The following is a 56,251-nucleotide window of genomic DNA, read 5'->3' on the forward strand; positions in this document are numbered from 1 at the left end:
GCGATGCTCGACGCGGTCGCCCGCTACCCGGTGGACGCCGTCCACTTCGACGACTACTTCTACCCCTACCCGGTCGCCGGCCAGACCTTCGACGACGACGAGGCGTACGACCGCCACGGCGGCGCCTTCGAGAGCCGGGCCGCCTGGCGGCGGGACAACATCGACCGGCTGGTGCGCGAGACGGCCGCCGGCATCCAGCGGGTGCGGCCCGGCACCCGGTTCGGGATCAGCCCCTTCGGCGTGTGGCGCAACGCGTCGACCGACGCGCGCGGCTCCGACACGCAGGCGGGCGTCGAGACCTACGACGATCTGCACGCGGACACCCGGAAGTGGGTGCGCAACCACTGGATCGACTACATCGTCCCGCAGCTGTACTGGCACATCGGCTACTCCGCCGCCGACTACTCCCGGCTCGTCGCCTGGTGGGCGCAGGTCGCCCAGGGGACGGGCACCCGGCTGTACATCGGAGAGGCGCTGTACCGGGCGGGCGCGGCCGGGCAGCCCGCCGCCTGGCAGGACCCGGCCGAGCTGTCCCGCCACCTCACCCTCGCCGCCCGGTACCCGCAGGTGCGCGGGCACGTGTTCTTCGCCGCCAAGGACCTGGCGGACGACCGGATCGGGGCCATGGCCCGGGTGGTCGCCGACCACTACCGGGGGCCGGCGACACCACCGCGGGACCAGGGCCTGTCGGTCAGGCCGGGCTCGGCCTGACCCAGACGAAAGCCCCTAGTGCTTTTGCTTGTCCCCGTGCTTAACCTGGCAGTCGGGGCCGGGGGACATGATCGCTTCGTGCCCGTCGTCGAAGCGGACGCGATAGGGCGGGTTGCCGTTCTCGCCCATCACCTCGACGACCTCGGTGACCTGGTCGTGCTGGCCCACCACCCTGCCGTGCTGGACAAGCTTGTCGCCCTTGGATGCGCGCATCTGGCCCTCCTCACGCTCACGCCCGCTGGGTGACGGCGATGCACACGAGCACGGCCACGGCGGTCAGGGGAGCGGCCACCGTGAAGTGCTCGCCCAGCAGCAGCGCCGACCACACCAGTGTGAGCAGGGGCTGAGCCAACTGCAACTGGCTGGCCCGCGGGATGCCGATGGCCGCCATGCCCCGGTACCAGACGAGCAGCCCGAAGAACGTGGAACCGAGCGCCACCCACACCAGGCCCGCCACGCCGTGGACGCTCGGGTGCACCGGCTCGTACGACAGCGCCAGCACCGCGGCCGGCACGGTCAGCGGCAGGCACAGCACCAGCGCCCAGCCGATGACCTGCCAGCCCGGCATGACCCGGGCCAGCCGGCCGCCCTCGGTGTACCCGGCCGCGCACACCAGCAGCGCCCCGAACAGACAGCCGTCGGCCGCGGTGAGCGCGCCGCCGCTCTGGCCGACGGTGAAGGCGAGCACCGCCACCGCGCCCGCCACGGCCGCCAGCCAGAACCGGCGGGAGGGCCGGATGCCGGTGCGCAGCGCCGAGAACACGGCCGTGGTCAGCGGCAGCAGCCCCACCACGACGGCCGCGTGGGCGGTGGTGGACGTCTGCAGGGCGAGCGTGGTCAGCATCGGGAAGCCCAGCACCACTCCGGCGGCGACCACGGCCAGACCGGCGAGGTGGCGCCGCGCCGGAAGCGGGACCCGCAGGGCGAGCAGGCAACCGCCGGCGACCAGGGCGGCGAGGACACCGCGCACCGCCACCAGCGACCACGGGCCGAAGCTCTCCAGGCCCCAGGCGGTCGAGGGGAACGTCAGCGAGAAGGCGACCACACCGAGGGCGGCCTGAGCGGTGCCGAGCCCCCGGAGCTCCCGGGGAGCACTGACTGCTATCGGGCTGGCGGTAGTAGCGCTACTCTGTGTTCTCATGCAACAGCGTAGCAGTGTCGGTGAACTGGCAGAACAGCTCCGCGCAGAGCTGGACCGCTACTCTCCTGGTGGAAAGCTCCCGTCGAGCCGGGCCCTGGTCGAGCGGTTCCGGGTCAGTCCGGTGACCGTCTCCCGGGCGCTCGCCCAGCTGGCCGCCGAGGGCCTGGTGGTCACCCGGCCGGGCGCCGGCGCCTTCCGGGCCCGGCCGCACACCCCGGAACCGCCCGCCGGGGACACCTCCTGGCAGGAGGTCGCGCTGAGCGCCGACGGCACCACCGACCTCGTACCGCGCACGGTGGACGCCTCCGGCGTCACGGTCTCGCTGGCCGCCCCGCCGCCCGGGGTGCTGGAGTTCAACGGCGGCTATCCGCACCCCTCCCTCCAGCCGGAGCGGGCCATGGCGGCGGCGCTGGCCCGGGCCGGACGGCGGCCGGGCGCCTGGGGCAGGCCGCCGCTGGAGGGGCTGCCGGAGCTGCGGGAGTGGTTCGCGCGCGGCATCGGCGGTGCCGTCACCGCGGCCGAGGTGCTGATCGCGGCGGGCGGCCAGGCCGCGCTGGCCACCGCCCTGCGCGCGCTCGCCCCGCCCGGCGCCCCCGTGCTCGTGGAGTCGCCCACCTACCCGGGCATGCTGGCCCTCGCCCGCGCGGCCGGGCTGCGGCCCGTCCCGGTGCCCGTGGACCCCGACGGGGTGCGGCCCGACCTGCTCGCCGACGCCTTCCAGGCCACCGGCGCCCGGGTCTTCGTCTGCCAGCCGCTGTTCCAGAACCCCACCGGGGCCGTGCTGGCGCCCGCCCGGCGTGCCGAGGTGCTGCGCATCGCCCGCGAGGCCGGCGCGTTCGTGGTCGAGGACGACTTCGTCCGCCGGCTCGTGCACGCCGACGCGGGCCCGCTGCCCCGCCCGCTGGCCGCCGACGACCCGGACGGCGTCGTCGTCCACGTCGGCTCGCTGACCAAGGCGACCTCGCCCAGCTTCCGGGTCAGCGCCCTGGCCGCGCACGGGCCGGTGCTGGAACGGCTGCGCGCCATCCAGGTCGTGGACAGTTTCTTCGTCCCCCGGCCGCTCCAGGAGGCCGCCCTGGAACTCGTCGGCTCCCCGGCCTGGCCGCGCCACCTGAGGGCCCTCTCGGCCGAGCTGAAGACCCGCCGCGACGCGATGACGAGCGCGCTCGCCCGGCAGCTGCCCGAACTCGCCCTGCCGCACATCCCGTCCGGCGGCTACCACCTGTGGCTGCGGCTGCCCGAGGGTGCGGACGAGGGCGCGCTGACCGCGGCGGCCCTGCGCACCGGCGTCGCCCTCACCCCCGGCCGCCCCTACTTCAGCGCCGAACCGCCCGCCGCCCACCTGCGCCTGAGCTTCGCGGCGGTGGCCGGCACCGGGGAGATCGCGGAGGGCGTCCGGCGGCTGCGGACGGCGTGCGACGAGGTCATGGGAAATCCGCTCGCCCGGGAACGGCCCGCCCTGTGATGATCCGGCGCATGAGCGATACACCGGTTCTCCCCGACGGCTACGAGTTTTCCGCCGACACCGCCCGCGTCGACGTCGGCCGGGTGCACGGCTGGCTGTCCTCCGACGCGTACTGGGCGATCGACCGCCCGCGCGAGCGGCACGAGCGGGCGATGGCGAACTCGCTGAACTTCGGGGTCTACGACACGGCCTCGGGCGAGCAGGTGGCGTACGCGCGCGTGGTCACCGACCAGGCGCTGTTCGCCTGGCTCGCCGACGTGTACGTCGACCCGTCGGTGCGCGGCAAGGGCATCGGCACGGCGTTCGTCGGCCGCATCCGCGACCACCTGGAGCCCCTCGGGCTGCGCCGCGTCCTGCTCGCCACGCACGACGCGCACGGGGTGTACGCCAAGCTCGGCTTCCGGCCGCTGGACCGGCCCGACCAGTGGATGGTGCACACCCCCGCCGGGTAAGCCTGCGCATACCTCTGGTAACTCCCCGGTCACGGCCCTTGACCTGCACCTCCCGGCGGCTCACCATCACCGCATGCCACTGAGGGTGACGTTCGTCGCCGCCGCGCGCGGTGCCCCGCTGCTCGGGGAGCGCTTCGAGGACGACCGGCCGCTGGACCAGGCCGGCTGGGACGAGGTGCAGCGCGTCGCCGGGGACCTGCTGCCGCTGGCGGCGGCCGAGCTGCGCTACTGCTCGCCGACCCCGCGCAGCCGGGCCACGGGCGACGCCCTGGGGTACGCCCCGCTGGTCCAGCTCGCGCTGCGGGACTGCGACATGGGCCGCTGGCGCGGGCTGACGCTGGGGGAGGCGATGGCCCGGGAGCCGGAGGCGGTGGACTCCTGGCTCGCCGACCCGTTCGCCACCCCGCACGGCGGCGAGTCCCTGCTGGCGTTCATTTCCCGGGTCGGCGGCTGGCTGGACACCCGGCCGGCGGACGACGGCGGCCGGATCGTCGCCGTGGCCGAGCCGTCCGTGATCCGGGCGGCCCTGGTCTACGCCCTGAAGGCGCCGCCCTCCAGCTACTGGAACATCGACGTCCGCCCGCTGTCCACGACCACGGTCACCGGCCGCTCCGGCCGCTGGAACCTCCGCTTCGACGGGATTCCGGCTCAGCGCTCGCGCACGTAGTCGGTGGTCAGCAGCAGGTCCTTCGCCGGGCCGCCGACCCGCCACACCGAGCGCCAGTGGTCGGCGTCCAGGACGGTGAACTCGCCCCGGTAGAGGTCGGCCGCGCAGGGGTGGTCGGCGACGCAGTGCCCGGTGGTCAGGTCCAGCTCGTGGAAGGGCCGCCCGTCGGCGAACCGCACGTCCGCCCGGCCCGGCGTGGGCCCCGGCAGGAACCGCAGCGTCCGGGTGGCCGGCCGGGCCGTCCCGTGCCAGGTGAAGGTGCCGGACTCCTCGTGCAGCAGCCCGCCGCCGTCCAGCGCGCCGAAGACGGTGGTTCCGGTGAAGCGGCCCTCGGCGCCGCTCGCCAGATCCCGCACGGCGCGTTCGACGCGCCAGCGTCCGGCCAGGTGGGCCAGGACGTCGGGCACCGGCCAGAACCCCCGCGTGTCGCGGTGCGGTGTCAGCACATCCATGGGGCGAGCTTACGGGCCACCGCGTCCGCCCCATTGACGTGCTCATACCCCTTCCCTATCTTGCCGTTCGAACTGCTGATCAGTGTCTGATATTTCGAACAACGAGCCGCGGAGTATCCATGTCACGCACCACCCGCTGGAGACTCGGCCTGGGAGCGAGCGCGGTCCTGCTCACCACGGCCGTCCTCCCCGCCCCGGCCCATGCCGAGGACACCACCGACTACGCGATCACCGTCGACCCCACCGCCACCGGGCCGAAGATCGACAAGACGATGTACGGCGTCTTCTTCGAGGACATCAACCGCGCCGCCGACGGCGGCCTGTACGCCGAACTCGTCCAGAACCGGTCCTTCGAGTACTCCACCGACGACAACCGGTCGTACACCCCGCTGACCGCCTGGACGGTCTCCGGCACCGCGCAGGTCGTGAACGACTCCGGCCGGCTCAACGACCGCAACCGCGCCTACCTCGCCCTGGGCGCCGGATCCTCCGTGACCAACGCCGGCTACAACACCGGCATCGCCGTGCGGGACGGCAAGGCGTACGACTTCTCGGTCTGGGCCCGCGCCGAGGCCGGCAGCGCCCTCACCGTGACCCTCCAGGACTCCGGCGGCACGCTCGCGACCGCCCGGCGGATCGCCGTGACGAAGAACGGCTGGGCCCGGTACAAGGCATCCTTCGTGGCCACCCGCACCAGCGCCACCGGCCGGCTCACCGTGGCCGCCGACGCGGCGACCAGCCTGGACATGGTGTCCCTCTTCCCGCGCGACACCTACAAGCACGAGCCGAACGGCCTGCGCGAGGACCTCGCCGAGCAGGTCGCCGCCCTGCACCCGGGCTTCGTCCGCTTCCCCGGCGGCTGCCTGGTCAACACGGGCTCCATGGAGGACTACAGCGAGGCCTCCGGCTGGCAGCGCAAGCGCTCCTACCAGTGGAAGGACACCATAGGCCCGGTCGAGACCCGCGCCACGAACTCCGACTTCTGGGGCTACAACCAGAGCTACGGCCTCGGCTACTACGAGTACTTCCGGTTCGCCGAGGACATCGGCGCCATGCCGCTGCCCGTCGTACCGGCCCTCGTCACCGGCTGCGGCCAGGACACGGCCGTCGCCGACGACGCCCTGCTCAAGCGGCACGTCCAGGACACCCTCGACCTCATCGAGTTCGCCAACGGACCGGTGACGAGCCGGTGGGGCAGGAAGCGCGCCGAGATGGGCCACCCCGAGCCCTTCCACCTCACCCACATCGAGGTCGGCAACGAGGAGAACCTGCCGAACGAGTTCTTCGCCCGCTTCCAGCAGTTCCGCGCGGCCGTCCAGGCGACGTACCCCTACGTGCAGGTGATCTCCAACTCCGGCCCGGACGACTCCGGTTCGACCTTCGACACGGCCTGGAAGCTGAACCGGGACGCCAAGGTCGACATGGTCGACGAGCACTACTACAACAGCCCGCAGTGGTTCCTGCAGAACAACGACCGCTACGACTCCTACGACCGCTCCGGCCCGAAGGTCTTCCTCGGGGAGTACGCCTCCCAGGGCAACGCCTTCAAGCACGGCCTCGCCGAGGCGGCCTACATGACCGGCCTGGAGCGCAACGCGGACGTCGTCAAGCTCGCCTCGTACGCCCCGCTGTTCGCCAACGAGGACTACGTGCAGTGGAGCCCGGACATGGTGTGGTTCAACAACCACGCCTCCTGGGGCTCGGCCAATTACGAGGTCCAGAAGCTGTTCATGACCAACGTGGGCGACCGGGTGGTGCCCAGCACGGCCACCGGCACCCCGAGCCTGAGCGGGCCCATCACCGGCGCCGTCGGCCTGTCCACCTGGAACACCGGCGCCGCCTACGACGACGTGAAGGTCACCGCCGCCGACGGCGGCACGCTGCTGAGCGACGACTTCTCCGGTGGCGCCGCGCGGTGGACCCACACCGGCACCGGCAGCTGGACCGTGCAGGACGGCCGGTACGTGCAGACGGACGACACCGCCGAGAACACCATGGTCCAGGCCGGTGACGCCGGCTGGCACGACTACGACCTGCACGTGAAGGCCACCAAGAAGTCCGGCAAGGAGGGCTTCCTCGTCGCCTTCGGCGTCAAGGACACCGGCAGCTACTACTGGTGGAACCTGGGCGGCTGGAACAACACGCAGTCGGCGGTCGAGCAGGCCGTGGACGGCGGCAAGTCGACGCTGCTCTCCAAGGCCGGGTCGATCGACACGGGCCGCGCCTACGACATCGACATCAGGGTGCGGGGCCGTCAGGTCACCCTCTACCTCGACGGCAAGGAGTGGGGCGGCTTCACCGACGACAAGCCGGCCGAGCCGTTCCGCCAGGTCGTCACGCGGGACGCGCAGACCGGCGAGCTGATCGTGAAGGTCGTCAACGCCCAGCCCGCCGCCGCCCGCACGGCCATCGACCTCGGCGCCGCCCGGGTCGCGTCCAAGGCCCGGGTGACCACGCTGGCCGCCGCACCGGACGCGGTGAACACCGAGACGTCCACGGCGGTCGCCCCGCGGACGTCCACCCTCACCGGAGTCGCGCGGACGTTCACGTACACCTTCCCGGCGAACTCCGTCACGTTCCTGCGGATCAAGCAGAAGTGACCGCGCTCGCGGGCTGCCGGCCACCGGCGGCAGCCCGCGCCCGGCGAGCACCCTTCAGCGGACGACCTGCCAGAACGGATCTCGCGGTCGGCGCCGGCGCCGGCCGGGTTCACCCGGAAAACACCCTTCGGAAAGCCGTCGTTTCCCCGAGCACCCCGGAATTCATGCGGTGTTTCCGTATGCATGGGAACTCACGCCTCTTTTTTGATGAGCGCACAACCATGCGGAAAGGAGCCCCGTCTAAGTCGGCGAAATCGACGCAATGAATTCGCTGGGGGCCTTTCGACACATGGACCGCTCGCTCTCGCCCCGTGCGCCGCGCCCGGCCGCCGCCCTGCTCGCCGCGGCCGTCACGGTCACCGCCTTCTGCGCCGGTGACGTGCTGGCGCGCGGCTACCCCTTCGGCCCCCGCACCCGCAGCGTCAACGACCTCGGCAACCAGTACGTGCCCTTCCACGCCCACCTGTGGGACCTGCTGCACCGCAGGGCCGAGGGCGGTCTCCTCGTCAACTGGCAGTCCGGCTACGGCGCGAGCTTCCTGCCCGACCTCGGCACCTACCTCGGCAGCCCGTTCGCCCTGCTCGTCGCGGTCTTCCCGCGCGACCGGATCGACCTCGCCGTCTACGCCGTCACCCTGCTGAAGACCGCCTCCGCCGCCGCGGCCATGGCCTGGCTGCTGCTCACCCTGCGCCCCGGCCGCCGGTGGGCGGCGGGGCTGCTCGGCGCCTCGTACGCGCTGAGCGGCTGGAGCCTGGCCGACGCCTCCTACAACCCGATGTGGCTCGACGGCCTGATCGCCCTGCCGCTGCTGTGCCTGGTCGGCGAACGCGCGCTGGCCGGCCGCCGGATGCCGCCCGGCGTCCTGATCGTCGCCCTCGCCTGGACCGCCAACTTCTACACCGCCTACATGGCCACCCTCGGCGCCGCCCTGGTCCTGCTGCTACGCCTGCTGCTCGCCCGCCCGCCGCGCCGGCAGGCGCTCGCCGCGGCCGGCCGCGCCGTCCTCACCACCGCCCTCGGCGTGGGCCTCGCCGCCCCACTGGTCACCGTGGTCTACTTCGGCACCCGGCACGCCTACCCGGGCCGGGTACGGCAGTTCGCCCCGGTGCCCGTCGAGGACGTCGCCGCCCGGCTGCTGCCCGCGACCTACGGCTTCGGCTCACCGGCCCTCTACGTCGGCCTCACCGCGCTGCTCCTCGCCCTCGCGCTGCCCTTCCACCGGGCGGTCCCGGTCCCGGTCCGCACCGGCTGGACGGCGCTGGTGCTCGCGGTGGCCCTGTCCCTCCAGTGGGGCCCCACCCACCTGGTGTGGCACGCCTTCGCCACCCCGCAGGGCAGCCCCTACCGGCAGGCGTTCGTGCTGTGCGGCCTGCTGGTGATCGCCGCCTGGCACGCCCTGGCGGACGGCGTCCCCGACCGGCGCGCGCTCGGCGCCGCGACCGCGCTGCTGGCGCTGATCGTCGCCGCCGCCGGCCGCAGCGCGCTGCTCGGCTGGTACACCTGGCCGGTCCTGCTGCCCGCCCTCGCGGGCGCCCTCGGAGGGCTCGTCCTGCTGGCCCGCGCCGGGCGGCGCACCCGGCTCGCCGGGCTGGCCGTCGTCCTGCTGCTCGGCGTGCAGGCCGGCGAGAGCGCCGCCACCTCCGCCGTGGCCACCCGGATGCGCCTCGGGCACATGGACGACTACGCACCCTGGGGCGAGCGGCAGGAGGTGCAGGCGGCGGCCGTCGCCGGGGCCGACGGCTGGCCCCGGTACCGCACCGACCCCGGCCGCGAGCAGACCGTCGGCAACGACCCGCTGCTGGTGGGCGGCGAGGGCGCCCAGTACTACAGCAGCCTGACCTCGGACGTCCTCAGCCGCACCCTCACCGCGCTGGGCGACGGCTGGACCTCGCGCGGCCGGAGCGTGCAGAGCCTGGACAACGCCGTCACGGACGTCGTCTTCTCGGTCGGTGCCCGGGTGCACTCCCCGCCCGACCCGCACCAGAAGCACGTGCCCCCCGGCGGCGGACCGGTCACCGTCACCCGGCGGGACGTGCCGCCCCTGGTCACCGTCCGGACCGCACCCGCCGGCAGGCCCTTCGGACCCTCGCCGTACCGCAACCAGGAACTGCTGCTGGGCAGCCGCGTCTACACCGTGCCCCGGGTCACCGTGCACGACGACCGCGGGCGGCCGGTCCCGAGCCGCCGGGTCGGCACCGGCAACGCCCTGGCCCGGCCCACGATCACCGCCCGGTGCCCGGCCGGCACCCAGGTCCACCTGTGGGCCCCGCACTTCTCCGGCACCGCACGGCTCGCCGGCGCCGGCGCGTCCGCCCGGTACCGGTACGTGTTCCCGCGCAACCGCGCCGCCATGGAGCCGCTCGGCCCGGCTCCCGCCTCCGGGTGGCTGCGCATCGAACTGACGCCGGACCGGCCCGGCCGCATCCCGCCCGGCGCCGTCGGCTGCCTGGACACCGCGGGGCTGGACGCGGCCGCGGCCCGGCTGAAGGCGACCGGAGCCACCCGGGTGACCGTCTCCGACGGCACCCTGCGGGCCCGGCTGCCCGCCGGCAGCCGGGGCGTCGCGGTCGTCGCGGCGCCCCGGATCGCCGGCTGGCGGTGTGCCGCCGGGGACGGCCCCGAGCGCCCCGCCGGCGACTTCCACGGCCTGATCGCCGTCCCCCTGGACGGCAGCGCCACCACGCTGACCTGCACCTTCCACCCACCCGGCCTGCGGCTGGGCACGACTGTGGGGGCCGCCTCGCTGCTCACCCTCGTCCTGCTCACCGCCGCGGGCGCCGTCCGCCGCCGGCGCGGCCCGGCGCCGCCCACGACCACATCACCGCGCGAGCGCGTGACCACCGCTCTCTGACCGCGCCCAGGGGGGATCCCGCATGCTGATATCGATCGTCGCGCCCTGCTACGACGAGGAAGACGTCCTCGCCCAGTTCCACCAGGAGGTCCAGAAGGTCGCCGAGGAACTGCTGCCCCTCGGTCACGACATGGAGTTCGTGTACGTGGACGACGGCAGCCGGGACCGTACCCTCGCCGTCCTGAAGGACCTGGCGGACCTCGACTCCCGGGTGCGCTACGTCTCCTTCAGCCGCAACTTCGGCAAGGAGGCGGCCCTCCTCGCCGGCCTGCGGCACGCCTCGGGCGACTCGGTGATCGTGATGGACGCCGACCTCCAGCACCCCCCGGCGCTGATCAAGCGCATGGTCGAGCTGCGGGAACAGGGCCACGACCAGGTCATCGCCCGGCGCACCCGCACCGGCGACCGGCTCACCAGGACCCTGACCGCGCGCCTGTACTACCGGCTCGTCAACCGTCTGGTCGACGTCGAACTCGTCGACGGCGTCGGCGACTTCCGGCTGCTGTCGCGCCGGGTGGTGGACGCGGTGCTCGCCCTCACCGAGTACAACCGCTTCTCCAAGGGCCTGTTCGCCTGGGTGGGCTTCCCGAGCACCACCTTCGAGTACCGGAACGCCGCGCGCGAGGCCGGCCGCAGCTCCTGGAACCTGCGCGGCCTGCTCAACTACGGTCTCGACGGCCTGCTGTCCTTCAACAACCGCCCGCTGCGCGCCGCGCTCTGGCTCGGTATGGGCCTGCTGCTGTGCGCGGGCCTGTACACCGCCTGGATCGTGGGCGCCGCGCTCGTGAACGGCGTCCAGACCCCCGGCTATGTGACCATCATCACCGCCGTGACCGCCCTCGCGGGCGTCCAGATGGTCATGCTGGGAGTCATCGGGGAGTACACCGGCCGCATCTACTACGAGGTGAAGGGGCGCCCGCACTTCCTGGTGAAGGCGACCAATGTGGAACGGACGAAAGATCTCATTCCCTGATGCGGCAGATTCTGACCTTCGCGGCGGTGGGCGTCGTCAACACGGCGGCCTACTACTGCCTCTACCTCCTGTTCCTGACCGGCCTTCCCTATCTCGCGGCGCACGTGCTGGCCTTTCTGCTCAGCATGGTCGGTTCCTTTTTCCTGAACGCGCGCTTCACCTACCGGATCCGGCCCACCTGGCGGAAGTTCCTGCTGTTCCCGCTGACGAACGTGACCAACTTCCTGATCACCACGGCCGGGGTGTACCTGATCGTGGACGTCCTGCACGCCGGCAGCCGTTTCGCCCCGCTGCTCGCCTCGGCCGTGGCCGTCCCGTTCACCTTCCTCGTCTCCCGCTGGGTGATGATCCCCGAGACGATTGCATAAACGTGCAGCGATACGTATAGTCATGCCATCCAGAGGAGGGTGGACATGGCAGTACGTGCGGCGGTGGCCGGAGCGAGCGGATACGCGGGCGGAGAGGTCCTGCGCCTGCTCCTCGCGCACCCCGAGGTCGAGATCGGCGCCCTGACCGGCAACTCCAACGCCGGACAGCGGCTCGGCGCGCTCCAGCCGCACCTGCTGCCGCTGGCCGACCGGGTGCTGGCCGAGACCACCCCGGAGGCGCTCGCCGGGCACGACGTGGTCTTCCTCGCGCTGCCGCACGGGCAGTCCGCCGCCGTCGCCGAGCGGCTCGGCCCCGACGTCCTCGTGATCGACATGGGCGCCGACTTCCGGCTGCAGGACCCGGCCGACTGGGAGCGCTTCTACGGCTCCCCGCACGCCGGCACCTGGCCCTACGGCCTCCCCGAACTGCCGGGTTCCCGCGCCGCGCTGGAGGGGTCCAAGCGCATCGCGGTGCCCGGCTGCTACCCGACCGCCGTCTCCCTCGCCCTGTACCCGGCCTACGCGGCCCACCTCGCCGGGCCCGAGGCCGTGGTCGTCGCCGCCTCCGGCACCTCCGGCGCGGGCAAGGCGCCCAAGCCGCACCTGCTCGGCAGCGAGGTCATGGGCTCCATGTCGCCCTACGGCGTCGGCGGCGGCCACCGGCACACCCCCGAGATGATCCAGAACCTGAGCGGGGTGGCGGGCGAGCGGATCGCGGTCTCCTTCACGCCGACCCTCGCGCCGATGCCCCGCGGCATCCTCGCCACCTGCAGCGCGAAGGCCGTCGCGGGGGCCACGGCGGACTCGGTCCGCGCCGCCTACGAGAAGGCCTACGCCGACGAGCCCTTCGTCCACCTGCTCCCCGAGGGCCAGTGGCCCGCGACGGCGTCCGTCCACGGTTCCAACGCCGTTCAGGTGCAGGTCGCGTACGACGCGTCCGTGGGCCGCATCATCGCGATCAGCGCCATCGACAACCTGACCAAGGGCACCGCGGGCGGTGCCGTCCAGAGCATGAACATCGCCCTGGGTCTTCCCGAGACCACGGGTCTTTCCACGATCGGAGTCGCACCGTGAGCGTCACGGCAGCCAAGGGATTCACGGCGGCGGGCATCGCCGCCGGGATCAAGGAGAACGGCAACCCCGACCTGGCCCTCGTGGTCAACAACGGGCCCCGCCGTGCCGCCGCGGGCGTGTTCACCTCCAACCGTGTGAAGGCCGCACCGGTGCTCTGGTCCGAGCAGGTCCTCAGGAGCGGCCAGGTCTCGGCCGTCGTCCTCAACTCCGGCGGCGCCAACGCCTGTACCGGCCCCAAGGGCTTCCAGGACACCCACGCCACCGCCGAGAAGGCCGCCGAGGTGCTCGGCCGCGGCGCCATCGAGGTCGCCGTCTGCTCCACCGGCCTGATCGGCGTGCTGCTGCCCATGGACAAGCTGCTCCCGGGCATCGAGACGGCCGCCGCCCAGCTGTCCGAGCACGGCGGCGAGAAGGCCGCCATCGCCATCAAGACCACCGACACCGTCCACAAGACGTCCGTCGTCACCAGCGGGGACGGCTGGACCGTCGGCGGCATGGCCAAGGGCGCCGGCATGCTCGCCCCGGGCCTCGCCACCATGCTCGTCGTCCTCACCACCGACGCCGACCTCGGCGACGAGGAGCTGGACAAGGCTCTGCGCGCGGCCACCAGGGTCACCTTCGACCGCGTCGACTCCGACGGCTGCATGTCCACCAACGACACCGTCCTGCTGCTCGCCTCCGGCGCCTCCGGCGTCACCCCCGGGTACGAGGCGTTCGCCGAGGCCGTACGGCAGGTCTGCGACGACCTCGGCCGGCAGCTCATCGGCGACGCGGAGGGCGCCAGCAAGGACATCAAGGTCGAGGTGGTCAACGCGGCGAGCGAGGAGGACGCCGTCGAGGTGGGCCGCTCCATCGCCCGCAACAACCTCCTGAAGTGCGCCATCCACGGCGAGGACCCCAACTGGGGCCGCGTGCTCTCCGCCATCGGCACCACGAAGGCCGCCTTCGAGCCGGACCAGCTGAATGTCGCCATCAACGGCGTCTGGGTGTGCAAGAACGGTTCCGTCGGCGAGGACAGGGAACTGGTGGACATGCGCTACCGCGAGGTCCACATCGTGGCCGACCTCGCGGCGGGCACCGAGACCGCGACCATCTGGACCAACGACCTGACCGCCGACTACGTCCACGAGAACAGCGCCTACTCCTCATGAGCACTCGCAAGCACACGGCCCTGCCGAAAGCCCAGATCCTCATCGAGGCGCTGCCCTGGCTGGTCAGGCACAACGGCAGGACGGTCGTCATCAAGTTCGGCGGCAACGCCATGATCGACGAGGACCTGAAGGCCGCGTTCGCCCAGGACGTCGTCTTCCTGCACCACGCCGGCCTCAAGCCGGTCGTCGTGCACGGCGGCGGCCCGCAGATCAGCGCCGCCCTCGACAAGCACGGCATCGTCAGCGAGTTCAAGGCGGGCCTGCGCGTCACCACCGAGGACGCCATGGACGTCGTACGGATGGTGCTCGCCGGGCAGGTGCAGCGCGAGCTGGTCGGCCTGCTCAACCGGCACGGGCCGCTCGCCGTCGGCCTCACCGGCGAGGACGCGCACACCATCACCGCCACCAGGCACCAGCCCGAGATCGACGGCGAACTGGTCGACATCGGCCGGGTCGGCGAGATCACCGCGATCGACACGGGCGCCATCGAGGCGCTGCTCGCCGACGGCCGCATCCCGGTCGTCTCCTCGATCGCCCGCTCCCAGGACGACGGACATGTCTACAACGTCAATGCTGATACGGCTGCTGCGGCACTCGCTGCGGCACTGGGCGCCGAGACCCTCATGGTCCTCACCGACGTCGAGGGCCTCTACGAGGACTGGCCGAACAGCGACGAGGTGATCAGCCGCCTCACCGCATCCCAACTGGAAAAACTGCTGCCGGAGTTGAGCTCCGGCATGGTGCCGAAGATGGAGGGCTGCCTGCACGCCGTGCGCAACGGCGTGACGACCGCCCGCGTCATCGACGGCCGGGTCCAGCACTCGATCCTGCTGGAGATCTTCACCGACGAGGGCATCGGCACCATGGTCGTGCCCGACGAGCCCGAGGGGGACGCACAGTGACGGGCAACCAGGAGCTGACCCAGCGCTGGCAGGGCGCGCTCATGAACAACTACGGCACCCCGCGCCTGCCCCTCGTCCGCGGCGAGGGCACCCGACTGTGGGACGCCGACGGCCGGCAGTACCTCGACTTCGTCGGCGGCATCGCCACCAACGCCCTCGGCCACGCCCACCCCGCGATCGTCGAGGCCGTGAGCGGCCAGATCGCCTCCCTCGGCCACATCTCCAACCTCTTCCTGGCCGAGCCCACCGTCGCCCTCGCCGAACGGCTGCTCCAGCTCTTCGGCCGGGACGGCCGGGTCTTCTTCTGCAACTCCGGCGCCGAGGCCAACGAGGCCGCGTTCAAGATCGGCCGGCTCACCGGGCGCACCCACATGGTCGCCGCCGACGGCGGCTTCCACGGCCGCACGATGGGCGCCCTCGCGCTCACCGGCCAGCCCGCCAAGCAGGAGCCCTTCCTGCCGCTGCCCGGCGAGGTCACCCACGTCCCCTACGGCGACGCCCAGGCGCTGGCCGCCGCGGTGACGGAGGAGACGGCCCTCGTCGTCATCGAGCCGATCCAGGGCGAGAACGGCGTCGTCGTGCCCCCGGCCGGCTACCTCAAGGCCGCCCGCGCGATCACCGCCGCCACCGGCGCCCTGCTGGTCCTGGACGAGGTGCAGACCGGCATCGGCCGCACCGGCACCTGGTTCGAGTACCAGGCCCACGAGGGCGTGCTGCCCGACGTCGTCACCCTCGCCAAGCAGCTCGGCGGCGGGCTGCCGCTCGGCGCGACCGTGGCCTTCGGCCGGGCCGCCGAACTGCTCCGGCCCGGCCAGCACGGCACCACCTTCGGCGGCAACCCCGTCGCCTGCGCCGCCGGACTCGCCGTGCTCGACACGATCGCCGACGAGGACCTGCTCGACAACGTCAAGCGGCAGAGCGGGCGGCTGCGGGAGGGAATCGAGGCGCTGAACCACCCGTTGATCGATTATGTCCGGGGTGCGGGCCTGCTCCTGGGTATCGTGCTCACCGGGCCGCGCGCACCGCAGGTGCAGCAGGCGGCCCAGGAGGCCGGGTTCCTGGTGAACGCGCCCGCCCCCGACGTCGTACGGCTCATGCCGCCGCTCAATCTCCGCGACGACGAGGCGGGTGCGCTGCTCCGGGCACTGCCCGGCATCCTCGACGCAGCTGGCCCTGTGGATGGGGACGGACGATCCGGAGAATGAGACGACGATGAGCCAGGCGCAGGACCACGATCAGGCGGGGGCCGGACCCGCCGTACCGCAGACCCGCACCGCACGGCACCGCCGGATCGTGGACATCCTCAACCGGCAGCCGGTGCGCTCGCAGAGCCAGCTGGCCAAGCTGCTCGCCGACGACGGGCTGAGCGTCACGCAGGCGACGCTCAGCCGGGACCTCGACGAGCTGAACGCGGTGAAGATCCGCAACACCGACGGCGACCTGATCTACGCGGTGCCGAGCGAGGGCGGTTTCCGCACCCCGCGCGCCCCGCTGGGGGAGTCGGCGAAGGAGGAGCGGATGCGGCGGCTCTCCCAGGAGCTGCTGATCTCCGCGGAGGCCTCGGCGAACCTCGTGGTCCTGCGCACTCCCCCGGGGGCCGCGCAGTTCCTGGCCTCCGCCATCGACCAGGCGGAACTGCACGACATCCTGGGCACGATCGCCGGCGACGACACCCTGCTGCTGATCAGCCGGGACCCCACCGGGGGGCAGGCGCTGGCGGACCATCTGCTGCGGCTGGCGCAGAACGGCCACTGACGGCGTGCGGGGCCCGCCCGGCCGACGCAGAATAGGCATGTGATCTTCCGCGGCGAGCGGGCCGGGGGACGGGCAATCCCCTGGCGGCCGTCGAACGTATACAGAGGTGTGTCGGGAAACCGGTTCCCCGTCGGCCGCCTCCCGGACGAGGTACTGCTGTCCGGGCTGGCCGCCGGAGATCCGGAGCTGGCTGTGCTCTTCGTACGGAGGTTCCAGCACCGGGTCTTCGGTGTGGCCAGGGCGGTCACCGGGGACCAGCAACTCGCCGAGGACGTCGCCCAGCAGACGTTCGAACGCGCGTGGCGTCATGCGCAGATCTACGACTCGCGCCGCGGCTCGGTCATGACCTGGCTGACGAGCATCGCGCACAACCTGGCCATCGACGCCGTCCGTGCCCGGCGGACACAGCCGATGGCGCCCGAGGACCTCGAGGACCTGCTGGACGTCGTCACCGAGACCCCCGAGCAGTGGGCGCTGGCCGACGAGGCCTCCGCCCAGGTCCGGGCCGCTCTGGCGCGGCTGCCACGGGAGCAGGCCAGGGCGCTGATGCTGGCCGGTATCTACGGCATGACGGCCCGGCAGGTCGCCGACGCGGAACGGATCCCGCTGGGCACCGCCAAGACGCGGATCAGGACGGCGATGGCAAGACTGCGCACCACCGTCGCGTCTGCGAAACGAGGCGACCATGTCCAGTGACGTGGACTGCGAGAAGCTGCGGGAGATCGGCGCCGAGCTCGCGCTGGGCGTGCTGCCCGGCCGGGAGCGGGCCGAGGCGGTCGCCCATCTGGACCGGTGCGCGGACTGCCGGGAGTACGTCCGGCAGCTGACCCAGGTCGGTGACCGGCTGGTCGGCCTGCTGCCGGACCGTGAGCCGCCGCCCGGGTTCGAGAACCGCGTGGCGCGCAGCCTCGCCCGGCAGGCGACCGCGTCCGAGGGGCAGCGGCCCGCCCGCGCCCCCGGCCGCTCCCGCCCGGGACCGCGCAGCGGCGCCCGGCGGGCCCGGGCCCGGGTCGCGGCGGCCGGGGCCGCGCTCGCCGTCGCCGTCGGGTTCGCCGGCTGGGCGATCGGCACCGCCGTCGAGCAGGTCGTGGCCTCCGCACCCGCCGGCGAGTCCGAACCGGTGATGGTCGGGGACATGACCCCGGCCCGGAACGGCGGGGCGCCCGTCGGCGAGGTCTACGCCCACCCCGGCCCGCCCGGCTGGATCTTCGTCTCCGTCGCCCTCACCGGAACCCGGTACACCGGCACGGTCACCTGTTTCCTCGACCGCCCCGACGGCACGAGCGTGCGCGCCGGCGACTTCGCCCTGCGTGAGGGACACGGCAACTGGGGCGTGGCGGTGCCCGGCGACCTCACCCAGTACTCCGGCGCCCGCCTGACGTCTTCTGACGGCACCGTCCTCGCCACCGCCCAGTTGGAGAAGGGGCAGGTCACCACCCCGGTGGCGTGAACCGCCCCCGCTCACCGGCCGCGGCGCGGTACGGGCAGGACGCCCTCCAGGGCGGCGGCCAGTGCGGCGACGGTGGGCCGCGCCGCTGGGTCGGGGCGCAGACATGCGTCGACGGCGGCGGCGAGCGCGGGCGGCAGCCGCCGCCGCGACCCGACCGGCGGCGCCGTCCGCTCCAGCTGCGGATACCAGTCGCCCGGGTCACCCGTGCCGGTCCCGGTGCCCGGCTCGTCCCCGGCGTACGGCCGGTCGGCGGTCCCGCCGGTCGTGCGGCACTCGAACGGCAGGTCACCGCAGGCGGCCTCGAACAGGGTGATGCCGATGCCCCACACGTCGGCGGCGGCCGTGAGCGGCCCGCCGCGGGCCTGCTCCGGGGCCAGGTAGGAGCAGGTGCCCACGCCGGCCGGGGCGGGCCCCGGAGGCCGGGCGACGCTCAGGTCCAGCACCTTCGCCAGTCCCCGCTCCACCACCACGTTCGACGGCTTGAGGTCCAGGTGCAGCAGACCACGGCCGTGCAGGTAGTGGGCGGCGGAGCACAGCTGCGCCCCGAGGAGCGCCACGTCGGCCGCGGACGGCCGGTGCCGCAGCCGGTGCAGCAGGTGGGACAGCGTCTCACCGGTCAGGGTCTCCAGGACGACGAGCGGCTCCGGCTCCGTGCGGACGTCGTAGGCGCGGACCAGGTGGGGATGGGTGAAGTCGCGCAGCCACCGCCCCTCGCGCAGCAGCCGCTCGCCCAGCCGCCGCTCGCCGCGCCGGTCGGGGCGCACCACTTTGATCACGCACCGGCAGTCCCGTTCCGCGCTCCAGGCGTCGTAGACGTCCAGCCAGCCGGTGCGGGCCAGGCCGGCGAGGATCTCGTAGCCCGGGACCGGTTCCGTGCCGGGGGGCAGGGGCGGGGCGTCGGGTACGGCGGTGACGCTCATGACAGCACCGCTCCGCTCTGCAGCCGGTGCAGCCGGGCGTAGGTGCCGTCGTGCCCGACCAGGTCGTCGTGGGCGCCGTGCTCGACGATCCGGCCGTGGTCGAGGACGACGATGCGCGTGGCGTCGCGGACGGTCAGCAGGTTGTGGGAGATGACGACCGTGGTCCGCCCGGCCATGAGCCGGCGCAGCGGGTCCATGATCCGCCGGCCCGACCGGACGTCGAGCCCGGCCGTCGGTTCGTCCAGGAGCAGCACGGGCGCGTCCCGGATCATCGCGCGGGCGATCGCCAGGCGCTGGCACTGGCCGCCGGACAGGGTGCGGCCGCGCTGGCCGACCAGGGTGTCGTAGCCCTCGGGGAGCAGCTCGATGAACTCGTGCGCGTCCGCGGCCCGGGCCGCCGCGACGATGTCGGCGTCGGTGGCCCCCGGCCGGCCGTAGGCGATGTTGTCCCGGACGGTGCCGTGGAAGACGAGCGTCTCCTGGAGGACCACCGCCACGCTCTCCCGGACGTCGGACAGGCTCAGCTGCCGCAGGTCTGTCCCGTCGAGGCGGACCGCGCCCCGGTCGGGGTCGTAGAAGCGCAGCTGGAGCTTGGCGACGGTCGACTTGCCCGCCCCGCTGGCGCCGACCAGCGCGAGCGTCTCCCCGGGCGCCGCGTGGAAGGACACGTCCGACAGCGCCCAGGACGGTCCGCCGGGATAGCGGAACCACACCCCGTCGAACTCCAGCTCCCCCCGCGCGCGGCCGGTCCGCCGGGCGCCGGGGGCCTCGGTCACCTGGGGCCGCTGGTCCAGCAACTCGATGATCCGTTCCGCCGAGGCGGAGGCCGCGTAGAAGGTGGTGCCGAGGTGGGACAGCCCGCGGACCGGGCCGTACAGCTTGCCGATCAGCGCGAGGAAGACCAGCAGCCCACCGAGCGTGAGCTGCCCCTGGGCCAGCTTCCAGGTGCCCAGCCCCATCACGGTGAGGCCGCCGGCCACCTCGATGGTCTCCACGACGGGGCCGTAGACGGCACGGATCCGTGCCGAGGCCATCGCCGCCCGGAACCGGCCGAGGTTCTCCCGCTCGAACCGGCGCTCCTCCCAGCCCTGCCGGTTGTACGCCTGCACCAGCACGACGTTGCCCAGCGACTCCTCGGCGATGGCGCTGAGCGAGCCGCTGCGCCGCCTGCGCTCCCGGGACGCCTCCTTGATCAGCCGCGAGAAGTGCCGGGCGGCGCCCCAGAACAGGGGCACGATGGCCAGGGCGAGCAGGGTCAGGTCCCAGCGCAGGTAGCACAGCAGGCCGAGGAAGACGCCGAGGCGGACCACGTAGTAGAGGGCGTCCGCCACACCCGAGAGCAGGAACGTCTCCACCGCGTCGACGTCGCCCGTGACCCGGGACAGCACGTCCCCGAGCCGCCGGCGCTCGAAGAAGCCGAGCGACAGCCCCTGGACGTGCCGGAAGACGTCGGAGCGCAGGGCGAGCAGGAAGCGCTCGCCCACCCAGGTGGAGGTGACGTCGTCGGCGAAGCCCAGAACGCCGGAGCAGACGACCAGGCCCAGATAGGCCGGTGCGATCCACAGGAAGGGGTGCAGATCGCGGGGGACGAGGACGTCGTCCACGACCAGCTTGAAGAGCCACAGCTCGGCCGCGTCGACGAGGGGACCGGTCAGGCTGAACAGGACGACGGGCACCAGCCAGCGCCGGCCGCCGCGGGTGTAGGGCCAGAACCGCCGGAACACCTCGCGCGGGGGCAGCGCGGGAGCGGCCGCCACCACGGCGTCGGAGGTCTCGCCCAGCGAGAGCAGACGCCGCAGGACATGCGCCATGGCGTGCGTTCCTCGGGGATCGGCGGAGCGGACCGGGTCCTCCGGCCTCCGGCCCGCTCAGCTGCGTGGACGCTCAGTAGCGGCCGTGGCCGTGGCCGTGGTCGCCGTGGCCGTGCCCGTGGTCGCCGTGGCCGTGACGGTCGCCGTGGCCGTGGCCGTGGCCGTGACCGTGGTCACCGTGCCCGTGCCCGTGCCCCGAACGGTCGTGACTCGACCAGTCGTCGCCATGGTCCCGCCTCGCGGGCATCAGGCTACTGAAGATGGCCATGTTGGTTCCTCCTTCAACTTGCCTCACATGGGATACGTCCCACGGCCGATGTCGGATGGCGTTCCGGAGAAAAACCTCGCGTTCCGGGCAAAAAAAGGCGGGAGTCGCTGCCCGGGCGCATCAGCCCAGTCGCGCCGCCAGCCCCCCGGTGCACCGCACCTCGTCGCCCGCGGTGATCAGCAGGGCCTCCACGTCCGGCAGGGACTCCAGCCAGGCCAGGCCCGCCCGGGAGCCCATCGCGAACGCGGCCGTGGCCCAGCAGTCCGCCCAGGTCAGCCGGGGTCCCACCACCGTCACCGCCACCAGGTCCGTCACCGCGGACCGACCGGTGCGCGGATCCACGATGTGCGCCCCCCGCTCCGCCGTACCGGAGGTGGCCACCGCCAGTTCGGCCGTGCCGGCCGCCGAGACCACCGCCGCCAGCCCGCCGGGCCGCAGCGGATCGGCCACCCCGACCCGCCAGGCGCGCTGCGGCTCCGGCGCGCCCAGCAACTGCACGTCCCCGCCCCCGTTGACGCTCACCCCGCACACCCCGGCCACCGCCGCCAGCACCCGGGCCGCCCGCTCGGCCGCCCAGCCCTTGACGATGCCGGTGGGGTCCAGCGAGCCCCGGTAACGCGGGCTGAACCAGCCCTCGCTCACCCGCTCCGCCTCGGCCGCCAGCTCCAGCACCTCGGCCACCTCGGGAGCGCACTCCGGGACGGCCAGCTCGCCCCGCGCCAGCCGCGACACCTCGCTGTCCTCGCGGTACGTGCTGAACAGCGCGTCCGCCCGGTGCAGTCCGGCGACGGCCTCGGCGAGCGCCGCCCGTACCGCCTCCGGTTCCCCGCCGCGGACGTCGAAGGAGAAGACCGTCCCCATGACCTCCTCCGCGTGACGCACCGCGGCGGGAGCCTGTGCCTCCTCGGCCACCGTGTCAGCCACCGGCCTGGTCCAGCGCCGACTGCAGGGACTGCCGGTAGCCGGTGCTGGTGTAGGTGGCGCCGGAGACCGCGTCGATGTCCGCCGTCCCCGCCGCCACCGCCTCCTGGTTGAGCTTGGGGACGGCGAGCTGGGTCTTCTGGTCGCTCAGGCCGCCCTTGGGCGCCTGGACCGCCTCCGCCTTGGTGATCTTCCCGCCGCTGACCGTGATCCGGACCTGGACCGGCCCGTACTGGGTCTGCGCGGCCTTCCCGGTGACCGTCCGGGCCTGCGCCGAGCCGGCCGCACCCGAGGCACCCGACGACGCCGGCTTCATCTTGTCCAGCGCGGACTGCAGCGACTTCCGGTAGCCCTCGCTCGTGTAGGTGGCGCCGGAGACGGAGTCGATGTCCGCCGTCCCCGCCGCCACCGCTTCCTGGTTGAGCTTGGGGACGGCGAGCTGGGTCTTCTGGTCGCTCAGGCCGCCCTTGGGCGCCTGGACCGCCTCCGCCTTGGTGATCTTCCCGCCGCTGACGGTCAGCCGGACCTGCACGGCCCCGTACTGGGTCTGCGCCGCGTCACCGGTCACCGTGCCGGAGCCCGCCTGGGTGCCGCCCTGCGGCGCCTCCTGTCCCGCCGCCGTCTGCTGTGGGGCCGCGCCGGCCGCCGACGCGGCGGCCGGATCCGACGCCGGCTTCAGCGACAGCAGCAGCACGACGCCGGACACGGTCGCGGCGGTGGCCAGCACGACCCGCCGCACGGGGTGGCTCTTCCTCATCGCTTCGCAGCTCCGCTCACATCTCGAACGACTCGTGGTGGATACGGCGGGCGGGCACTCCCGCCTCCCGCAGGGCCTCGTACACCGACTGCGCGAACCCGGGCGGGCCGCACATGAAGACGTCGTGCGTCTCGATGTCCGGGATCTTCCGCTGGAGGTTCTCCGCGGAGATGTCCGGCCGCTCGCCCTCCGGGCTGTTCACCGCGTACATCAGCCGGGCGCCCCGCTCCTCGGCGATCGCCGCCAGCTCGTCCCACAGCGCCAGGTCCTGGGTGGTGTTGGCCCGGTACAGCAGCGTGATGTCCCCGGCGGCCCCGGGCAGCGTCTCGAACAGCGCCCGCATCGGCGTGATACCGACCCCGCCCGCGACCAGCAGCACCTTGCCGCGGCTGCGGCGCTGCGCGGTGAGCGCGCCGTACGGGCCCTCCGCCCACACCTTCGTCCCGGGCGTCAGCTCGCGCAGCCGGGCGCTGTGGTCGCCGATCGCCTTCACCGTGATCCGCAGCATGTCGGGGCGCGGGGCGGCCGACAGGGAGTACGGGTGCGAGCTGAACCGCATGCCGGGGGCGAGGAACCGCCAGCGGAAGAACTGGCCCGCCTCCGCGCCCATCCGGTGCAGCCTCCGCCCGCCGATCAGCACCGACACGATGCCCGGCGTCTCCTCGATGACCGCCTCCACCCGCATGCGGTGCCGGAGGTTCAGCCGGATCGGGGTGAGGATCCGGTACCAGAGCACCAGTGCGGTGACCGCGCCGTACAGGCCGTACCAGAAGGTCTTGGCGGCGGGCTCCACCGCGAAGTCGTTGCCGGTGGTGATCTGGTGCCAGAACGTCAGGAACACCGCCGCGTACGTCAGCAGGTGCACGTGGTACCAGCCGTCGTACGGCAGCCGGCGGCGGACCGGGCCGACCGACGTCAGCCCGATGACCACGAACAGGCCCGTGCCGACGGCGGCTTTGCCCATGTCCGGCAGCTGGTTGATGGAGTCGACGGTCTGCTGGACGATGTCGCCGAGGGACTTGCCGGCCTGGAGCGCGTACCCCCACATGGTGAGGAAGACGTGCGCGACGATCAGGGACAGCGTGTACCGGCCGCTCATCGCGTGCCAGCGGGCCACCCGGTCCGAGCCGACCCGCCGCTCCAGCGCCGGGACGCGCGCCATCTGGAGCACGACCAGCGCCATCAGGTAGCCGGCCAGCAGGCCGGTGATCCGGCCCGCGTTGAGGATCCGGCCCGTGGTGTCGGCGACGGCGGGGGTGTTGTGCCACCAGAGCCACAGCACGGCCGCGGCGCCCGCCCAGACGGCGAGGAGCAGCGGGACGGCCGGGGAGCGGCGCGGACGGATGCGGCGCATCGTCTGTCGGCGGGCGGCACGTCCGCCTGCGAGCGTGGTGGTCACGGTTCCTCCGTGGGGACTTGACCCTTGGCCCACACATACGTGCCGTATGCGCCGGGTGTTCAGAGACCGGCCGAGTCCAGTGCGGACCGGAGCGACCGCCGGTATCCGTCACTGGTGTACGTCGCCCCGGACACGGAGTCGATCCGCGGCCCCTCCGCCCACACCCGGGTGCCGGGGCGCAGCAGGGACACGGCCGCGCTGACGGTGATGCGCAGCAGGCCGGGGCGCGGCGGCGCCGACAGGGAGTACGGCGTCGACGTCCAGGCCATGCCCTCGGTGAGGAACCGCCGGCGGAAGAACTGCCCCGGCCGCGCGGCCGACTCGTCCAGCCGCCGCCCCCGTACGACCACCGAGAACACCGCGGTGGACCGAGTCCCCGGTCAGGCGGTGGCGCAGGTTGAGCCGGACCGGGACGAGGACCCGGAACCACAGCACCGGGGCGGCCACGCCCAGGTACAGCGTGTACCAGGCGGCGGTCGCCACCGCGTCGCCGTCGAACTCCTCGCCCAGCGCCACCTGGTGCCCGAACGCCGGGGACACGGCCGCGTACGTGAGCAGGTCGTGGCGGCGGTGACCGAGGCGCGCGGGGGCGGCGTGTCCCTGGACGGCGGGCCGGGTTCCACGCGCTTCACCCTGCGCGTCCCCGCCGGGGAGGCCGCGCACGGTGCCGTCAGTACCGGGTGACCGCCGTGTCCCCGTCCACCGTGCCGATGGCCATGTGCGGCTTCTTCCCCGGGACGGCCCACTGCAGGATCCGCCGCATGTCGTCCTCCGGCACCGACACGCAACCGGCCGTCGCGTCCTTCCCGTTGACGTGCAGGAAGATCCCGGCGCCCCGCCCCCGCACGGGCCGGTCGTAGTTGAAGCCGATGACGAGGCCGTACGCGTACTGGCCCTGGTAGTCGACCAGGTGCTCGGACTCGGCGGCGCGGCAGTCGGCGGGCAGGGGGTCGACCCAGCGGTTGTAGGAGGCGGAGTCGTTGTCCTGGCACCACCAGGAACTCGCCGTCACCGGTCGGTACTCGACCGTCGTACCGGCCGGCGCCGCCTTGATCCCGAAGCCGAAGGGCAGGTCGTACAGCCCGGTCGGTGTCGTGTTCGTGCCCTGTTCGCGACTGTCGCCCGCCACCAGCCCGCCGGCCCCGAACCGGGCCGGTGCGGATCCCGCCTGGACCCACTGCCCGTCCCGCAGGTCCCACCAGCTGACCGTGCCGGCCGTGGCGCGGGTGTCGGGGGCCTGGGCGACGATCAACTGGCCGCCCCCGCCCGTGTCCGCCATCGTCGCGGGCAGCGGCACCGGGTCGGGGCCGGGCGCCGCGCCCAGCAGGGCGAGACAGGAGGCGGGGACGAGGGCGAGGACCACACGGGGGCGCATGGCTCAGACGGTAGAGGGCGGCAGCGGCAGCGGCAGGCCGGGCAGTCCGTCCAGGCTGGTCGCGATGTGCTCCTTCTTGGTGAAGTAGGCGTTCAGGGAGGCGTCGTCCTCGCGGGAGAAGCGCTTCGCGTGCAGATCGCGCTCCGCCTCGTACGCCATGTAGGGGATGGCGTACCCGCAGGTGTCCCGGACCAGTTCGGCGTGGACGACGATGACCGCGCGCAGCCCGTGCAGGCCCGGGTCGATGTCCGGGAAGCGGGCGAGCAGGTCCGGGAAGCGCGGGTCGTCGCGGAAGACCGGCTCGCCCCGGCCGTGCACGCGCACGATGGTGGGCGGGCCCTGGAAGGCGCACCACATCAGCGTGATCCGCCCGTTCTCCCTGAGGTGGGCGATGGTCTCGGCGTTGGACCCGGCGAAGTCCAGGTACGCCACGGTGCTGTCGTCCAGCACGGCGAAGGAGCCCTTGAGGCCCTTGGGGGAGAGGTTGACCGTGCCGTCGCCGGACAGCGGGGCGGTCGCGGTGAAGAAGAGGGGCTGTGCCTCGATGAACGTGCGCAGCCTGCCGTCTATGCGCTCATGAGTCTTTCCCATGTCTCACGATGATCGGGGCAACTTCTTCGGCTGTCTGAGTAATGGGCAAGTAGGAGGCGGGATGGGGACCCCCGTGGCCGCTCCCGGCCCGCGCGTGCCGGAGGAGGAGCGGCCACGGCGGTCCGTCACCTCACTTCGTGAGCGTGCAGGCGGCCAGCGAGTCCAGGCCCGTCGGCTTGGCCGAGGTGCGGCCGATGGCAAGGGCGATGCGGTCGATGGTCGAGGCCCGCTTGTCCTTCAGGGGGCCGAGGATCGCGTTGTCGACGAAGTTCGGGCCGCCCTGGCCGACCGTGTCCTTCAGTCGCTTGTTGGCCTCCTGGATCTGGGTCTGGAGCAGGGCGAGGTTGCGGTCGACCTCGGCCTTCGCGGAGGCGGGCACGGCGGGCAGCCTGGAGGCGACGTCCGGGCAGCTGATCGTGCCCGCCGCGGTGCTCCCGCCCGCCGCCGTGCCGGCGCCCGACTGCTGGTTCGCCGCGCCGCCCGGGGCCGCCGTGGCGGACGCCTGGCCGCCGCCCGCGTTCGCGCCCGCACCAGCGCCCGCGGTCCCGCCCCCGTCCAGCGTGCAGGGCGCCAGCGCGTCCAGCCCGGTCGGCTTCGCCGCCGTACGTCCGATCGCCGTGGCGATGCGGTTGACGGTCGACACGCGCTTGTCCTTCAGGGGGCCGAGGATCGCGTTGTCGACGAAGTTCGGGCCGCCCTGGCCGACCGTGTCCTTCAGTCGCTTGTTGGCCTCCTGGATCTGGGTCTGGAGCAGGGCGAGGTTGCGGTCGACCTCGGCCTTCGCGGAGGCGGGCACGGCGGGCAGCTTCGAGGCGACGTCCGGGCAGGTGATCGTGCCGGGGCTCGCCAGCGTGCGGGCGCCGGTCGCGTCGTCGCTCCTGGCCGGGGTGCCGGCGAGGGCGGAGCCGGCGATCACCGCGCCGGACAGCACCACGGCGGCGGCGCCGCCGATGATCGCCACACGACGCTGGTTGTACTTCGGAAGAGCCCTGGACATGCGGATGCCTCACTTGGGTCAGGACCGGGTCTGGTTCGACCCCGGTCAGGGGTGTGGGCAACGCGGCGCCTGCGTTCGGGGAGGAGTACGTGAAAGCGGTTTCCCGGGTTCAGTCGCGCCGCGGATTTCCCTCACGGGTGATGCTGATTGACGAATCATGCAGAACCCTGCATACTCATGCATGTCAGCGAATGCACTGTGAGGAGAAACCCGTGACCGAGCGCGTCGTACTCGCCTACTCAGGCGGTCTGGACACCTCCGTCGCCATCGGCTGGATCGCCGAGGAGACGGGCGCCGAGGTCATCGCCGTTGCGGTCGACGTCGGCCAGGGCGGCGAGGACCTGGACGTCATCCGCAAGCGCGCCCTCGCGTGCGGCGCCGTCGAGGCCGAGGTCGCGGACGCCAAGGACGAGTTCGCCGACGAGTACTGCCTCCCGGCGATCAAGGCCAACGCCCTCTACATGGACCGCTACCCGCTGGTCTCCGCCCTGTCCCGGCCGACGATCGTCAAGCACCTCGTCGCCGCCGCCAAGAAGCACGGCGCCACCACGGTCGCCCACGGCTGCACCGGCAAGGGCAACGACCAGGTCCGCTTCGAGGCCGGCATCGTCGCCCTCGCCCCCGACCTGAAGTGCATCGCCCCGGTCCGCGACTACGCGATGACCCGGGACAAGGCGATCGCTTTCTGCGAGGAGAAGCAGCTCCCGATCGCCACCACCAAGAAGTCCCCGTACTCCATCGACCAGAACGTCTTCGGGCGCGCGGTCGAGACGGGCTTCCTGGAGGACATCTGGAACGCCCCGATCGAGGACATCTACGAGTACACCTCCAACCCGGCCCTGGCCCGCGAGGCCGACGAGGTGGTCATCTCCTTCAAGGAGGGTGTCCCGGTCGCCATCGACGGCAGGCCCGTCACCGTCCTGCAGGCCATCCAGCAGCTCAACGAGCGCGCCGGCGCCCAGGGCATCGGCCGGATCGACATGGTCGAGGACCGCCTGGTCGGCATCAAGTCCCGCGAGGTCTACGAGGCTCCGGGCGCGATCGCCCTGATCACCGCCCACCAGGAGCTGGAGAACGTCACCGTCGAGCGCGAACTCGCCCGCTACAAGCGGCAGGTCGAGCAGCGCTGGGGCGAACTGGTCTACGACGGCCAGTGGTTCTCCCCGCTCAAGCGCGCCCTGGACGGCTTCATCAACGAGGCCAACCAGCACGTCACCGGCGACATCCGGATGACCCTGCACGGCGGCCGCGCCGTCGTCACCGGCCGGCGCTCGACGGAGTCCCTGTACGACTTCAACCTCGCCACCTACGACACGGGCGACACGTTCGACCAGTCGGCGGCCAAGGGCTTCATCGACATCTACAGCCTGTCGTCGAAGATCGCGGCCAAGCGGGACCTGGCGTAACACGCGCGGGTCACCTCACACGCAACGACCTGACAGCCGCCTCCTCACTCGACGAAAGTGGGGAGGCGGTCGCACATCCCCACCTCCGAGGAGCAACGCAGTGAGCAGCAACAGCGGTGACGTACGGCTCTGGGGCGGCCGTTTCGCCGACGGTCCGGCCGAGGCCCTGGCGAAGCTGTCCGCGTCCGTCCACTTCGACTGGCGGCTCGCGCCCTACGACATCGCCGGCTCGCGTGCCCACGCGCGCGTCCTGCACAAGGCGGGACTGCTCACCGAGGACGAGCTGACGCGCATGATCGCGGGCCTCGACCGGCTGGAAGCCGATGTCGCCGACGGCTCCTTCGTGGGCACGATCGCCGACGAGGACGTGCACACCGCCCTGGAGCGGGGCCTGCTGGAGCGCCTCGGCCCCGATCTCGGCGGCAAGCTCCGCGCCGGCCGGTCCCGCAACGACCAGGTGGCCACGCTGTTCCGGATGTACCTGCGCGACCACGCCCGGATCGTCGGCGGGCTGATCGCCGACCTCCAGGACGCCCTGATCGGCCTGGCCGAGGCCCACCCGGACGTGGCCATGCCCGGCCGCACCCACCTCCAGCACGCCCAGCCGGTGCTCTTCGCCCACCACGTGCTCGCCCACGTCCAGTCCCTGTCCCGGGACGCCGAGCGGCTGCGCCAGTGGGACGAGCGCACGGCCGTGTCGCCGTACGGCTCCGGCGCCCTCGCCGGCTCCTCCCTGGGCCTGGACCCGGAGGCGGTGGCCGCGGACCTCGGCTTCGAGCACGGCAGCGTCGGCAACTCCATCGACGGCACCGCCTCCCGGGACTTCGTCGCCGAGTTCGCCTTCATCACGGCGATGATCGGCGTGAACCTCTCCCGGATCGCCGAGGAGATCATCATCTGGAACACGAAGGAGTTCTCCTTCGTGACCCTGCACGACGCGTTCTCCACGGGCTCGTCGATCATGCCGCAGAAGAAGAACCCGGACATCGCCGAGCTGGCCCGGGGCAAGAGCGGGCGTCTCATCGGCAACCTCACCGGCCTGCTCGCCACCCTCAAGGCCCTGCCGCTCGCCTACAACCGCGACCTCCAGGAGGACAAGGAGCCGGTCTTCGACTCCTGCGACCAGCTGGAGGTGCTGCTCCCCGCCTTCACCGGCATGATCGCCACCCTGACCGTCAACCGCGAGCGCATGGAGGAGCTGGCCCCGGCCGGCTTCTCGCTCGCCACCGACATCGCCGAGTGGCTGGTCAAGCAGGGCGTGCCGTTCCGCGTCGCGCACGAGGTCGCGGGGGAGTGCGTCAAGGTCGCCGAGGCCGAGGGCAAGGAGCTGGACGACCTCACGGACGAACAGTTCGCGAAGATCTCCGCCCACCTCACGCCCGAGGTCCGCTCGGTCCTCAACGTCCCCGGCGCCCTCGCCTCCCGCAACGGGCGGGGCGGTACGGCCCCGAGCGCGGTCGCGGTCCAGCTGGCCGAGGTCAAGGCGGACGTGGCGGCCCAGCACGCGTGGGCGGACGCCAAGAAGGCCTAGCTCCCCGCCGCTCCCATCGAGGGCCCGGACCCGTGTCCGGGCCCTTCGTGCTGTCCGGCCGCCGGAGGACGGACTCGATAACAGACGGGTTTCAGCCACTGGCCGAAACCTTGACGTCCCCCTACTCGGAAGTAAGCATTCCGCTAGTCACCCGTTCGGCATTGCCGAACAACGGTCGATGTGAGCCGCCGGCACCGGCATGAAAGGGACGTCATGCGCGCAGCCCGTACCCGACGCACCGCCCGCCTCCTGGCCGCCGCCGCGACGGCCGCGCTGTGCGCGCTCGCCCCCGCGGCCCCCGCCTCCGCCGCCGACACCCCGCCGCCCGGCGCCAACGACTGGTCCTGCAAGCCGGACGCGGCCCACCCGCAGCCGGTCGTCCTGGTGAACGGCACCTTCAAGACCTCGTACGAGAACTGGCTGACCCTCTCGCCCGCGCTCGTGCACGCCGGCTACTGCGTCTTCTCCTTCGAGTACGGCGACCTGGAGACGGCCCCGATCCCGGACTCGGCGGCCCAGCTGCGCGACTTCGTGAACGCCGTGCTCGGCGCGACCGGCGCCCGGAAGGCCGACATCGTCGGCCACAGCCAGGGCGGCATGATGCCCCGCTACTACGTCAAGTTCCTCGGCGGTGCCACCAAGGTCGACGACCTCGTCGGGATCGTGCCCTCCAACCACGGCACCACCAACCCGCTCGCGCTCGCCGCCGGTGCCACCGTCTGCCCCTCCTGCGTCGACCAGACCGCCGGCTCGGACCTCCTCCAGCGGCTCGACTCCGACCCCGAGGCCCCGGCCGGCCCCGACTACACGGCCGTCGCCACCCGGTACGACGAGGTGGTGGTCCCCTACACCAGCGCCTTCCTCGACGGGCCGGACTCCTACGTCACCAACGTGCTGCTCCAGGACCGCTGCCCGCTCGACACCACCGAGCACGACCAGGCGCCCAAGTCGCCGCTGGTCGAGCAGTGGGTGCTGAACGCCCTGGGGCGCAAGGGCCCGGCCGACCCCGCCTTCGTGCCGCGCTGCGTCGGCACGGGCTGAACCCCGGACGCCTGGGTAGATTGGTGCAAGATCCTCCGATCGTCGTGCAGGGAGCCCGCCATGCCGTTCAGCCGACTGGCCACCGCGACCACCCCCACCGCCCACCTGGGACTCGGTCTCGCCGCCGTCGGCCGCCCGGGCTACATCACCCTCGACCGCGACACGGACCTCGGTGCGGACCGCAGCGTGGACGCGCTGCGCACCCGTACCCATGAGCTCCTCGACGCGGCCTACGCGCAGGGCGTCCGCTACTTCGACGTCGCCCGCTCCTACGGCCGTTCGGAGGAGTTCCTCGCCGACTGGCTGAACGCCCGCCCGGACATCGCGGACGCGGTGATCGGCAGCAAGTGGGGCTACACCTACACCGCCGGCTGGTCCACCGACGCCGAACAGCACGAGGTCAAGGACCACGGCCTCGCCACCTACGAACGGCAGCGCGCCGAGACCGACGCCCTGCTCGGCGACCGGCTCGACCTCTACCAGATCCACTCGGTGACCCCGGACAGCCCGGCCCTCACCGACAAGGACCTCCACGCCAGGCTGGCCCAGGCCGCCGCCGAGGGCCTCACCATCGGCTTCTCCACCAGCGGCCCCGCCCAGGCCGACGCGATCCGCGCCGCCGTCGCCGTCACGGTCGACGGCGAGCCCCTCTTCCGCACCGTCCAGTCGACGTACAACGTCCTGGAGCCCTCCGCCGGCCCCGCGCTCGCCGAGGCGCACGACGCCGGGCTCACCGTGATCGTCAAGGAGGGCATGGCGAACGGCCGGCTGGCCGCACCGCACGCCCCGGACGCGCTGCGGGCCGTGGCCGCCGAGACCGGGCTCGGCTGCGACGCGGTCGCCCTCGCCTGGATCCTGTGCCGGCCCTGGGCCGGGGTCGTCCTCTCCGGTGCCGCGACCGTCCCGCAGCTCCTCTCCAACCTCCACGCCCCCGCCGTCGACCTCGACGCGGACCAGCTGACCCGCCTCGCCACGCTCGCGGAGGACCCGCGCGCCTACTGGGAGGGGCGCGGACAGCTGCCCTGGCACTGACGCACACCCCGTGATCAGCGGTGATGAGTCACGCATGCCTTTGCTGAGACATCAATGTCTCATGTGGGCTATTCTTGTCTCATGGCCCTCGATCGTGACCACGTGCTGCGCAGCGCAGCCGCCCTGCTGACCCGCAAATCCACCGCGACCATGGACGAGGTCGCCAAGGCCGCCGGGATCAGCCGGGCCACGCTGCACCGGCACTTCGCCGGCCGGGACGCGCTCGTCCGGGCGCTGGAGCAGCTCGGCATCGCTGAGTGCGAGGCGGCGCTGGACCGGGCCCGGCCGGAGGAGGGGTCCGCCGCCGAGGCCGTACGCCGGCTGGTGCGCGAGATCCAGCCGGCCGCCGGACTGCTCGCGTTCCTCTACGGCGAGAACCAGCTGTGGGAGGGCGACCGGCAGCACGAGGGCTGGCAGCGCCTGGACACCCGGATCGGCGCCCTGTTCCAGCGCGGACAGCGCGACGGCACGTTCCGGATCGACCTCAGCCCGGTCTGGCTCACCGAGGCCCTCTACGGGCTGATCGCCTCGTGCGCCTGGGCCACCCTGGACGGCCGCGTGGCCGCCCGGGACTTCCCGACCATGATCGCCGAGCTGTTGCTCGGCGGCGCTCTGCGGAGAGAGGAACCATGACCAGCACCCTGCAGCCGGCACAGTCGACCGAGGCGGTGAAGCGCCCGGGCCGCTGGCTGGCGCTGTCCGTCCTCGTCCTGGCCGTGCTGCTGGTGGCCGTCGACGCCACCGTCCTCGGCCTGGCGACCCCCTACATCAGCGAAGACCTCCACCCCTCCGGCACCCAGCTGCTGTGGATCGGCGACGTCTACTCCTTCGTCATCGCCGGTCTGCTCGTCTCCATGGGCAGCCTCGGCGACCGCATCGGCCGCAAGCGGATCCTGCTCGGCGGCGCCACGGCGTTCGGCGCGCTGTCCGTACTCAACGCCTACGCGACGACACCCGGACTGATGATCCTGGCCCGGGCGCTGCTCGGCGTCGCCGGTGCGACCCTGATGCCGGCCACCCTGGCCCTGATCCGCAACATCTTCCACGACGCGCGCGAGCGCAGCCTCGCCGTCGGCATCTGGGGCGCCACCGCCTCCGCCGGTACCGCCGTCGGCCCGATCGCCGGCGGATTCCTCCTGGAGCACTTCTGGTGGGGCTCGGTCTTCCTGATCAACCTGCCGGTGATGGTCGTCCTGGTCTTGGTCGGCATCCGCACCCTGCCCGAGTCCCGCAACCCCCGCCCGGGCCCGTGGGACCTGGGCAGCGTCCTGCTGTCGCTGGTCGGCATGATCGCCCTGGTCTACGCGGTCAAGGAGGCCGCGACCCACGGCGTCACCGGGACGAGCCTGGGCACCGGCCTGCTGGGCGCGGCGGCCCTGTACGGCTTCGTCCGCCGCCAGCTCACCATGCCCGTCCCGCTGCTCGACATGCGGCTGTTCCGGCGCCGCGGCTTCAGCGGAGCGGTCCTCGCCGACCTGCTGACCGTCCTCGGCATGTCCGGCCTGGTGTTCTTCCTCTCCCAGTACCTGCAACTCGTCCAGGGACGGCGCCCGTTCGAGGCGGGCCTGGCCGAACTGCCCGCGGCGGTCGGCGCGGTCGCGGCCGGCCTGGTCGCGGGCCGCGCCGCCCGGCGGTTCTCGGTCCGCACGGTGGTCTCGGGCGGCCTGGCCGCGGTCGGCACCGCCCTGGCCGCCCTGACGACGCTCGGCCAGTCCACCGGCTACCCGGTGCTCGGTGCCGCCCTGCTGGTCGTGGGCGTCGGCGCGGGCTTCTCCTTCACGGTCACCGCCGACGTCATCCTCTCCAGCGTCCCCAAGGACCAGGCGGGCGCGGCCTCCGCGGTCTCCGAGACGGCGTACGAACTGGGTGCCGCCCTGGGCATCGCCCTCCTCGGCTCCGTCGTGACGGGCGTCTACCGCGACTTCACGGGCCCGGCCGGCACCCCGGCCGGCGCCCACGAGTCCCTGGGCGCGGCAGTGGAGGCCGCGGCGGACATGCCGGCGCACCAGGCGGAGACCCTCCTCACCGCGGCCCGCGACTCCTTCGTCCACGGCCTCCACCTGGCCTCGGCGGCAGGCTCGGCGGTCCTCCTGGCGGCCGCGGCAGTGGCCTGGTTCCTCCTGAGGAACCAGGAACTGGACAGCGCAGGCTGAGGCGGTCGAGCCGACCCGGCCCGCCCCGCGGCTCAGCGCTTGTAACCCAGCACGGTCATCATCCCGCTCTCCGAGTGGTACTGGTTGTGGCAGTGCAGCATCCACAGCCCGGGGTTGTCCGCATCGAAGTCGATCACCAGCTTCCGGTGCGGCAGCACGAGCGCGGTGTCCTTGCGCGCCCCCACCGAGTCCAGACCGGTCAGCGAGAATGTGTGCCCGTGCAGGTGCATCGGATGCCACATGCCCGTGGCGTTGATGAGGGTCAGCCGCACCCGCTCACCCGCGCGGACCGCGTGCCGCTGTGCCACGGAGTAGGGCTTGTGGTCGAACCCCCAGTCGAACTTCTCCATGGTCCCGGTGATCCTGATGCGCATCTCGCGGTCGGGGTGACGGTCCGCCAGGGCCACGGAGTCGTCCGGCAGGAGGCGGCGCGCCGGGACGGTGTTGCCGTCCAGCTCGTGCGGGTGGACGTCGGCCGGCGGCAGCCTCTTGCCCCCCTTGGCGGTGCTCAGCACGGCGAGGGCCCGGCCCGGCTTGCCCTCGGGCAGGGCGACCAGGGGGAAGACCCCGTCCTTGGCGGTGACGAGGACGTCGTAGCGTTCCGCCATGCCGACGAGCAGGGCGTCGGTCCGCTTGTGCTTCACCGGGTAGCCGTCGGTGTGGGTGACGGTCATCGTGTGGTCGCCCAGCGCCACCCGGAAGGCGGTCTCGGAACCGGCGTTGATGATGCGCAGGCGCACCCGGTCGCCGGGACGGCAGCGGAACACCGACGGGTTGCCGGGCAGCCGCCCGTTGACCAGGTAGTGCGGGTAGGCGACGCTGCCGCCGTCCCCGTTGAGCATGCGGCTGTGGGAGGAGTGCAGCACCCGGTCGGGGCCCGTGGACTTCCGGTGCGGTGAGGGGTGCCCGCTCGCCTTGTGGCCGTGGCCCGCGCCGTCGTGGCCGGGGCCCATGGCCGTCTTCCCCATGTCCATGGCTCCGCCGGGCTTGAGCTGCTCCAGGACGTTCTCGGGGGTGGAGCCCTCCACGCCGTCCAGCCAGTCGTCGATGACGAGCACCCACTCCTTGTCGTAGGCGAGTGGTTCCCTGGGGTCGTCCACGATGAACGGTGCGTACAGGGCCCGGTCGGGCTGCATCCCCACGTGGGAGTGCAGCAGGTACGTGCCCGGGTGCTTCGCGACGAAGTGGTAGCGGAAGTCGTCCCCCGAGGCGATCGCCCGCTGGGTCAGGTCCGGCACGCCGTCCATGTCGCAGCGCAGCCGCACCCCGTGGGAGTGCAGCGTGGTCGTGGCGGGCAGCCGGTTGGTGAGTGTGAGGTCGAGTACGTCACCGGCCGTGACCCGCACCAGCGGGCCCGGCACCTCCTCGTTGTACGCCCAGGTGCGGACCGCCCGGCCGCCCAGGTCCAGCTTGGCTTCGGCGGCGGTGAACCGGAAGGTGCGGACGTGCCCGGACCCCCGTTTCCGCTCGGCCGCCAGGACCTCCGGATCCGACGGGTTGACGTACCCCCGGGGCCCGGCCGGGACGAACTTTCCCCCGCCGTCCGCGTGTTGGGGGCCGGAACTGGGCCCGGACCCGGAACTGGTGCAGGCTGCCAGGATCCCCGCGCCGGCGGCGGCGATCGGGGTACGGAGCAGAGTACGCCGAGAAGGTTTGTACATGTCTGAATCAGACATGTTGTGTGGTGATACGGCCGCATTCATACGGCCGAATGCCCGATGTGTCGGCGGCAGATTCCACCGGCAGGCGGACGGGCGGCCGTACGGCGCCCGTCCGTCGGACGGCCCTAGGCGGCCTTCGCCTTGGTGGCGTACATGTCGACGTACTCCTGACCGGACAGGCGCATGACCTCGGCCATGACGGAGTCCGTGACCGCGCGCAGCACATAGCGGTCCCGGTCCATGCCCTCGTACCGCGAGAACTCCATGGCCTCGCCGAACCGGACGGTGACCCGGCCGGGCCGCGGGATGCCCCGGCCGCCCGGCTGCAGCTTGTCCGTGCCGATCATGGCGAACGGCACCACCGGCGCGCCGGTCATCAGGGTCAGGCGGGCGATACCGGTACGGCCCCGGTACAGACGCCCGTCGGGCGACCGGGTGCCCTCGGGGTAGATCCCGAAGATCTTGCCCTCCTCCAGGATCCTCCGGCCCGTCATCAGCGCGGCCACGCCGCCGCTCGCCCCGTCCCGGTCCACCGGGATCATGCCGACGCCGGTGAAGAACCACGCCATCAGCCGGCCCTTGAGCCCCTTGCCGGTGACGTACTCGTCCTTGCCGATGAAGCACACCTGCCGCTTGGTGACCACCGGCAGCACGATGGAGTCGATGAACGTCAGGTGATTACCGGCCAGAATCACCGGTCCGTCCCCCGGGATGTGCTCCACGCCTTCCACCTGTGGGCGGAACATCAGGCGCATGATCGGTCCGAGCACTGCCTTGATGAGCGCGAAGCGGGACAACGGGTCCTCCGATGTCGAGGGCGGGCGGTATGAGTCTGTGCAGGTGAGGACATTACTCGCGGCGCCGGTCCGCGCGCACATCGGGGACGCCCGGTTCACCGAGGCCTTACGAAGTGTTGACGCGGGTTTACCTGCGGTGGCGTCCGCAGGACGGCCCGATACCGCCTTGCGGCGGTGTGACGGACATCGCGCGGACCGCCCGCCCGGGCCCGACGAACCGTCATCTTCCGCCGTTCGCAGGACACCCGACCGCACCCTGGTGTTCGAACCGGGGCCTCCCGTCGGCCATGTGTACGACCCTACGATCGGGCCGCACCGACGAACGAACGCGGCAGGAGGGCGCTCATGGACAGCGACGAGGCGAACGGGCAGGCGCAGACGGCGGGACGGCGGGCGCTGCTCGGCGCCGCGGTGCTCGGCGCGGGCGGAGCGGTCCTCGGACTGCCCGGGGCGGCCCGGGCCGCCGGGACCCGGACGGCCGGACACGGCGGGCGCGGACTGAAGAGCCTGCCGGTGCCGACGATCATCGGCCACCGGGGCGCCAGCGGCTACCGCCCCGAGCACACCTTCGGCTCGTACGACCTGGCCCTGGACCTCGGCGCCGACGTGGTCGAGGCGGGCGACCTGGTGCCCACCAGGGACGGCCACCTGGTCTGCCGGCACGAGCCGGAGATCGGCGGCACGACGGACGTCGCCTCCCACCCGGAGTTCGCCGACCGGAGGACCACCAAGGTCGTGGACGGCGTCTCCACCACCGGCTGGTTCACCGAGGACTTCACGCTCGCCGAGCTGAAGACGCTGCGGGCCGTCGAGCGCATCCCGGCCAACCGGCCGCACAACACCCTCTACAACGGCCGCTGGGGGATACCCACCTTCGAAGAGGTCCTCACCTGGCAGGACGAGCAGACCCGCAAGCGCGGTCGGCAGGTCTGGATCTACCCGGAGACCAAGCACCCCACCTACTTCCGCAAGCTGGGCCTCGGCCTGGAGGAGCGGGTGGCCAAGCTGCTGCGCAAGCACGGCAAGGACGGCCGCAACTCCCCGGTCATCCTGCAGTCCTTCGAGCCCACCAGCATCCAGCGGCTGAACCGGCTGGTCGACAACCCGCTCGTCGTCCTGCTCTCCTCGGCCGACAGCCGTCCGTACGACTTCGTCGAGGCGAAGGACCCGCGGACGGTCGCCGACCTCATCACGCCCAAGGGTCTGCGCGAGATCGCCGGCTACGCCCAGGGCATCGGCCCGACCCTGGACCTGGTCATCCCCAGGAAGGCGGACGGCACCCTCGCCGAGCCGACCACGCTGGTCGCCGACGCCCACCGGGTGGGCCTCGTCCTGCACCCGTACACGATGCGCAACGAGAATCCCTTCCTGCCGGCCGAGTACCGCAAGGGCGGTGCGGCCGACGCCTACGGCGACGTCTTCGGCGCCTTCAAGCGGTACTTCGCCACCGGGATCGACGGCGTCTTCACCGACAACGCCGACACCGGGCTGCTCGCCCGCGCCGACTTCCTGAAGGGCTGACGGCGTCAACCACCGCACCGCCCCTCACCCGTTCAGGGTGACTGTGCGCCGCCCCGGCAACCCCCCGCCGGGGCGGCTCGTCGTTCCGCATATGACGCCCGACCTGGTAGCCGCCCTGCACCCCCTGCTCACGGCCGAGGCCTCCGCCGAGGCGTATGCGGCCGGAGGTGAGCCGGGTGACCTGGAGCAGGCCGTCTGGCTGCGGCTCCTGGAACGGCTGGAGACGGAGGGGCCGCCGCTGGATCCCGAGGGCTGGCTGCGCAGGGCCGTCCGTGCCGAGGCCCGCCGCAGCCGCCGCACCACCCGCCGGGAACGGCCGTACGCGGGCGAGCCGGCCGACGACCTCCGCCCCGGACCCGAGCAGCGCGTCCTGACCGCCGCCCGGTACCGCGCGCTGCGGGACGCGGTGCGCCGGCTGCCCGGCCGCTGTCCCCGTCTCCTGGAGGCGCTGCTCTCGCCGAAGGACCTGACATACCGGGAGATCGCGGGGGAGTTGGGTATCTCACAGGGCAGTCTCGGACCGGAACGCTCCAGATGTCTCGGATGTCTGCGCCGATTGCTCACCCCGGAGGTTGCGGCCCGCGAAGCGCGGGGATAGGAGTAGGCGACGACAGGTGATCAGGTGAGCGGGAGGCGTGCGCACATGGGCATGAGCGTGACCATCTCGGTGGCGACCGAGCAGGACGCGGAGCAGATCTTCCGGCTCCAGTACCTGTGCTTCCAGAGCGAGGCGGCGCTGTACGGCAACTACCGCATCGACCCGCTCGTGCAGACCCTGGACTCCGTCCGCCAGGAGGTCGCCTCCGACTGCGTCTTCGTCGCCCGGCTGGGCGAGGAGGTGGTCGGCTCGGTTCGCGGCAAGGTCACCGAGGACGGCGCGGCGGCCATCGGCACACTCTGCGTCCACCCCCGCCTCCAGGGCCACGGCATCGGCGCGCGCCTGCTGCGCGCGGCGGAAACGGCGCTGGAGGCGGAGCGCGGCGCCAAGCGGTTCCGCCTCTTCACCGGCCACCGCAGCGAGGGCAGCCTCCGCCTGTACCGCCGCGTCGGCTACCAGACGGTGGGCCGGGCCAAGGGCGACGACGGGGTGGAGCTGATCATCCTGGAGAAGCAGGCCGGGGCCTTCGTCCAGACGGCCTGACCGCGGCCGCCGGCCCCTCAGGAAGCCCGCTGCTGCCGCGCCTTGCGCAGCCAGTACACCGCGGAGACCGGCAGCAGGACCGGAATGAAGACGTACCCGGCCCCGTAGTACGACCACACGGTCGCGTCCGGGAACGCCGACCGGTCGACCAGGGTCCAGGTACCGACGAGAAGGACACCCGCGAGCTCGGCGGCGCAGCACACCAACGCCGCCCGCCGGGCCGTCTCCCCGCCCCGGATCAGCGTGTAGGTGATGAACGCGTACACCAGTCCCGCCACCGCCGACAGGGAGTAGGCGAGCGGCGCCCGGTCGAACTCCGTGCCGATCTGGAACGCGGACCGCGACACCGCGCCGACCACCATCACGCCGTAGAACCAGACGAGCAGCATGCCCGGTCCGCTGATCAGCCGGGCCGGCTTCTCCTCCACCGCGGTCACCTCAGCCTCCCCAGATGTCGTAGAGCCGCACTTCCAGGACGGCGAGCACCACCCCGCCGGCGGCGACCGTCACCGAGCCCCAGCGGGTCCGCTCGGCCAGCGACATCAGGCCCGCCGCCGGTACGCACGCGAACGCGCCCAGCAGATACGCCACGAAGATCGTCGTGCCCTGCTCCGGCTTCTCGCCCCGCGCCAGCTGCACGATCCCGATCACCAGCTGGACGACGGCCAGCAGCGACACCACGGCCATGCCGATGAAGTGCCAGTCCTTCGTCGGCTGGTCGCGGTACGCGGCCCAGCCGCACCACGCGGCGAGCAACAGCGCGGCGACCCCGGTCACCAGCGTCAGGACGTTGAGCATGCCGTGACCTTATTACGGCGCAAACGGGCCGGAGCCGCCGCCCCCGCCGTACGCCGTAGGGTCTAGACCATGACGATCCACGCACACGCCCTCCTGTTCGACAACGACGGCACCCTGGTCTCCTCCCTCGACTCCGTCGAGCGCTGCTGGTCCCGCTGGGCCCGGGAGTACGGGATCACCGCCGAGGAGTTCGCCCGCGTGGAGCTGCACGGGCGGACGGCCGTCGAGATCGTCGGCGACCTGCTGCCCGCCCGGCTGGTGCCGGAGGCGGTGGCCCGGGTCGAGCAGCTGGAGGTCGAGGACGTACCGAACGGCGGTGTCCGCCTGCTGCCCGGGACCCGCGCGTTCCTGGACAGCCTGCCGGCCGACCGGTGGGCCGTGGTCACCTCCGCCACCCGGCGCCTGGCCGAGGCCCGGCTGGGTGCCGTCGGGATATCCCCGAAGGCCCTGGTCTCGGCGGACGACGTCACCCGCGGCAAGCCCGACCCCGAGCCCTATCTGCTCGCCGCCCGGCAGCTCGGCGTGGACCCCGCCCACTGCGTGGTCTTCGAGGACGCCCCCGCCGGACTGCGGGCGGGCCGCGCGGCCGGCATGACCACCGTGGCGTTGGCCACAACCCACCGGGCGGAGGAGCTGGACGCCCACCTGGTGGTGCGGGACCTGTCGGCCTTGTCGGCACTGGCCACCGACGGGGGAGTGGAGATCGCCGTCCGCGGCTGAGCGGCTGGTCGGCCCTGTCCGCCGCTGTCCACGATGCGGACAGCGGCGGCTTGTCAGAACCGTCCGTCTGGTTTACTGATCGCATGACCACGACGAGCAGCCGCACCCTTGCGACCGAGGCGACCATGACGCCCGGTGCTCGTTGTATGTGTCGCCTGATGTGTCGAATGTGCGCCTTCTAGAGGGCCCCCGCATCAGCTGAGCCTCGCGCCCCGAAGCGAGAGCCGTGGCATTTCGTGCGCCGCCAGACCGCACGAGACGACGATCCACCCTCCATGCCGGAACCGCATGCACCCGTGCCCGGGCACACCCACGCCCGTGCACTCGACAGTGACGGAAACCCACGTGATCACCACCTCGGGCCTGACCAAGGTCTACCGCTCCCGCGGCCGTGAGGTCACCGCCCTCGACGGCGTCGATCTCCACGTCCGCGAAGGCGAGGTCTACGGCGTCATCGGCCAGTCCGGCGCCGGCAAGTCCTCCCTCATCCGCTGCGTCAACCTGCTGGAGCGCCCCACCTCCGGCACCGTGACCGTCGCCGGGCAGGACCTCACCGCCCTGGCCGGCCGCGGCCCGCGCGCCGGCCGGGAACTGCGCCGGGCGCGCAGCCGGATCGGCATGGTCTTCCAGCACTTCAACCTGCTGTCCTCGCGGACCGTGCAGGACAACGTCGAGCTGCCGCTGGAGATCCTCGGGCAGGCGGGCCGGGCCCGCTCCCGCAAGGCGCTGGAGCTGCTCGACCTGGTCGGCCTCGCCGACAAGGCCAAGGCCTACCCCGCCCAGCTCTCCGGCGGCCAGAAGCAGCGCGTCGGCATCGCCCGCGCCCTCGCCGGCGACCCCAAGGTGCTGCTCTCCGACGAGGCGACCAGCGCCCTCGACCCCGAGACCACCCGCTCCATCCTGCAGCTGCTGCGCGACCTGAACCGGCAGCTGGGCCTGACCGTCCTGCTCATCACCCACGAGATGGACGTCGTGAAGTCGATCTGCGACTCGGCCGCCCTGATGGAGAAGGGCCGGATCGTGGAGTCCGGCACGGTCAGCGAGCTGCTCGCCACCCCCGGCTCCGAGCTGGCTGCCGCGCTGTTCCCGGTGAGCGGGGAGCGCACGGGCGCCGACCGGACCGTCCTCGACATCACCTTCCAGGGCGAGACCGCCACCCAGCCGGTCATCTCCCAGCTCTCGCGCACCTACAACATCGACATCTCGATCCTCGGCGCGGCCATCGACACCGTCGGCGGCCTCCAGATCGGCCGCATGCGCATCGAACTGCCCGGCCGGTACGAGGACAACGTGGTGCCGGTCGGCTTCCTGCGCGAGCAGGGCCTGCAGATCGACGTCGTGGGCCAGGAGGACCTGCTGGTGAAGGAAGGTGCCAAGTGACCTGGTCGGAGATGCAGCCGCTGCTGTCCCAGGCGTGTTGGGACACGCTCTACATGGTCGGCTGGTCCACACTGATCGCCGTCGTCGGCGGCCTTCCGCTCGGCATCCTCCTGGTCCTCACGGACCGGGGCGGCCTGCTGCAGAACGTCGTCGCCAACAAGGTCATCGGACAGGTGGTGAACGTCGCCCGCTCCATGCCGTTCATCATCCTGATGGTCGCGCTGATGGGTGTCACCCGCTCCATCACCGGGACGACCATCGGCCGCGAGGCCGCCATTGTGCCGCTCGCCGTGGGCGCGATCCCCTTCTTCGCGCGCCTGGTCGAGACGGCCGTCCGTGAAGTGGACGGCGGGCTCGTCGAGGCCGTCCAGTCGATGGGCGGCAACACCTGGACCATCGTCCGCAAGGTGCTCGTACCGGAGTCGCTGCCCTCCCTGATCGCCAGCACCACGACCACGATCGTCGCCCTCATCGGCTACTCGGCCATGGCCGGCACGGTCGGCGCCGGCGGCCTCGGGGACATCGCCATCCGCTACGGCTACCAGCGCTTCGAGACCCAGATGATGTGGATCACCGTCGGCATCCTCGCCGTCGTCATCTCCGTCATCCAGTTCGCCGGCGACTTCGCGGCCCGCCTCCTGCACAGCAGGGGCGGCCGGTCCGGCCCCGCGCCCAAGCTTCGCCTGCTCAAGGCCAAGGAGCCCGCGGCGGCCGACGTCGGCAAGGTCGCGTAAAGACACCCAGACTCCCCGTCACCCGTACACGGGGTCGCACCACCCATAAGGAAAGGCACTTTTCGTGCGTAACACCGCCAAGCTCACCACCGCCGTCCTCGCCACCGGAGCCCTCACCCTCGGGCTGACCGCCTGCGGCTCCGGCAAGGACTCCGGCTCCTCCGACGGCAACGGCCCGCTGGTCGTGGCCGCCAGCCCGACCCCGCACGCCGAGATCCTCGACTTCGTCAAGGACAAGCTGGCCAAGAAGGCGGGCCTCGACCTGGAGGTCAAGGAGTTCACCGACTACATCACGCCGAACACGGCGACCGAGGACGGCTCGGTGGACGCCAACTACTTCCAGAACCAGCCGTACCTGGACGACTTCAACAAGAAGCGCGGCACCCACATCGTGCCCGTCGTCACGGTGCACCTGGAGCCGCTCGGCCTCTACTCCCACAAGATCAAGAAGGCCGACGCCCTCAAGAGCGGTGCGACCATCGCCGTCCCGAACGACGCCGTGAACGAGGCCCGCGCCCTGAAGCTGCTCGCCGCCAACGGGCTCATCACCCTCAAGGACGGCGCCGGCAACGAGGCCACCCCGCAGGACATCACCAAGAACCCCAAGAACCTCAAGTTCAAGGAGGTCGAGGCGGCCCAGACCGCACGCTCCCTGGACGACGTGGACGCGGCCGTGATCAACGGCAACTACGCCATCTCGGCCGGCATCAAGCCCGCCAAGGAGGCGCTGGTCCTGGAGTCCCCGAAGAACAGCCCCTACGGCAACTTCCTCGCCGTGAAGAAGGGCAACGAGTCGGACCCGCGGGTCAAGAAGCTCGCGAAGCTCCTCACCTCGCCCGAGGTCAAGAAGTTCATCGAGGACAAGTACCAGGGCTCCGTCATCCCCTCCTTCTGAGCCGCCAGGGGGGACTGAAGCCATGCGCACGTCCGTCGTCGCCGTGGCGGTCCTGGCCCTCGGCCTCACCGCCTGCGGCTCCGGCACGGACTCCGGCAGGGGCGGTGGCAAGGACGACACCCTCGTCGTCGGCGCCACCGCCGTCCCGGCCGGCGAGGTGCTCACCTATGTCAGGGACCACCTCGCCGCCAAGGCCGGCCTGAAGCTGGAGATCAAGGAGTTCACGGACTACGTCCTGCCGAACACCGCCCTCCAGGAGGGCGAGCTGGACGCGAACCTCTACCAGAACCAGCCCTACCTGGACGACTTCAACGCGTCCAAGGGCACCGACCTGGTCTCGGTCGTCAAGCCCTACCTGCCGCCCATGGGCGTCTACTCCCACAAGGTCCACCACGTCACCGAGCTCGCCGACGGAGCCACCGTCGCCGTGCCCAACGACGCGACCAACGAGGGCCGCGCCCTGAAGCTGCTGGCCGCCGGCGGCGTCATCGGGCTCAAGGCCGGCGCCGGCACCGACGCGTCCCCCGCGGACGTCACGGCCAACCCCCGGCACCTGAGGTTCCGGGAACTGGAGGCCGCCCAGCTGCCCCGCTCGCTGGACGACGTGGACGCCGCGGTCGTCAACAACAACTACGCCCAGGACGCGGGCATGAGCCCCGCCGACGACGCGATCCTCCTGGAGTCGGCGAAGGACAACCCCTACGCCAACCTCCTCGCCGTCAGACGCGGCGACGAGGACGACCCTCGGGTGCGGAAGCTCGCCGCGCTGCTCGTCTCGCCCGAGGTACGGACGTTCATCCAGGACAAGTACCACGGGTCCGTCCTGCCGGTGACCGGCGGCTGACGGCACCGGCACGGCGTTTCGCCACGCACGGGGTCCGCTCCCTCACCGGGAGTGGACCCCGTTGTGCGGTTCGGTGGTTTCATGCTGCATGCTGGGCAGTTCAGCAGGCCTGACGGCCCGTACGGTCTTCCGAGGAATCACCGAAGGTTACGGAGCGGCGCATGACGAGCACCTTCCCCAACATCTCCATCAGCACGGAGCGGTTGGTGCTGCGTCCCCTCGACGAGGACGACGTGCCCGCCCTGGCCGACATGATGAACGACGAGCAGGTCGTCGCCTGGACCCCCGTCGTCCACCCCTACACCGAGGCCGACGCCCGCGAGTGGATCACCCGGCTGGCCCCGGAGGAGCGCACCGCGGGCCGCGGCATCGTCCTCGCCGTCACCGAGTTCCTCACCCAGCGGCTCGTCGGCATCGTCCACCTGCGGAAAACCGACTGGCGCGTCCGGTCCAGCGAGCTCGCCTACGTCGTCGCCCCCTGGGCCCGCGGCGAGGGCTACGCCTCCGAGGCGGCCCTCGCCACCGCCCAGTGGCTCTTCCACGACCGGAAGTTCGAGCGGCTCGAACTGCGCACCGCTGCCGACAACACCGCCTCCCAGCAGGTCGCCCAGAAGATCGGCTGCATCAGCGAGGGCGTCCTGCGCAACGCCTGGATAGCGCGCACCAGAACCGAGGACGGCACCTGGACCGAGGTGCGCACCGACGTCATCGTCTGGAGCCTGCTGCCGGAGGACCTCGCCGGGGTCAGCGAGCAGCTCGCCGACACGGGTGGCTTCACCTCGTACTCGGACTGGAACTGAGCCCTCCGGGCTCCACCAGGTACCCTCACGGAGCCCGCCCCGGGCTCCCTGTTCCCGAAGACCCGAGCAGAACCCCAGGAGACTGACGACGATGGCCGACCGGGTCACGGTGATCGGCTGGGACGGCTCGCCGCTGACCGCCGCGGCACGCGCCGCCCTCGGCGCCGCCACCCTCGTGGCCGGTGCCGCCCACCACCTGGCGCTGCCCGAGGTGCCGCCCGCCGCCGAACGCGTCCGCCTCGGCAGCCTCGCCCTGGCCGCCCGCCGCATCGCCGCCCACCGCGGCACCGCGGTCGTGCTCGCCGACGGCGACCCCGGCTTCTTCGGCGTGGTACGCACCCTGCGCGCGCCGGAGTTCGGCCTCGAGGTGGAGGTCGTCCCCGGCGTCTCCTCGGTCGCCGCCGCCTTCGCCCGCGCCGGCATGCCCTGGGACGACGCCCAGGTCGTCGTCGCCCACCCGCGCACCCTGCGCCGGGCCGTGAACGTCTGCCGCGCCCACACCAAGGTCGCCGTCCTCACCTCGCCGGGCGCGGGCCCCGCCGAACTCGGCCTGCTGCTGGAGGGCGTGCACCGCACCTTCGTCGTCTGCGAGGAACTGGGCACCGAGCGCGAACAGGTCAGCATCGTCACCTCCGACAAGGCCGCCGACCACACCTGGCGCGACCCCAACCTCGTCATCGTCATCGGCGGGCCCGTCGGCGCGGGCGAGAGCGGCGGCTGGATCGCCGGCCGCGACCCGGGCACCGGGCCGCGCGGCTGGGTGCAGCCCGACGAGAGCTACGGCGCCGGACCGGGCGGCGGTCTCGGCGAGGGCGAGACGGAACTGCTGCGCGCCGCCCAACTCGCCCGCCTCGGCCCCCGGATCGGCGACCTCGTTTGGGACATCGGCTGCGGCAGCGGCGCGTTCGCCGCCGAGGCCGCGCGGGCCGGCGCGGCCGTCATCGCCGTCGACCACGACCCGGCCGCCTGCGCCCGCACCGACAGCGCCGCACGCCGGTTCGGGGTCCAGCTCCAGATCGTCCACGGCAGCGCCCCGCACGTCCTCGAAAGCCTGCCCGAGCCGGACGTCGTACGGGTCGGCGGCGGGGGACCGGCCGTCGTCTCCGCGGTGGCCGACCGGCGCCCGCAGCGCATCGTCACGCACGCCGCGACCCGCGACGCCGCCGAACGCGTCGGCCGTGACCTGACCGAGCACGGGTACCGGGTCGAGTGCGCCCTGCTCCAGTCCGTCGAACTCGACACCCGGGCCTGGACGGAGACCGAGCGGAACGTAGCGTTCCTGCTCAGCGGGGTACTACCGGATCGCGCCCCGTGATCCTGTTGTCGTACCGCGCGCGGTAGGCTGGCCGATCGTTGTACCGCACCGGTGTCCCGAACTTCGTTCGCCAATGTCCGGAACGCACGCCCGTTTTGGGGTGGGTGTGGTACTGCGGAACCGGAGGACGCGCAACGTGGCGCAGTCCACAGCGGGCTGTCGCGGATCATGCTGTCGCGACGGCGGAACGACCGGGACAATGCCACTGAATGGCTTTGTCGCCTTTTCCGGCGGGTCGTTCGTGCCGCTGGGCACGGACGCTCGTTCTTCACTGCGGGGCGGTCGGTGCGCCGTTCCGGGTGAGCTGGTCGTAGGAGCACAAACCGATGGGCGAGGGGTACGCATGACCGACACCGGCCAGGTCCCGGGCGAGGGACAGCCGGAGAGCGCAGGCATGGTGGAGCAGCCGGGCGTTCCCGCGCACGGTGCGTACACCTACCTCTCCGAGGCACCCGCCGAGGACGAAGACCTGCTGCTGCCGGGTGCCCAGGGCGCGTGGGGCAACGAGGTGCCGCCACCCGCTCCGGAGCCGGTGGTGGAAGCCGTCCACGAGCCGGGTCCGCACGAGACGGCCGGCCGCGACAGCGGCTCGGTCGACCTGAGCGGTGTCCGGCTGCCCGACTCGGGCCCCGTCTCCGTCACCCCGTCACCCATCCTCTCGGCACCGCACGACCCGGCGGCGGCCCCGCAGCCGCCGCGCCGGCCGCTGCACCTCGGGCCGCCGATCCCCGACGCCTCCGCGAGCCCGGTCCGCTCCCTCGCCGACCGCGGCCCCGCGGGAGCGCCGGTACGGCAGCCCGCCGGCCCCGAGTACCTCGACGCCCAGCCGCTGGGCGAGATGGCTCCGCAGAGCGCGGCGCCGTGGGGCTCGGCCCCGGCCCAGGTCGGCGCAGAGGCACCGGCTGCCGAAACGGTTAGTCCGCCCGCGCCCGCCGAGCAGGCCGACGCAGCCCAGGCCGCGATGGCCCGCCTCGCGAGCCAGGCGGCGGCCCAGGCCCCGGCCGGCGACACCGGCCAGGTACCCGTCGTGCACGGCCACGACGGGGTCCAGCCGGTGCACGCCCATGACGGCGTGTACACCGCGCCGGGCACCGGGGGCGCGCCCGCCGCCGATGTGCCGGTCGCGGCCGAGGCGACGTCGGCGGGGCCGGCCGTACCGGCTGCCGACGGCGCCACCCCCGCCCCCGAGGGGGCGCAGGCCGCCGAGGTGCCGGGCGACGCGCCGGGTGCCGAGGCCGGCGCCGGCCAGGCCCAGCCGATGCCCGAGGCCCCCGCGGCAGAACAGTTCGTCCCGGTCGAGCCGGCGCCGGAGCAGGCTGTACCGGCCGGCGCGCCCCTCCCGGAGACCGCCGAGGCCGCTTCGGAGGCGGGTCCGGCGCCGGCCGCCGCGCCCGCCGGCCCGGAGCCGGCCGGGATCGCCCAGCCGACCGAAGTGACGCAGCCCGGCGCCGCACCGGCTGCCGCCGACGCCGTGCAGCCCGGCGCGGCACCGGCTGCCGACGCCGTGCAGCCCGTCGAAGCGCCGGGGGCTGCCGTCCCCGTGCAGGCCCCGGATGCCGTGCAGCCGGCCGCCGTCGCCCAGCCCGTCGAGGCAGCGGAGGCCGCCGGCGTGCAGGCCACCGCCGTTGCGCAGCCCTTCGAGGCCCCGGAGGCTGCCGTCCCCGTGCAGGCCCCGGATGCCGTCCAGCCGACCGGCGTTGCCGAGCCAGCCGAGGCGCCGCAGACCCCCGGTGCCGAGCCGGCTGCCGTAGCCCCGCAGGCCGCCGACGCCGTGCAGGCCGCCGCCGCGCAGGCCCCGGAGGCCGCGGAGCCCACCGGCGTCGCCCAGCCCGTCGAAGCAGCGGGGGCCACCGCCGTCGCCCAGCCCGTCGAGGCACCGGAGGCCGCCGTCCCCGTGCAGGCCCCGAATGCCGTGCAGCCGACGGGCGTTGCCGAGCCCGCCGAAGCGCCGCAGGCCCCCGGTGCCGAGGCGGCCGCTGCCGTCATGCCGCCCCAGGCTCCCGCCGAGGTCCAGGCGCCCGTCGCCGCCCAGGGTGTCCCCGAGGCCGCCGACGCGGCTGCCGCCCAGGGTGTCCCCGAGGCCGCTGACGCGGCTGCCGCCCAGGGTGTCCCCGAGGCCGCCGACGCGGCTGCCGCCCAGGGTGTCCCCGAGGCCGCCGACGCGGCTGCCGCCCAAGGCGCCCCCGAGGCCGCCGGCGTTGCTGCCGCCCAGAGTGTGCCCGAGGCCGCCGAGGCGGCTGCCACCCAGGGGGTGCCCCTGCCCGCCGAGGCAGCGGTTGCCGCCCCCGACGCGGCCCAGCAGACCGACGCGGCTCCCGCCCCGGCGGCGGCCGACGTCGACCAGACGGCCGTCCCGGCCGCCGAGCCCGTCGCGCCCCAGGCCACGACCGAGGCCCCCGAGGCGATCACCCCGGTTCAGCCGGCCCCCGAGGCGACCGCCCCGGTACAGCCCGGCCCCGAGGCGACCGCCCCGGTTCAGCCGGCCCCCGACGCCGTGCCGGTCCCCGACGCCGTGCCGGCCGCCGCCCCCGCCACAGCGGAGCAGCCCGCCGTACCCGGTGCCGCAGAGGTGACCGAGCCGGCCGTGCTCCAGGCCGCCCAGGGCCCGCAGCTCGCCGAGGGCGCCCCGCGGCAGCCGGCACCGGACGCCGCCGCGCCCGCGCAGGGCGCGGAGCAGCGGCTGCCCTCCGGGCTGCCGGTGGAGCCGGACCCGGAGCAGCCGCTCGGGCAGTTCGTGCCGGTGGAGGGCCAGGTGCCCACCACCCCGCACCTCGCGCCCACCCCGCCGCAGCCCCTGGTCCTGCCCGCCGAGGACCCGCAGGGCGTGCAGGGTCCGCAGGAGCAGCCGGAGGCGGTCGCCACGGTGCCCGCGCCCCGCGAGGGCGAGCCGGACGCCGTACCGGCCGCCCCCGACGCCGAGCCCGCCCCCGATGTCGTACAGCACGCGGAGGACCTGCAGACCAGGGTCGCCGAGCAGGAAGAGAGCACGGCCGCAGTGGCGGAAGAACGACAGTCCACCGGCCCGGCCGCGCCCGGTTACGCCGACGCCGAGCGCGAGGCCGTCCTGAAGGTCATGCGCGAGCGCCGCGACATCCGCAACGGCTTCCGCAGCGACCCCATCCCGCACGAGGTGCTGCTCAGAGTCCTGGAGGCCGCGCACACCGCGCCGTCCGTGGGCCACTCGCAGCCCTGGGACTTCGTCGTCATCCGGTCCGCCGAGACCCGGCGGACGATGCACGAACTGGCGATGCGGCAGCGCGAGGCGTACGCCAAGTCGCTGCCGAAGGGCCGGGCGAAGCAGTTCAAGGAACTGAAGATCGAGGCCATCCTCGACACCCCGGTCAACATCGTCGTCACCGCCGACCCCACCCGCGGCGGCCGGCACACCCTCGGCCGTCACACCCAGCCGCAGATGGCGCCCTACTCCTCGGCGCTCGCGGTGGAGAACCTCTGGCTCGCCGCCCGCGCCGAAGGCCTCGGCGTCGGCTGGGTCAGCTTCTTCGACGAGCGGGAGATGGTCCGCGCGCTCGGCCTGCCCGAGCACCTGGAGGTCGTCGCCTACCTGTGCGTCGGGTACGTCGACGAGTTCCCGGACGAGCCCGAGCTGATGCAGGCCGGCTGGTCCAAGCGACGCCCCCTGTCCTGGGTGGTGCACGAGGAGACGTACGGCCGCCGCGCCCTGCCCGGAGAGGAACCCCACGACCTGCTCGCCGAGACCGTCGCACAGATCCGCCCGCTCGACGCCAAGGCGCTCGGCGAGGCGTGGGAGCGCCAGAAGCGCATGACCAAGCCGGCCGGCGCGCTCGGCATGCTGGAGATCATCTCCGCGCAGCTGTCCGGGTTGTCCCGGCAGTGCCCGCCGCCGATCCCGGAGCCCGCCGCCGTCGCCATCTTCGCCGGCGACCACGGCGTGCACGCCCAGGGCGTCACCCCCTGGCCGCAGGAGGTCACCGCCCAGATGGTGGCCAACTTCCTCGGCGGGGGAGCCGTCTGCAACGCCTTCGCCGCCCAGGTCGGCGCCGAGGTGTGCGTCGTGGACGTGGGCGTGGCCGCCGACCTGCCGGCCACCCCGGGCCTGCTGCCGCGCAAGATCCGCGGCGGTACGTCCGACATGACCACCGGCCCCGCGATGACCCGCGAGGAGGCCAAGGCGGCCATCGAGGTCGGCATCGAGACCGCCCGCGACCTGGTGGCGGCCGGCAACAAGGCGCTGCTCACCGGTGAGATGGGCATCGCCAACACCACCGCGTCCGCCGCGCTGATCTCCGTCTTCACCGGCGCCGACCCGGCCGAGGTGACCGGACGCGGCACGGGCATCAACGACGAGACGCTGGCCCGCAAGACCGAGGTGGTCCGCCGCGCGCTGGAACTCCACCAGCCGGACCCGGCCGACCCGGTCGGCGTCCTCGCGGCGATCGGCGGCTTCGAGCACGCGGCCATCGTCGGCCTGCTGCTCGGCGGCGCCTCGCTGCGTACGCCGGTGATCCTGGACGGTGTCAGCGCCGGTGCCGCGGCCCTGGTGGCCCGCGCCATCGCGCCCGAGGTGCTCGCGGCCTGCATCGCCGGCCACCGCAGCGCCGAGCCCGGGCACGTCGCCGCCCTGAACAAGCTGGGCCTGCGCCCCCTGGTCGACCTCGACCTGCGCCTCGGCGAGGGCACGGGCGCCCTGCTCGCCCTGCCGCTGGTGCAGAGCACCGCGCGGGCGATGCACGAGGTGGCCACGTTCGATTCGGCGGGGGTCACGGAGAAGTAGGTCCCGCGGTACGGGTGGTCCGGTGTTCAGCTGTCGGACCACCCGTGTCCCGGGCCCTGCCCACCGCTTAAAATCTGCACGTCAGGGCCGCTCCGAAGGTGCAGCGCGCCCATCGCACAGCTGCACGAGGAGCCGCCCCTCATGGCCGAACACCCCGCCTACCCCGTAGGCCTCCGCCTCTCCGGCCGCCGCGTGGTCGTCCTCGGCGGCGGCCAGGTCGCCCAGCGCCGCCTCCCGGCGCTCATCGCGGCCGGCGCGGACATCGTCCTCGTCTCCCCGGACGCGACCCCCTCGGTCGACGCCATGGCGGACGCGGGGGAGATCACCTGGGTGCGGCGCGCGTACCAGGACGGCGACCTCGCCGAGGCCTGGTACGCCCTCATCGCCACCAGCGACCCCGAGGCCAACGCCGCCGCCTCCGCGGAGGCGGAGCGCCACCGTGTCTGGTGCGTCCGCTCCGACGACGCCGACCAGGCGACCGCCTGGACCCCGGCGACCGGCCACAGCGAGGGCGTCACCGTCGCCGTACTCACCACGCACGCGCGGGGCCGCGACCCCCGGCACACCGCCGCCATCCGGGACGCGGTCGTGGAGGGCCTGCGCGACGGCACCCTCGTCGCCCCGCACCACCGCACCCGCACCCCCGGCGTGGCCCTGGTCGGCGGCGGCCCCGGCGACCCCGACCTGATCACGGTCCGCGGCCGGCGCCTGCTCGCCGAGGCGGACGTCGTCATCGCCGACCGGCTCGGCCCGCGCGACCTGCTCGCCGAACTCCCGCCGCACGTCGAGGTGATCGACGCGGCGAAGATCCCCTACGGGCGCTACATGGCCCAGGAGGCCATCAACAACGCGCTCGTCGAGCACGCCAAGCAGGGCAAGGCGGTGGTCCGGCTCAAGGGCGGCGACCCGTTCGTGTTCGGCCGGGGCATGGAGGAGGTGCAGGCGCTCGCCGAGGCCGGCATCCCGTGCACGGTGGTGCCGGGCATCTCCAGCTCGATCTCGGTGCCGGGCGCGGCCGGCATCCCGGTCACGCACCGGGGCGTCGCCCACGAGTTCACGGTCGTGAGCGGCCATGTCGCCCCCGACGACGAGCGCTCGCTGGTCGACTGGCCGTCCCTGGCGAAGCTCACCGGCACCCTCGTGATCCTGATGGGCGTCGACAAGATCGGGAAGATCGCCGAGACGCTCGTCGCGCACGGGAAGTCGCCCGAAACGCCGGTCGCCCTGGTGCAGGAGGGGACGACGGCCGCCCAGCGGCGCGTGGACGCCACCCTGGACACGGTCGCCGAGACGGTACGGACCGAGGACGTGAAGCCCCCGGCGGTCATCGTGATCGGCGAGGTCGTCCGGGTCGGCCCCGAGACCTCGGCGTGAGACCGCGCACGAACCCCGCGTGACCACCGACGACCTTGGCTTGATCACGCGTAACCCGGGGTAACCCACCCCTTCCCAGCCGTTGGCACCGCACCCAGGACAAGGCAGTATCACCCTGTGGCCGATCTCATCACCGTCGAGGATCCCGACGACCCGCGCCTGACCGACTACACGGGCCTGACCGACGTCGAACTGCGCCGCAAGCGCGAGCCCGCCGAAGGCCTGTTCATCGCCGAGGGCGAGAAGGTCATCCGCCGGGCCAAGGAAGCCGGCTACGAGATGCGGTCGATGCTGCTCTCGGCCAAGTGGGTCGACGTCATGCGCGACGTCATCGACGAACTCCCGGCCCCGGTGTACGCCGTCAGCCCGGAACTCGCCGAACGCGTCACCGGCTACCACGTGCACCGCGGTGCCCTCGCCTCGATGCAGCGCAAGCCGCTGCCGACGGCCGGTGAGCTCCTGCAGACCGCCCGCCGGGTCGTGATCATGGAATCCGTCAACGATCACACGAACATCGGGGCCATATTCCGGTCGGCGGCCGCCCTCGGCATGGACGCGGTGCTGCTGTCGCCCGACTGCGCCGACCCGCTGTACCGACGCAGCGTCAAGGTGTCCATGGGCGCGGTGTTCTCGGTGCCGTACGCCCGCCTGGAGAGCTGGCCCAAGGGCCTGGACTCGGTCCGCGAGGCCGGCTTCACCCTGCTCGCGCTCACCCCGGACGAGAAGGCCCGCACCCTGGACGAGGCCGCCCCGCACAGGATGGACCGAGTGGCCCTGATGCTCGGTGCCGAGGGCGACGGACTGTCCACGCAGGCGCTGGTCGCGGCCGACGAGTGGGTCCGCATCCCGATGTCCCACGGCGTCGACTCCCTCAACGTCGGCGCGGCCGCGGCGGTCGCCTTCTACGCGGTGGCCACGGGCCGACCGGAAGCCTGACCGGGAGACCGGCGATCCGTGGTGCCCGGTCCCGGAGGTGACGGGCTGTCGACGCAGGCGCTGGTCGCGGCCGATGCACGTGTCGGCATCCCGATGTCCCACGGCGTCGGCTGGCCCGATGTCGGCGCGGCCGCGGCGGTCGCCTTCTATGCGTGGCCACGGACTGACCGGGAGCTCGGCCGGCCGGTGCGGCTCAGTTGCCGGCGTCGTGGCTCACTGCCGACCTGTGCTGGTCGGACATGACCTTGCCGTCGACCGACGGCGGGTAGCTCGGCTGCGCGTGCCGCTGCCGCCGGATCCCGCCGTCGTCCCCGAGCCCGCGTGCCGGACCCTGGCAGCCCTGGGCCACCGCGATACCGAGGGCGACCAGCAGCGTCACCACCACGAACACGAACAGCCGCTGACGCAGCAGCCGCGGATTGGCCGGCCGCCGGATCATCCGCGCCGGCCGCTGGCCCGGCCGCCCGGACCCGCCGCGTGGAGCGGGACGGCCGTTGCCGGAGCGCGGGCGCGGCGCCGGGGTCGGGCGTGCCGCACCCGGTCTGGCGGCACCGCCACCGCGCGGACCGCTGCCGCCGCGTGAGGCGACCCCGCCACGGGACGGCGCCTCACCCCGCGGGGCGCCCCGGCCCGGCACGTCACCGCGCGCGGCCGGGCCGCCGCGCGACGGCACACCGCCCCGGGCCGGCGTCCCACCGCGCGGCAGCGGCGTACCGGGAGAGGTGCGCCGCTGCGTCCGCTGATGTTCGGGGTAGGTGTCGACGAGCCGTCCGGTGGGCCGGTCGGCCTCGGCGGCACGCGGCGCGGGCGGCCGTACGCCGTCCAGGCCCTGCGCCTCCCGGGCGGCGATCTCCTTGAGCCGCAGCGACAGCTGGAGGGTGCTCGGCCGCTCCTCGGGGTCCTTCGCCAGGCAGGCCCGGATCAGCGGGGCCAGCGCGTCGGGTACGCCGTGCAGCTGAGGCTCCTCGTGCACCACCCGGTACAGCATCACCTCGGAACTGCCCTGCCCGAACGGCGAGTCGCCGGTCGAGGCGTACGCCAGGGTCGCGCCCAGGGAGAAGACGTCGGTGGCCGGGGTGACCGCGGCGCCGCGCACCTGCTCCGGGGCGAGGAAGCCGGGGGAGCCGACCGCGGTGCCCACGTGGGTGAGCGTGGAGGCGCCGGTGGCCCAGGCGATGCCGAAGTCGATGATCCGCGGCCCCTTGGGGGACAGCAGGATGTTGGAGGGCTTCAGGTCCCGGTGTACGACACCGGCCTCGTGCACGGCGACCAGCCCCTCGGACAGGGCCGCGCCGACCGCCGCGGTGTCCGCCGCGCTGAGCGCGCCCTCGTCGGCGACCTTGTCGTGCAGGGACGGTCCGGGCACGTACTGCGTGGCGAACCAGGGGCGCTCGGCCTCCAGGTCCGCGGCGACCAGCCGCGCCGTACAGCCACCGCGGATACGCCGGGCCGCCGACACCTCGCGCGCGAACCGCGACCGGAACTCCTGATCCTCCGCCAGATCGGGCCGGATCACCTTCAGGGCGACCCGCTGCCCCTTCTTGTCGGAGCCGAGATAGACCACGCCCATCCCGCCCGCGCCGAGCCGTCGGTGAAGCCTGAACGAGCCGACGACGCGCGGGTCCTCGCGCCTCAGGCGCATCATCGCCATGTTCATCCCCGCTGCCCGGTCCCTGTGACGTGGCACAGCTTACGTTTCCACGGCCGCCTGCGCGCAGAGGCCGCGCCCTCTCGGGCCGACGGATTGTGTGCGCCGTCCGGGGGAGGTGAGGCGCGGTCAGGAACCCTCGGTCCGCGGCGACTTCCGGTCACCGGTGCGGTCAACCGGCCAGTGACGCTGGGAGGTTGGGCTCACCGGGAGACCGGCCGGGCGGGGCCGTTCGCCCGTCGGCCGGCGGTCTGCGGCGGCCCGCGGCCCCGGCCGCCGCCCGGATCGCGATCCGCCTGCGGCCCCGCTCCCGGCCCCGCCCGCAGTGATCGAAGTCACTCGCTCCGCCCCCCTGGACGCTTCCGAAATGACCGGACAGAGCGGGCGGCCCCTCAGGGAAGACCCCTAGACCCGGGCCCGCGTCTCCACCCAGGGGAGTACTTCCCAGGTCATGGCTCATCCTCGGGGAGGCCCGGCAATCGGTACGAGGGCATGACGCCCGGTGTGCACCGCGCGCCTAGATTTGAGGTCAAGCGGCGGGTGCAGCACTCGTCCCCCGAGGTCAGACACCCGCCGCTGCCGACGACAACCGAACGGTCAGGAGAGGGACCATGGCCCACACGGCACCGCGACGCCCCGCGTTCGTCCCGCGCCGGACGGGACGTCGCCACCCCCTGGTGGCGACGCTCATGGCCCTTCCCCTGGCGGCCCTGCTCCTGC

General features: G+C 73.0%; 52 protein-coding genes and 2 pseudogenes (2 of these 54 only partly in view). 36 read left to right on the top strand and 18 right to left on the bottom strand.

What is annotated here, in order from left to right; translation table 11 throughout:
* A protein-coding gene (locus tag ABZ923_RS07155; RefSeq protein WP_361467836.1) for a family 10 glycosylhydrolase crosses the window boundary here: on the top strand, positions 1-711 show its 3' portion. The gene continues 582 nt to the left of window position 1, outside the view; only the last 711 of its 1,293 coding nucleotides appear in the window; the start codon falls outside the window, past its left edge; it ends in the stop codon at positions 709-711.
* Between the two features lie 15 nt (positions 712-726).
* Here the strand turns inward: ABZ923_RS07155 and ABZ923_RS07160 are convergent, their stop codons facing one another.
* Complete coding sequence (locus ABZ923_RS07160) at positions 727-924, bottom strand: DUF1918 domain-containing protein (protein ID WP_361467839.1); 198 nt, start codon at positions 922-924, stop codon at positions 727-729.
* A 16-nt stretch (positions 925-940) separates the two neighbouring features.
* Entirely contained in the window at positions 941-1,852 is a 912-nt protein-coding gene (locus ABZ923_RS07165) for a DMT family transporter (RefSeq protein WP_361467841.1), read from the bottom strand.
* Between ABZ923_RS07165 and ABZ923_RS07170 the strand changes: the two genes are divergently transcribed.
* The 3 genes from ABZ923_RS07170 (at position 1,851) to ABZ923_RS07180 (ending at position 4,436) form a co-directional block, all read left to right on the top strand.
* Positions 1,851-3,317, top strand: a complete 1,467-nt coding sequence (locus tag ABZ923_RS07170; protein ID WP_361467844.1) for a PLP-dependent aminotransferase family protein — start codon at positions 1,851-1,853, stop codon at positions 3,315-3,317. The two genes, ABZ923_RS07165 and ABZ923_RS07170, sit on opposite strands and share 2 nt — an antisense overlap.
* Before the next feature lie 11 nt (positions 3,318-3,328).
* Positions 3,329-3,769 carry a GNAT family N-acetyltransferase gene (locus tag ABZ923_RS07175; protein ID WP_361467847.1) on the top strand — a complete coding sequence of 147 codons (441 nt, stop codon included), beginning with the start codon at positions 3,329-3,331 and terminating at the stop codon, positions 3,767-3,769.
* Positions 3,770-3,842: 73 nt separating this feature from the next.
* The gene (locus tag ABZ923_RS07180) at positions 3,843-4,436 is read left to right on the top strand and encodes a histidine phosphatase family protein (RefSeq protein ID WP_361467849.1); all 594 of its coding nucleotides are present in this window, start codon (positions 3,843-3,845) and stop codon (positions 4,434-4,436) included.
* Here the strand turns inward: ABZ923_RS07180 and ABZ923_RS07185 are convergent.
* Positions 4,418-4,888 (bottom strand): DUF6314 family protein, encoded by a 471-nt coding sequence (locus ABZ923_RS07185; RefSeq protein WP_361467852.1) that lies wholly within the window; start codon positions 4,886-4,888, stop codon positions 4,418-4,420. The two genes, ABZ923_RS07180 and ABZ923_RS07185, sit on opposite strands and share 19 nt — an antisense overlap.
* 119 nt (positions 4,889-5,007) lie before the next feature.
* Between ABZ923_RS07185 and ABZ923_RS07190 the strand changes: the two genes are divergently transcribed.
* The 11 genes from ABZ923_RS07190 (at position 5,008) to ABZ923_RS07240 (ending at position 18,012) form a co-directional block, all read left to right on the top strand.
* Positions 5,008-7,488, top strand: coding sequence for an alpha-L-arabinofuranosidase C-terminal domain-containing protein (locus ABZ923_RS07190; protein ID WP_361467855.1), 2,481 nt, complete (start codon positions 5,008-5,010; stop codon positions 7,486-7,488).
* A 289-nt stretch (positions 7,489-7,777) separates the two neighbouring features.
* Positions 7,778-10,339: a YfhO family protein gene (locus ABZ923_RS07195; protein WP_361467857.1), complete on the top strand. Its 2,562-nt coding sequence runs from the start codon at positions 7,778-7,780 to the stop codon at positions 10,337-10,339.
* Positions 10,340-10,361: 22 nt separating this feature from the next.
* The gene (locus tag ABZ923_RS07200) at positions 10,362-11,312 is read left to right on the top strand and encodes a glycosyltransferase family 2 protein (protein ID WP_361467860.1); all 951 of its coding nucleotides are present in this window, start codon (positions 10,362-10,364) and stop codon (positions 11,310-11,312) included.
* Complete coding sequence (locus ABZ923_RS07205) at positions 11,312-11,680, top strand: GtrA family protein (protein WP_361467863.1); 369 nt, start codon at positions 11,312-11,314, stop codon at positions 11,678-11,680. Before ABZ923_RS07200 ends, ABZ923_RS07205 begins: the two co-directional genes overlap by 1 nt.
* A gap of 45 nt (positions 11,681-11,725) precedes the next feature.
* Positions 11,726-12,754: an N-acetyl-gamma-glutamyl-phosphate reductase gene (gene argC / locus ABZ923_RS07210; RefSeq protein ID WP_361467865.1), complete on the top strand. Its 1,029-nt coding sequence runs from the start codon at positions 11,726-11,728 to the stop codon at positions 12,752-12,754.
* On the top strand, positions 12,751-13,905 hold the full coding sequence (gene argJ, locus ABZ923_RS07215) for a bifunctional glutamate N-acetyltransferase/amino-acid acetyltransferase ArgJ (RefSeq protein ID WP_361467867.1): 1,155 nt from the start codon (positions 12,751-12,753) through the stop codon (positions 13,903-13,905). The genes argC and argJ overlap by 4 nt, the downstream gene beginning before the upstream one ends.
* Positions 13,902-14,807: an acetylglutamate kinase gene (argB, locus tag ABZ923_RS07220; protein ID WP_361467868.1), complete on the top strand. Its 906-nt coding sequence runs from the start codon at positions 13,902-13,904 to the stop codon at positions 14,805-14,807. Before argJ ends, argB begins: the two co-directional genes overlap by 4 nt.
* Positions 14,804-16,012, top strand: a complete 1,209-nt coding sequence (locus tag ABZ923_RS07225; protein WP_361467870.1) for an acetylornithine transaminase — start codon at positions 14,804-14,806, stop codon at positions 16,010-16,012. Before argB ends, ABZ923_RS07225 begins: the two co-directional genes overlap by 4 nt.
* Before the next feature lie 7 nt (positions 16,013-16,019).
* A complete protein-coding gene (locus tag ABZ923_RS07230; RefSeq protein ID WP_361467873.1) occupies positions 16,020-16,562 on the top strand; it encodes an arginine repressor in 543 nt (180 codons plus the stop codon).
* A 108-nt stretch (positions 16,563-16,670) separates the two neighbouring features.
* Positions 16,671-17,258, top strand: a complete 588-nt coding sequence (locus ABZ923_RS07235) for a sigma-70 family RNA polymerase sigma factor (protein ID WP_361467875.1) — start codon at positions 16,671-16,673, stop codon at positions 17,256-17,258.
* Positions 17,248-18,012, top strand: coding sequence for a hypothetical protein (locus tag ABZ923_RS07240; RefSeq protein WP_361467877.1), 765 nt, complete (start codon positions 17,248-17,250; stop codon positions 18,010-18,012). Before ABZ923_RS07235 ends, ABZ923_RS07240 begins: the two co-directional genes overlap by 11 nt.
* An 11-nt stretch (positions 18,013-18,023) precedes the next feature.
* On the opposite strand, the gene ABZ923_RS07245 is transcribed toward ABZ923_RS07240, so the two are convergent.
* From ABZ923_RS07245 to ABZ923_RS07290, 10 genes and pseudogenes are all read right to left on the bottom strand, one after another.
* Positions 18,024-18,932 carry a serine/threonine-protein kinase gene (locus ABZ923_RS07245; protein ID WP_361467880.1) on the bottom strand — a complete coding sequence of 303 codons (909 nt, stop codon included), beginning with the start codon at positions 18,930-18,932 and terminating at the stop codon, positions 18,024-18,026.
* Entirely contained in the window at positions 18,929-20,743 is a 1,815-nt protein-coding gene (locus ABZ923_RS07250) for an ABC transporter ATP-binding protein (RefSeq protein WP_361467883.1), read from the bottom strand. Before ABZ923_RS07250 ends, ABZ923_RS07245 begins: the two co-directional genes overlap by 4 nt.
* Before the next feature lie 73 nt (positions 20,744-20,816).
* Positions 20,817-21,011 carry a hypothetical protein gene (locus ABZ923_RS07255; RefSeq protein ID WP_361467886.1) on the bottom strand — a complete coding sequence of 65 codons (195 nt, stop codon included), beginning with the start codon at positions 21,009-21,011 and terminating at the stop codon, positions 20,817-20,819.
* A 120-nt stretch (positions 21,012-21,131) separates the two neighbouring features.
* The gene (locus ABZ923_RS07260; RefSeq protein WP_361467888.1) at positions 21,132-21,935 is read right to left on the bottom strand and encodes an FAD:protein FMN transferase; all 804 of its coding nucleotides are present in this window, start codon (positions 21,933-21,935) and stop codon (positions 21,132-21,134) included.
* Positions 21,928-22,689 (bottom strand): FMN-binding protein, encoded by a 762-nt coding sequence (locus ABZ923_RS07265; RefSeq protein WP_361467891.1) that lies wholly within the window; start codon positions 22,687-22,689, stop codon positions 21,928-21,930. The genes ABZ923_RS07260 and ABZ923_RS07265 overlap by 8 nt, the downstream gene beginning before the upstream one ends.
* A 16-nt stretch (positions 22,690-22,705) precedes the next feature.
* On the bottom strand, positions 22,706-24,088 hold the full coding sequence (locus tag ABZ923_RS07270; RefSeq protein WP_361467893.1) for a ferredoxin reductase family protein: 1,383 nt from the start codon (positions 24,086-24,088) through the stop codon (positions 22,706-22,708).
* A gap of 62 nt (positions 24,089-24,150) precedes the next feature.
* Positions 24,151-24,646 (bottom strand): annotated as a pseudogene (locus ABZ923_RS07275) (hypothetical protein); the annotation flags it as partial.
* 112 nt (positions 24,647-24,758) lie between these two features.
* Positions 24,759-25,463: a L,D-transpeptidase family protein gene (locus ABZ923_RS07280; RefSeq protein ID WP_361467895.1), complete on the bottom strand. Its 705-nt coding sequence runs from the start codon at positions 25,461-25,463 to the stop codon at positions 24,759-24,761.
* 3 nt (positions 25,464-25,466) lie between these two features.
* Positions 25,467-26,054 (bottom strand): pyridoxamine 5'-phosphate oxidase family protein, encoded by a 588-nt coding sequence (locus ABZ923_RS07285; protein WP_361467898.1) that lies wholly within the window; start codon positions 26,052-26,054, stop codon positions 25,467-25,469.
* Between the two features lie 130 nt (positions 26,055-26,184).
* Positions 26,185-27,051, bottom strand: coding sequence for a hypothetical protein (locus ABZ923_RS07290; protein ID WP_361467901.1), 867 nt, complete (start codon positions 27,049-27,051; stop codon positions 26,185-26,187).
* A 212-nt stretch (positions 27,052-27,263) separates the two neighbouring features.
* Here ABZ923_RS07290 and ABZ923_RS07295 point away from each other — a divergent pair, with 212 nt between their 5' ends.
* The 6 genes from ABZ923_RS07295 to ABZ923_RS07320 all read left to right on the top strand — a co-directional run bounded on the left by ABZ923_RS07295 (position 27,264) and on the right by ABZ923_RS07320 (position 34,214).
* Complete coding sequence (locus ABZ923_RS07295) at positions 27,264-28,457, top strand: argininosuccinate synthase (RefSeq protein WP_361467903.1); 1,194 nt, start codon at positions 27,264-27,266, stop codon at positions 28,455-28,457.
* 100 nt (positions 28,458-28,557) lie between these two features.
* Positions 28,558-29,988, top strand: coding sequence for an argininosuccinate lyase (gene argH / locus ABZ923_RS07300; protein ID WP_361467905.1), 1,431 nt, complete (start codon positions 28,558-28,560; stop codon positions 29,986-29,988).
* Positions 29,989-30,201: 213 nt separating this feature from the next.
* Complete coding sequence (locus tag ABZ923_RS07305) at positions 30,202-31,029, top strand: alpha/beta fold hydrolase (RefSeq protein ID WP_361467908.1); 828 nt, start codon at positions 30,202-30,204, stop codon at positions 31,027-31,029.
* A 60-nt stretch (positions 31,030-31,089) separates the two neighbouring features.
* Positions 31,090-32,061: an aldo/keto reductase gene (locus tag ABZ923_RS07310; RefSeq protein WP_361467910.1), complete on the top strand. Its 972-nt coding sequence runs from the start codon at positions 31,090-31,092 to the stop codon at positions 32,059-32,061.
* Positions 32,062-32,142: 81 nt separating this feature from the next.
* Positions 32,143-32,694: a helix-turn-helix domain-containing protein gene (locus ABZ923_RS07315; protein WP_361467913.1), complete on the top strand. Its 552-nt coding sequence runs from the start codon at positions 32,143-32,145 to the stop codon at positions 32,692-32,694.
* Positions 32,691-34,214: an MFS transporter gene (locus ABZ923_RS07320; protein WP_361467916.1), complete on the top strand. Its 1,524-nt coding sequence runs from the start codon at positions 32,691-32,693 to the stop codon at positions 34,212-34,214. The genes ABZ923_RS07315 and ABZ923_RS07320 overlap by 4 nt, the downstream gene beginning before the upstream one ends.
* A 32-nt stretch (positions 34,215-34,246) precedes the next feature.
* Here ABZ923_RS07320 and ABZ923_RS07325 read toward each other — a convergent pair whose 3' ends face one another.
* Both ABZ923_RS07325 and ABZ923_RS07330 read right to left on the bottom strand, forming a co-directional pair.
* Complete coding sequence (locus tag ABZ923_RS07325) at positions 34,247-35,875, bottom strand: multicopper oxidase family protein (RefSeq protein ID WP_361467918.1); 1,629 nt, start codon at positions 35,873-35,875, stop codon at positions 34,247-34,249.
* Positions 35,876-36,000: 125 nt separating this feature from the next.
* Positions 36,001-36,753, bottom strand: a complete 753-nt coding sequence (locus ABZ923_RS07330) for a lysophospholipid acyltransferase family protein (RefSeq protein WP_361467920.1) — start codon at positions 36,751-36,753, stop codon at positions 36,001-36,003.
* Positions 36,754-37,017: 264 nt separating this feature from the next.
* Between ABZ923_RS07330 and ABZ923_RS07335 the strand changes: the two genes are divergently transcribed.
* From ABZ923_RS07335 to ABZ923_RS07345, 3 genes are all read left to right on the top strand, one after another.
* Positions 37,018-38,193 (top strand): glycerophosphodiester phosphodiesterase, encoded by a 1,176-nt coding sequence (locus tag ABZ923_RS07335; protein ID WP_361467923.1) that lies wholly within the window; start codon positions 37,018-37,020, stop codon positions 38,191-38,193.
* Positions 38,194-38,284: 91 nt separating this feature from the next.
* Entirely contained in the window at positions 38,285-38,791 is a 507-nt protein-coding gene (locus ABZ923_RS07340) for a sigma-70 family RNA polymerase sigma factor (RefSeq protein WP_361467925.1), read from the top strand.
* 45 nt (positions 38,792-38,836) lie between these two features.
* Positions 38,837-39,334, top strand: coding sequence for a GNAT family N-acetyltransferase (locus ABZ923_RS07345; protein WP_361468003.1), 498 nt, complete (start codon positions 38,837-38,839; stop codon positions 39,332-39,334).
* 17 nt (positions 39,335-39,351) lie between these two features.
* On the opposite strand, the gene ABZ923_RS07350 is transcribed toward ABZ923_RS07345, so the two are convergent.
* Both ABZ923_RS07350 and ABZ923_RS07355 read right to left on the bottom strand, forming a co-directional pair.
* Positions 39,352-39,771: a hypothetical protein gene (locus ABZ923_RS07350; RefSeq protein WP_361467928.1), complete on the bottom strand. Its 420-nt coding sequence runs from the start codon at positions 39,769-39,771 to the stop codon at positions 39,352-39,354.
* 1 nt (position 39,772) lies between these two features.
* Positions 39,773-40,132 carry a hypothetical protein gene (locus tag ABZ923_RS07355; protein ID WP_030343961.1) on the bottom strand — a complete coding sequence of 120 codons (360 nt, stop codon included), beginning with the start codon at positions 40,130-40,132 and terminating at the stop codon, positions 39,773-39,775.
* A 69-nt stretch (positions 40,133-40,201) separates the two neighbouring features.
* On the opposite strand from ABZ923_RS07355, the gene ABZ923_RS07360 reads away from it, so the two are divergent.
* The 11 genes and pseudogenes from ABZ923_RS07360 to ABZ923_RS07410 form a co-directional block, all read left to right on the top strand.
* Positions 40,202-40,852 carry an HAD family hydrolase gene (locus ABZ923_RS07360; protein ID WP_361467930.1) on the top strand — a complete coding sequence of 217 codons (651 nt, stop codon included), beginning with the start codon at positions 40,202-40,204 and terminating at the stop codon, positions 40,850-40,852.
* A 288-nt stretch (positions 40,853-41,140) separates the two neighbouring features.
* Positions 41,141-42,232 (top strand): ATP-binding cassette domain-containing protein, encoded by a 1,092-nt coding sequence (locus ABZ923_RS07365; protein ID WP_361467933.1) that lies wholly within the window; start codon positions 41,141-41,143, stop codon positions 42,230-42,232.
* On the top strand, positions 42,229-42,966 hold the full coding sequence (locus ABZ923_RS07370; protein ID WP_361467936.1) for a methionine ABC transporter permease: 738 nt from the start codon (positions 42,229-42,231) through the stop codon (positions 42,964-42,966). The genes ABZ923_RS07365 and ABZ923_RS07370 overlap by 4 nt, the downstream gene beginning before the upstream one ends.
* A gap of 64 nt (positions 42,967-43,030) precedes the next feature.
* Positions 43,031-43,861 (top strand): MetQ/NlpA family ABC transporter substrate-binding protein, encoded by an 831-nt coding sequence (locus ABZ923_RS07375; protein ID WP_361467939.1) that lies wholly within the window; start codon positions 43,031-43,033, stop codon positions 43,859-43,861.
* 22 nt (positions 43,862-43,883) lie between these two features.
* On the top strand, positions 43,884-44,705 hold the full coding sequence (locus tag ABZ923_RS07380; protein ID WP_361467940.1) for a MetQ/NlpA family ABC transporter substrate-binding protein: 822 nt from the start codon (positions 43,884-43,886) through the stop codon (positions 44,703-44,705).
* A 161-nt stretch (positions 44,706-44,866) separates the two neighbouring features.
* Positions 44,867-45,505: a GNAT family N-acetyltransferase gene (locus ABZ923_RS07385; protein WP_361467943.1), complete on the top strand. Its 639-nt coding sequence runs from the start codon at positions 44,867-44,869 to the stop codon at positions 45,503-45,505.
* Positions 45,506-45,596: 91 nt separating this feature from the next.
* Positions 45,597-46,820: a precorrin-6y C5,15-methyltransferase (decarboxylating) subunit CbiE gene (gene cbiE / locus ABZ923_RS07390; protein ID WP_361467946.1), complete on the top strand. Its 1,224-nt coding sequence runs from the start codon at positions 45,597-45,599 to the stop codon at positions 46,818-46,820.
* 343 nt (positions 46,821-47,163) lie between these two features.
* On the top strand, positions 47,164-51,573 hold the full coding sequence (gene cobT, locus ABZ923_RS07395) for a nicotinate-nucleotide--dimethylbenzimidazole phosphoribosyltransferase (RefSeq protein WP_361467949.1): 4,410 nt from the start codon (positions 47,164-47,166) through the stop codon (positions 51,571-51,573).
* A gap of 141 nt (positions 51,574-51,714) precedes the next feature.
* Positions 51,715-52,947: a uroporphyrinogen-III C-methyltransferase gene (gene cobA, locus ABZ923_RS07400; protein ID WP_361467952.1), complete on the top strand. Its 1,233-nt coding sequence runs from the start codon at positions 51,715-51,717 to the stop codon at positions 52,945-52,947.
* Between the two features lie 117 nt (positions 52,948-53,064).
* Entirely contained in the window at positions 53,065-53,883 is an 819-nt protein-coding gene (locus ABZ923_RS07405) for an RNA methyltransferase (protein WP_361467954.1), read from the top strand.
* 6 nt (positions 53,884-53,889) lie between these two features.
* Positions 53,890-54,036: pseudogene (locus tag ABZ923_RS07410) on the top strand (rRNA methyltransferase); the annotation flags it as partial.
* Between the two features lie 40 nt (positions 54,037-54,076).
* On the opposite strand, the gene ABZ923_RS07415 reads toward ABZ923_RS07410, so the two are convergent.
* Entirely contained in the window at positions 54,077-55,540 is a 1,464-nt protein-coding gene (locus tag ABZ923_RS07415; RefSeq protein WP_361467957.1) for a protein kinase, read from the bottom strand.
* A 602-nt stretch (positions 55,541-56,142) separates the two neighbouring features.
* Between ABZ923_RS07415 and ABZ923_RS07420 the strand changes: the two genes are divergently transcribed.
* A protein-coding gene (locus ABZ923_RS07420) for a hypothetical protein (protein WP_361467959.1) crosses the window boundary here: on the top strand, positions 56,143-56,251 show its 5' portion. The gene runs 68 nt beyond the window's last position; the window shows 109 of its 177 coding nt (coding positions 1-109); its start codon is at positions 56,143-56,145; its stop codon lies off the right edge, out of view.

This window comes from Streptomyces sp. NPDC046881 (assembly GCF_040645015.1).
Taxonomy (GTDB): domain Bacteria; phylum Actinomycetota; class Actinomycetes; order Streptomycetales; family Streptomycetaceae; genus Streptomyces.

Bases quoted from the DNA above. Each gene is read 5' to 3' on its own strand.
- ABZ923_RS07160 (WP_361467839.1), bottom strand. From the start codon at position 924: ATGCGCGCATCCAAGGGCGACAAGCTTGTCCAGCACGGCAGGGTGGTG.
- ABZ923_RS07170 (WP_361467844.1), top strand. From the start codon at position 1,851: ATGCAACAGCGTAGCAGTGTCGGTGAACTGGCAGAACAGCTCCGCGCA.
- ABZ923_RS07165 (WP_361467841.1), bottom strand. From the start codon at position 1,852: ATGAGAACACAGAGTAGCGCTACTACCGCCAGCCCGATAGCAGTCAGT.
- ABZ923_RS07175 (WP_361467847.1), top strand. From the start codon at position 3,329: ATGAGCGATACACCGGTTCTCCCCGACGGCTACGAGTTTTCCGCCGAC.
- ABZ923_RS07180 (WP_361467849.1), top strand. From the start codon at position 3,843: ATGCCACTGAGGGTGACGTTCGTCGCCGCCGCGCGCGGTGCCCCGCTG.
- ABZ923_RS07185 (WP_361467852.1), bottom strand. From the start codon at position 4,888: ATGGATGTGCTGACACCGCACCGCGACACGCGGGGGTTCTGGCCGGTG.
- ABZ923_RS07190 (WP_361467855.1), top strand. From the start codon at position 5,008: ATGTCACGCACCACCCGCTGGAGACTCGGCCTGGGAGCGAGCGCGGTC.
- ABZ923_RS07195 (WP_361467857.1), top strand. From the start codon at position 7,778: ATGGACCGCTCGCTCTCGCCCCGTGCGCCGCGCCCGGCCGCCGCCCTG.
- ABZ923_RS07200 (WP_361467860.1), top strand. From the start codon at position 10,362: ATGCTGATATCGATCGTCGCGCCCTGCTACGACGAGGAAGACGTCCTC.
- ABZ923_RS07205 (WP_361467863.1), top strand. From the start codon at position 11,312: ATGCGGCAGATTCTGACCTTCGCGGCGGTGGGCGTCGTCAACACGGCG.
- argC (WP_361467865.1), top strand. From the start codon at position 11,726: ATGGCAGTACGTGCGGCGGTGGCCGGAGCGAGCGGATACGCGGGCGGA.
- argB (WP_361467868.1), top strand. From the start codon at position 13,902: ATGAGCACTCGCAAGCACACGGCCCTGCCGAAAGCCCAGATCCTCATC.
- ABZ923_RS07230 (WP_361467873.1), top strand. From the start codon at position 16,020: ATGAGCCAGGCGCAGGACCACGATCAGGCGGGGGCCGGACCCGCCGTA.
- ABZ923_RS07240 (WP_361467877.1), top strand. From the start codon at position 17,248: ATGTCCAGTGACGTGGACTGCGAGAAGCTGCGGGAGATCGGCGCCGAG.
- ABZ923_RS07245 (WP_361467880.1), bottom strand. From the start codon at position 18,932: ATGAGCGTCACCGCCGTACCCGACGCCCCGCCCCTGCCCCCCGGCACG.
- ABZ923_RS07250 (WP_361467883.1), bottom strand. From the start codon at position 20,743: ATGGCGCATGTCCTGCGGCGTCTGCTCTCGCTGGGCGAGACCTCCGAC.
- ABZ923_RS07255 (WP_361467886.1), bottom strand. From the start codon at position 21,011: ATGGCCATCTTCAGTAGCCTGATGCCCGCGAGGCGGGACCATGGCGAC.
- ABZ923_RS07265 (WP_361467891.1), bottom strand. From the start codon at position 22,689: ATGAGGAAGAGCCACCCCGTGCGGCGGGTCGTGCTGGCCACCGCCGCG.
- ABZ923_RS07280 (WP_361467895.1), bottom strand. From the start codon at position 25,463: ATGCGCCCCCGTGTGGTCCTCGCCCTCGTCCCCGCCTCCTGTCTCGCC.
- ABZ923_RS07285 (WP_361467898.1), bottom strand. From the start codon at position 26,054: ATGGGAAAGACTCATGAGCGCATAGACGGCAGGCTGCGCACGTTCATC.
- ABZ923_RS07290 (WP_361467901.1), bottom strand. From the start codon at position 27,051: ATGTCCAGGGCTCTTCCGAAGTACAACCAGCGTCGTGTGGCGATCATC.
- ABZ923_RS07305 (WP_361467908.1), top strand. From the start codon at position 30,202: ATGCGCGCAGCCCGTACCCGACGCACCGCCCGCCTCCTGGCCGCCGCC.
- ABZ923_RS07310 (WP_361467910.1), top strand. From the start codon at position 31,090: ATGCCGTTCAGCCGACTGGCCACCGCGACCACCCCCACCGCCCACCTG.
- ABZ923_RS07315 (WP_361467913.1), top strand. From the start codon at position 32,143: ATGGCCCTCGATCGTGACCACGTGCTGCGCAGCGCAGCCGCCCTGCTG.
- ABZ923_RS07320 (WP_361467916.1), top strand. From the start codon at position 32,691: ATGACCAGCACCCTGCAGCCGGCACAGTCGACCGAGGCGGTGAAGCGC.
- ABZ923_RS07325 (WP_361467918.1), bottom strand. From the start codon at position 35,875: ATGTACAAACCTTCTCGGCGTACTCTGCTCCGTACCCCGATCGCCGCC.
- ABZ923_RS07330 (WP_361467920.1), bottom strand. From the start codon at position 36,753: ATGTGCGCGCGGACCGGCGCCGCGAGTAATGTCCTCACCTGCACAGAC.
- ABZ923_RS07335 (WP_361467923.1), top strand. From the start codon at position 37,018: ATGGACAGCGACGAGGCGAACGGGCAGGCGCAGACGGCGGGACGGCGG.
- ABZ923_RS07340 (WP_361467925.1), top strand. From the start codon at position 38,285: ATGACGCCCGACCTGGTAGCCGCCCTGCACCCCCTGCTCACGGCCGAG.
- ABZ923_RS07345 (WP_361468003.1), top strand. From the start codon at position 38,837: ATGGGCATGAGCGTGACCATCTCGGTGGCGACCGAGCAGGACGCGGAG.
- ABZ923_RS07355 (WP_030343961.1), bottom strand. From the start codon at position 40,132: ATGCTCAACGTCCTGACGCTGGTGACCGGGGTCGCCGCGCTGTTGCTC.
- ABZ923_RS07360 (WP_361467930.1), top strand. From the start codon at position 40,202: ATGACGATCCACGCACACGCCCTCCTGTTCGACAACGACGGCACCCTG.
- ABZ923_RS07365 (WP_361467933.1), top strand. From the start codon at position 41,141: ATGCACCCGTGCCCGGGCACACCCACGCCCGTGCACTCGACAGTGACG.
- ABZ923_RS07380 (WP_361467940.1), top strand. From the start codon at position 43,884: ATGCGCACGTCCGTCGTCGCCGTGGCGGTCCTGGCCCTCGGCCTCACC.
- ABZ923_RS07385 (WP_361467943.1), top strand. From the start codon at position 44,867: ATGACGAGCACCTTCCCCAACATCTCCATCAGCACGGAGCGGTTGGTG.
- cbiE (WP_361467946.1), top strand. From the start codon at position 45,597: ATGGCCGACCGGGTCACGGTGATCGGCTGGGACGGCTCGCCGCTGACC.
- cobT (WP_361467949.1), top strand. From the start codon at position 47,164: ATGACCGACACCGGCCAGGTCCCGGGCGAGGGACAGCCGGAGAGCGCA.
- cobA (WP_361467952.1), top strand. From the start codon at position 51,715: ATGGCCGAACACCCCGCCTACCCCGTAGGCCTCCGCCTCTCCGGCCGC.
- ABZ923_RS07415 (WP_361467957.1), bottom strand. From the start codon at position 55,540: ATGAACATGGCGATGATGCGCCTGAGGCGCGAGGACCCGCGCGTCGTC.